The organism is Shewanella sp. ZOR0012, assembly GCF_000798835.1.
In the GTDB taxonomy this organism is placed as follows: Bacteria; Pseudomonadota; Gammaproteobacteria; order Enterobacterales; family Shewanellaceae; genus Shewanella; species Shewanella xiamenensis.
This window is the reverse complement of sequence record NZ_JTLE01000094.1, coordinates 3365370-3415286: the sequence shown is the minus strand read 5'-3', so window position 1 is coordinate 3415286 and position 49917 is coordinate 3365370. Positions and strand designations below refer to the sequence as shown.

The 49917-nt window shown below is 46.2% G+C and carries 41 protein-coding genes; 25 read left to right on the top strand and 16 right to left on the bottom strand.

Features of this window, described 5'->3' with window-relative positions:
- Positions 1–43: 43 nt before the first annotated feature.
- From L976_RS16575 to L976_RS16555, 5 genes are all read right to left on the bottom strand, one after another.
- A complete protein-coding gene (locus L976_RS16575) occupies positions 44–1051 on the bottom strand; it encodes a class I SAM-dependent rRNA methyltransferase (protein WP_047538509.1) in 1008 nt (335 codons plus the stop codon).
- Between the two features lie 229 nt (positions 1052–1280).
- Positions 1281–2375 (bottom strand): alkene reductase, encoded by a 1095-nt coding sequence (locus tag L976_RS16570; protein ID WP_047538506.1) that lies wholly within the window; start codon positions 2373–2375, stop codon positions 1281–1283.
- 8 nt (positions 2376–2383) lie between these two features.
- Positions 2384–3481, bottom strand: a complete 1098-nt coding sequence (locus L976_RS16565) for an alkene reductase (RefSeq protein ID WP_047538503.1) — start codon at positions 3479–3481, stop codon at positions 2384–2386.
- Positions 3482–3619: 138 nt separating this feature from the next.
- Positions 3620–4501, bottom strand: a complete 882-nt coding sequence (locus tag L976_RS16560) for a LysR family transcriptional regulator (RefSeq protein ID WP_047538500.1) — start codon at positions 4499–4501, stop codon at positions 3620–3622.
- Positions 4502–4589: 88 nt separating this feature from the next.
- Positions 4590–4883, bottom strand: a complete 294-nt coding sequence (locus L976_RS16555; RefSeq protein ID WP_037431416.1) for a YciI family protein — start codon at positions 4881–4883, stop codon at positions 4590–4592.
- A gap of 610 nt (positions 4884–5493) precedes the next feature.
- Here L976_RS16555 and L976_RS16550 point away from each other — a divergent pair.
- From L976_RS16550 to L976_RS16465, 17 genes are all read left to right on the top strand, one after another.
- A complete protein-coding gene (locus L976_RS16550) occupies positions 5494–7089 on the top strand; it encodes an MFS transporter (RefSeq protein ID WP_047538495.1) in 1596 nt (531 codons plus the stop codon).
- Positions 7090–7218: 129 nt separating this feature from the next.
- Positions 7219–9717: a glucan 1,4-alpha-glucosidase gene (locus L976_RS16545; RefSeq protein ID WP_047540632.1), complete on the top strand. Its 2499-nt coding sequence runs from the start codon at positions 7219–7221 to the stop codon at positions 9715–9717.
- Positions 9718–9963: 246 nt separating this feature from the next.
- On the top strand, positions 9964–11106 hold the full coding sequence (locus L976_RS16540) for a hypothetical protein (protein ID WP_052184012.1): 1143 nt from the start codon (positions 9964–9966) through the stop codon (positions 11104–11106).
- 101 nt (positions 11107–11207) lie between these two features.
- Complete coding sequence (gene umuD, locus L976_RS16535; protein ID WP_229777742.1) at positions 11208–11615, top strand: translesion error-prone DNA polymerase V autoproteolytic subunit; 408 nt, start codon at positions 11208–11210, stop codon at positions 11613–11615.
- The gene (umuC, locus tag L976_RS16530; protein ID WP_047538491.1) at positions 11612–12886 is read left to right on the top strand and encodes a translesion error-prone DNA polymerase V subunit UmuC; all 1275 of its coding nucleotides are present in this window, start codon (positions 11612–11614) and stop codon (positions 12884–12886) included. The genes umuD and umuC overlap by 4 nt, the downstream gene beginning before the upstream one ends.
- Positions 12887–13340: 454 nt before the next feature.
- Entirely contained in the window at positions 13341–16010 is a 2670-nt protein-coding gene (locus L976_RS16520) for a TonB-dependent receptor plug domain-containing protein (protein ID WP_037430297.1), read from the top strand.
- A 184-nt stretch (positions 16011–16194) separates the two neighbouring features.
- Positions 16195–16599 (top strand): ArsC family reductase, encoded by a 405-nt coding sequence (locus tag L976_RS16515; protein WP_050991401.1) that lies wholly within the window; start codon positions 16195–16197, stop codon positions 16597–16599.
- Complete coding sequence (dapE, locus tag L976_RS16510) at positions 16596–17741, top strand: succinyl-diaminopimelate desuccinylase (protein ID WP_037430294.1); 1146 nt, start codon at positions 16596–16598, stop codon at positions 17739–17741. The genes L976_RS16515 and dapE overlap by 4 nt, the downstream gene beginning before the upstream one ends.
- A 5-nt stretch (positions 17742–17746) precedes the next feature.
- Positions 17747–18499 (top strand): M15 family metallopeptidase, encoded by a 753-nt coding sequence (locus L976_RS16505; RefSeq protein WP_047540629.1) that lies wholly within the window; start codon positions 17747–17749, stop codon positions 18497–18499.
- A gap of 67 nt (positions 18500–18566) precedes the next feature.
- Positions 18567–19397 (top strand): alpha/beta fold hydrolase, encoded by an 831-nt coding sequence (locus L976_RS16500; RefSeq protein ID WP_047538487.1) that lies wholly within the window; start codon positions 18567–18569, stop codon positions 19395–19397.
- 243 nt (positions 19398–19640) lie between these two features.
- The gene (locus L976_RS16495; RefSeq protein WP_047538484.1) at positions 19641–20819 is read left to right on the top strand and encodes a porin; all 1179 of its coding nucleotides are present in this window, start codon (positions 19641–19643) and stop codon (positions 20817–20819) included.
- A gap of 10 nt (positions 20820–20829) precedes the next feature.
- A complete protein-coding gene (locus L976_RS16490) occupies positions 20830–21267 on the top strand; it encodes a substrate-binding domain-containing protein (protein ID WP_037418757.1) in 438 nt (145 codons plus the stop codon).
- 421 nt (positions 21268–21688) lie between these two features.
- The gene (gene can, locus L976_RS16485; protein ID WP_037418751.1) at positions 21689–22294 is read left to right on the top strand and encodes a carbonate dehydratase; all 606 of its coding nucleotides are present in this window, start codon (positions 21689–21691) and stop codon (positions 22292–22294) included.
- Positions 22295–22643: 349 nt separating this feature from the next.
- Positions 22644–23831 (top strand): 8-amino-3,8-dideoxy-alpha-D-manno-octulosonate transaminase KdnA, encoded by a 1188-nt coding sequence (kdnA, locus tag L976_RS16480; protein WP_047538480.1) that lies wholly within the window; start codon positions 22644–22646, stop codon positions 23829–23831.
- Positions 23832–23850: 19 nt separating this feature from the next.
- Positions 23851–24921, top strand: coding sequence for a 3-deoxy-alpha-D-manno-octulosonate 8-oxidase KdnB (kdnB, locus tag L976_RS16475; protein WP_047538477.1), 1071 nt, complete (start codon positions 23851–23853; stop codon positions 24919–24921).
- A gap of 82 nt (positions 24922–25003) precedes the next feature.
- A complete protein-coding gene (gene kdsB, locus L976_RS16470; RefSeq protein ID WP_047538474.1) occupies positions 25004–25741 on the top strand; it encodes an 8-amino-3,8-dideoxy-manno-octulosonate cytidylyltransferase KdsB in 738 nt (245 codons plus the stop codon).
- 28 nt (positions 25742–25769) lie between these two features.
- Entirely contained in the window at positions 25770–25985 is a 216-nt protein-coding gene (locus L976_RS16465) for a DUF2897 family protein (RefSeq protein ID WP_037418741.1), read from the top strand.
- 218 nt (positions 25986–26203) lie between these two features.
- Here L976_RS16465 and L976_RS16460 read toward each other — a convergent pair whose 3' ends face one another.
- On the bottom strand, positions 26204–27586 hold the full coding sequence (locus tag L976_RS16460; protein WP_037418738.1) for a Na+/H+ antiporter NhaC family protein: 1383 nt from the start codon (positions 27584–27586) through the stop codon (positions 26204–26206).
- Positions 27587–28326: 740 nt separating this feature from the next.
- Here L976_RS16460 and L976_RS16455 point away from each other — a divergent pair.
- From L976_RS16455 to L976_RS16445, 3 genes are all read left to right on the top strand, one after another.
- Positions 28327–29541 carry a pyridoxal phosphate-dependent aminotransferase gene (locus L976_RS16455; protein ID WP_047538471.1) on the top strand — a complete coding sequence of 405 codons (1215 nt, stop codon included), beginning with the start codon at positions 28327–28329 and terminating at the stop codon, positions 29539–29541.
- Between the two features lie 220 nt (positions 29542–29761).
- Positions 29762–30349, top strand: coding sequence for a 5'-deoxynucleotidase (yfbR, locus tag L976_RS16450; protein ID WP_037430288.1), 588 nt, complete (start codon positions 29762–29764; stop codon positions 30347–30349).
- 25 nt (positions 30350–30374) lie between these two features.
- Positions 30375–31715 carry an anti-phage deoxyguanosine triphosphatase gene (locus L976_RS16445; RefSeq protein ID WP_037418731.1) on the top strand — a complete coding sequence of 447 codons (1341 nt, stop codon included), beginning with the start codon at positions 30375–30377 and terminating at the stop codon, positions 31713–31715.
- A 65-nt stretch (positions 31716–31780) separates the two neighbouring features.
- Here the strand turns inward: L976_RS16445 and L976_RS16440 are convergent, their stop codons facing one another.
- The 4 genes from L976_RS16440 to zwf are packed head-to-tail and all read right to left on the bottom strand — an operon-like array spanning position 31781 to position 36462.
- Entirely contained in the window at positions 31781–32422 is a 642-nt protein-coding gene (locus L976_RS16440; RefSeq protein ID WP_037418729.1) for a bifunctional 4-hydroxy-2-oxoglutarate aldolase/2-dehydro-3-deoxy-phosphogluconate aldolase, read from the bottom strand.
- A gap of 20 nt (positions 32423–32442) precedes the next feature.
- Positions 32443–34269, bottom strand: coding sequence for a phosphogluconate dehydratase (gene edd / locus L976_RS16435; protein ID WP_037418724.1), 1827 nt, complete (start codon positions 34267–34269; stop codon positions 32443–32445).
- A gap of 12 nt (positions 34270–34281) precedes the next feature.
- Positions 34282–34980 (bottom strand): 6-phosphogluconolactonase, encoded by a 699-nt coding sequence (gene pgl / locus L976_RS16430; protein WP_037418721.1) that lies wholly within the window; start codon positions 34978–34980, stop codon positions 34282–34284.
- A gap of 9 nt (positions 34981–34989) precedes the next feature.
- The gene (zwf, locus tag L976_RS16425; RefSeq protein ID WP_037418717.1) at positions 34990–36462 is read right to left on the bottom strand and encodes a glucose-6-phosphate dehydrogenase; all 1473 of its coding nucleotides are present in this window, start codon (positions 36460–36462) and stop codon (positions 34990–34992) included.
- Between the two features lie 312 nt (positions 36463–36774).
- Here zwf and L976_RS16420 point away from each other — a divergent pair, with 312 nt between their 5' ends.
- Positions 36775–37629 carry a MurR/RpiR family transcriptional regulator gene (locus L976_RS16420; protein ID WP_011072455.1) on the top strand — a complete coding sequence of 285 codons (855 nt, stop codon included), beginning with the start codon at positions 36775–36777 and terminating at the stop codon, positions 37627–37629.
- A 185-nt stretch (positions 37630–37814) separates the two neighbouring features.
- Positions 37815–39254, top strand: coding sequence for a pyruvate kinase (pyk, locus tag L976_RS16415; protein ID WP_047538466.1), 1440 nt, complete (start codon positions 37815–37817; stop codon positions 39252–39254).
- A 140-nt stretch (positions 39255–39394) separates the two neighbouring features.
- Here pyk and L976_RS16410 read toward each other — a convergent pair whose 3' ends face one another.
- Positions 39395–41674 carry an acyl-CoA dehydrogenase gene (locus L976_RS16410; protein ID WP_047538463.1) on the bottom strand — a complete coding sequence of 760 codons (2280 nt, stop codon included), beginning with the start codon at positions 41672–41674 and terminating at the stop codon, positions 39395–39397.
- A 16-nt stretch (positions 41675–41690) separates the two neighbouring features.
- Positions 41691–42329 (bottom strand): TetR/AcrR family transcriptional regulator, encoded by a 639-nt coding sequence (locus tag L976_RS16405; protein ID WP_037429545.1) that lies wholly within the window; start codon positions 42327–42329, stop codon positions 41691–41693.
- A gap of 218 nt (positions 42330–42547) precedes the next feature.
- Here L976_RS16405 and L976_RS16400 point away from each other — a divergent pair, with 218 nt between their 5' ends.
- A complete protein-coding gene (locus tag L976_RS16400) occupies positions 42548–44398 on the top strand; it encodes a M2 family metallopeptidase (RefSeq protein ID WP_047538460.1) in 1851 nt (616 codons plus the stop codon).
- Between the two features lie 140 nt (positions 44399–44538).
- On the opposite strand, the gene smrA is transcribed toward L976_RS16400, so the two are convergent.
- Positions 44539–45129 carry a DNA endonuclease SmrA gene (smrA, locus tag L976_RS16395; protein WP_037418703.1) on the bottom strand — a complete coding sequence of 197 codons (591 nt, stop codon included), beginning with the start codon at positions 45127–45129 and terminating at the stop codon, positions 44539–44541.
- 132 nt (positions 45130–45261) lie between these two features.
- Between smrA and L976_RS16390 the strand changes: the two genes are divergently transcribed.
- Together L976_RS16390 and L976_RS16385 are read left to right on the top strand one after the other, a co-directional pair.
- Positions 45262–45837: a YybH family protein gene (locus L976_RS16390; RefSeq protein ID WP_037418700.1), complete on the top strand. Its 576-nt coding sequence runs from the start codon at positions 45262–45264 to the stop codon at positions 45835–45837.
- 29 nt (positions 45838–45866) lie between these two features.
- On the top strand, positions 45867–46361 hold the full coding sequence (locus L976_RS16385; RefSeq protein ID WP_047538457.1) for a YchJ family protein: 495 nt from the start codon (positions 45867–45869) through the stop codon (positions 46359–46361).
- Between the two features lie 117 nt (positions 46362–46478).
- Here L976_RS16385 and L976_RS16380 read toward each other — a convergent pair whose 3' ends face one another.
- From L976_RS16380 to L976_RS16370, 3 genes are all read right to left on the bottom strand, one after another.
- Positions 46479–48662 (bottom strand): putative bifunctional diguanylate cyclase/phosphodiesterase, encoded by a 2184-nt coding sequence (locus L976_RS16380; protein ID WP_037418694.1) that lies wholly within the window; start codon positions 48660–48662, stop codon positions 46479–46481.
- Between the two features lie 189 nt (positions 48663–48851).
- Complete coding sequence (locus L976_RS16375; protein ID WP_047538454.1) at positions 48852–49139, bottom strand: DUF406 family protein; 288 nt, start codon at positions 49137–49139, stop codon at positions 48852–48854.
- A gap of 164 nt (positions 49140–49303) precedes the next feature.
- The gene (locus L976_RS16370) at positions 49304–49792 is read right to left on the bottom strand and encodes a VC2046/SO_2500 family protein (RefSeq protein ID WP_047538452.1); all 489 of its coding nucleotides are present in this window, start codon (positions 49790–49792) and stop codon (positions 49304–49306) included.
- Between the last annotated feature and the right edge of the window lie 125 nt (positions 49793–49917).

Below are 49917 nucleotides of genomic sequence, written 5' to 3'. Positions count from 1 at the left end.
GAAAAGATGCCTATTCAGCGGCGCTACTTATCCCTAGCTCAGGTTAATTTAAGGTCAACGCCACAATTTTAAGGGGATGATTATCATCGAACGACGGAAAATCCTCATGGGGATCGAGCCAAGTGTGGTCAGTCACACCTCGGCCTTGCTTTTCAACGCAGCGAACTAGACTATCAAACCAATCTTGACGGTCTACTTTGGCGACATTATTGCAACACACAATGGTGCCACCAGCCTTGGTTGATAATAATGCGGGTTTAAATAAACCTTGGTAATCATTAACTAAATCGACAATCCCGAAGGCACTCTTGGCATAACGAGGCGGATCAAGAAATACCAGATCAAATTGGGTCTGCGGCAATTTGGGGTAACTGGGTAATTTTTGGTTGCGGCGCCCTCCCACACTCAAACCAGCTAATTGGCGCAAGGCCGGAAACGCATCACTCTGCACAAACTCACATACCTCTGACACTTGGTTTAATTCGGCATTAGTTCGCCCTGCGGCGAGTGCAAAGGAGGAAAAGTCGACATTCACAACCCGTTCTGCGCCGCCCATAGCCGCAGCAGTGCCGATACCACAGGTGTAAGAAAACAAATTCAGTACGGTTTTATCTTGACTGTGTGCCCGCACATATTCGCGGCCAATACGCATATCAAGAAATAGCAGCGGATCTTGTCCTTCGTGGCGCAGCTTAGTGGTGAATTTAATCCCATTTTCCTGCATCACCAACTCGGCACTGGCAATATCATCCAGTTCAGGGCTTAGCGCATTGAGCACCCGCGAATGGCCAGCGGAGCGGTCGTTATACACTACCGGCAGGGCCACTTCTTGGGTGAGCACGTCCACTACTTCAGCTAATTCCTCAGCGGTTAAGGTGTGGTGAAAACTCTGCACTAACCAATTATCGCCGTAGCGATCGACATTCAAGCCACTGACACCTTCGACCGTGCCATGGAACACCCGAAAACAATCGGTATGGTCTTGTTCTGCTTGCAGTAAAAAATCATGGCGTTTAGCTAAAGCCGTCGATAACAGCGTTTGAATAGACATAAAAGTGGGGCTCGAACAGCGGAAACCTGCGTAAGGTTTCAAGGGGAAAACGGCATGATAGCAAACTCAGCGACAAAATATCGGATAAATTCCCCCAGTATCCAATCACAGATAGTGCATATGGACTTGTTTTAGCATAAGGCACTAAGTGAGGCAGCCCCTTTGGCTCACCCCTTCCCTTAGCGCCTACACCATTAGTAGCCGCAAACGACACCACTAGACTATGTCACTAAAACGATGCCTGATAAACGGGATAATCGATATAGCCAGCTTCACCGCCGCCATACAAGGTAAGCCTTGCATCCGCATCAAACTCGGTTAATGGCCAGTCATGGGCAAAGCGCGCGACTAAATCCGGATTGGTCACAAAGGGCGTACCAAAGGCCACAAAATTAGCATAGTGTTGGTCGAGTAAACGCTGAGCAGATTGCTTGGTTAATTTCCCCGCCACCATTATCGGGTGTTGATACACACTGCGCACTTGCTGACGAAACGCGTCAGACACTTCCACATAGCGCGAGATGTTTTCAGAAAAATGCACATAGGCAAGATTCATCGGTTGCAGCTTTTGTAGCAAGGCGAGTGTTAATTGGATGATGTCAGGGTTGTCACCGGTAAATCCCTCACCAATATGGGGAGATATCCGCACAGCGACTCTCCCAGATCCAATGGTCTGTGTAAGGGCTTGTAAGGTGTCGACTAAAAAACGCAACCGATTTTCTTGGCTGCCACCGTAGCGATCTTGCCGTTGATTGCTTTCTAAGCGCATAAAAGTATCAAATAAATAGCCATGGGCTGCATGCACTTCAACCCCATCAAAACCGGCTAACATCGCATTTTGTGCTGCTTGCACAAAATCGCTGATAGTCGCTTGGATATCTTGTTCGCTCATCGCCTTTGGCTGCTGGGTTTCAATCATGCCAAAGCCACCTCCAGGCAATGGACCAAATACCTGATCGGGTATTTTTATTGCCGATGGCGCAAGAGGCTCAGCGCCAGACACACTCGAATGGCTGCGACGACCAACATGCCAGAGTTGGATAAATATTTTCCCACCTTCTTGGTGCACCGCTTCCGTGACTTTTTTCCAGCCCTCAATCTGTGCTGGAGTATAAATCCCAGGGGTCATTGAATACCCTCGCGCCACCGCTGACACAGGTGCGCCTTCGGTAATAATCAATCCTGCGCTTGCTCGCTGGCGATAATAGGTGGCCATCATCTCGTTCGGAATATCCCCCGGCTGAGTGCTACGTGAGCGAGTCATTGGAGCCATCACAATACGGTTTTTAGTCTCTAACACATGACCTTTGAATGCCTTGAACATACTTTCCCCTAGGCTTGATAAGTTGGATAGTCAGTTAACCCTTTTTCGCCACCACCAAACAGCGTTGTTGGGTCATGCTCAGCCAACGGATAGCCGTGTTTTAGCCGCTCGGGTAAATCTGGATTGGCAATAAAAGGTCGTCCAAAACCAATCATATCAGCCAAACCATCGTTAATAGTTTGTTCCGCTGTGTGTGCGTTGTATCGTCCGGCATAAATCAGCACGCCCTGATAAGCCTCACGCAATGCTTGTTTGAATGAGCGTGGCGTATCAGGTGCATCATCCCAATCCACCTCGGCAATATGTAGATAAACAATTCGATGTTTGTTAAGTAACGCAGCGGCAGCGGTATAGGTCACAATCGGGTCCGCATCCACAGTGCCATTGAGGGTCGTAAGGGGCGCTAAACGCACACCCACACGCTCAGCACCAATAGCATCGACCAATGCCGCAACCACTTCGTCTAAAAAACGTAGGCGATTTTCAAGACTACCGCCGTACTCATCACTACGGTTGTTGGCTTCGGAATCAATAAATTGGTTGATCAAATAGCCATTAGCGGCGTGGAGTTCAATGCCATCAAAGCCAGCCGCCATAGCATTGAGCGCTGCTTGACGATAATCAGCGATCACTTGCGCAATATCAGCCTTTGTCATTGCCCGAGGCGCAACGACATCAACAAAACCAGGTTCATCAGTGCCGTTATCGACAAACACTTTTACGTTTTCCGCTTTTAATGCGGATGAAGAAATCGGTTGTTGCCCACCAATATTGTCAGGATGGGTGACTCGGCCTACATGCCATAACTGAGCAAAAATCACTCCGTTCTTGGCATGAACTGCCTCAGTGACGATATGCCAGCCCGCGATCTGTTCGGGAGTATAAATACCAGGAGTCCAAGCATACCCTTTTGCAGTTGGAGAAATCTGTGTGCCTTCAGAGACAATGAGCCCCGCACTCGCACGCTGAGCATAATAGGTTGCCATCATATGATTGGCCACATCGCCTGGCTGACTGGCTCTTGAACGAGTCATTGGCGGCATAACGATGCGGTTTTTGAGTGTTAATGCACCCAAGGTGATCGGTTGAAACAGTGATTGCGTCATAATATAACCCTCTCATTTCGTTGCAAACATACTAGCAAACTCAACAAGAGACATTGAGCGCAATAAAGACAAATGATTTTTGTTGTAAATGCAAAAATGTTCACTAACACGTCAATACGACAAGTGTTGCCCTACCGCTTACAGGGTTAGCTTAGGCTGAATAAAATCAATAAAGGCCGAGATACGTTTCGCGACGGTAGAAGATTTATAGTACACCGCATTGATCTGCTCTCGGCCGGTATTGGTGATTTTTTCACTCTCCAATAAGGGGATTAAACGCCCCTCAGCGATATCCTTTTTCACCATAAATCCCGATAAGCAGGCAATACCATTACCCGTTAATGCAAGCTGCCTTAACGTTTCACCGTTACTCGAGGTTAATGTAGGTGTAAATCGAGTAAATCCGTTCAGTGGCCAATCATTGAGGGCTTTTGGGGTAGAAAATCCCAGCAAATCGTGGTGAATAAGATCGCTGCTTTTATTGGGAAAACCGCGCCTTGATAGGTAATCTGGTGAGGCTACAATGTACAGCAAGCTTTTCCCAAGTGGCCTAGCATGCAAAGTCGAATCCGTTAAGTTGCCAATGCGGATCGCGAGATCGGTTTTCTTTTCAAGCAAATCAACAAAACCTTCGTTGGAGGTGAGTTCCAATTCAATATCGGGATAGGTTTGCTTAAATGGCTGGATAAGCGGCACTAATTGATGAAACAAAAAGGGACTTGCGGCATCGACACGTAAACGGCCTCTCGGTAGCTCTCCACGAGTAATGATCTCCTCTTCAGCTTGCTGGATCTGTAATAAGCCAATTCGGATGGCTTCAACAAACTGGCGACCTTCCTCGGTTAATTCGATCCGGCGAGTCGTGCGATTTAAAATAGAAACGCCAACTTGGCTTTCAACCTTGCTCACCGCCCGAGACACGCGGGCCACTTGAATATCTAACAGTTCAGCTGCCGCCGAAAAACCACCACTGTCGACGACAGCAAGCAGTATTTCTAAATCATCGGACCGTGTTTTCATTTTATTTCTCGCACCACACCCGCAATTATTGCATTTATAGCAAATATCATTGGTATAAATATCTGTATTTTACAATTTGCAAAAATCACTAAAGTGTCTCAATGAGTTGCTCGAATCCTGCGGCGGCTTTGGTTGGCACAAATTCCACTACATCAAATTCAGCCACGTCTTCGGTATAGAAAGGATCTTGCTGCAAAATAGCCTCGAGTACTGCACGCGACTCCGCCTTAGCGAAGATCACACCGCCCGTGCGTGGCACCTTACGGCCCGAGGCGATAAAAACGCCCTTGGCGTAATACGCATCAAGATAATCAATATGAGCAGCTAAATGTAGCTCAACATCTGCCAGCGGCTTTTTGTAGGTTAAGGTGATAACAAACATAGATATCCTTTATTCAAAACATAATCGATTTTGACAGGTGCTAACCATGATTACATGAGAGCATCTGCTGACATACTGTTCCATTATTTTTGCAGTATCAATCGCATAATGCGTCTATTGCTCACTGCTGCTGACACTTTAGCCACTGACTGGATACCCATACAACCCCATAGGAGTGTAAAATAGGCTGCCATTAGGTTACACGGCTGTTTAACTTGAGTTATCAATGGATGATGAATACGTATGTAAGCGGTTGTGCGTCAATCGACGCTGCGGCTACTATAAATTCGCTAGTTCCACCCTCTGCTTGTGGGGTTGAACACTGTGAGGTCGTTTCTGGTAGCAGCCTTTGAGGATAGCTGTCAGGCTTAGGTTCTTTTCTGCTTCTGAGCATTTGCATCATAGAGTATGAAAATGAATTTATTGGCGAATATGCTTCTGAGGGAGAGGTATATTCGCTATTTTTTAGCATCAAAACACACCTTTATAGCGACCAAACCGAACTGGCACAATAATGCGTAAACTGAGCCAAAGCTATTGATTAAGCTTTCAAATTATAACGATAAATGACTCAAGGCAGCACTGCTGTCCGCTACTGAAGGGAAGTTGCATGTCCACGGATCAACAAACGATTACCCCATTAGAAGGTGTCTCACCCAAGGTGGTGCATCGCGCCGTTCATAAGCGACAACCCGAGCTAAATTTCTGGCAAATTTTTAATATGTGCTTTGGTTTTTTGGGGATCCAATTCGGTTTTGCCCTGCAAAATGCCAACGTCAGTCGCATTTTCCAAACCCTTGGCGCCTCTATCGATGACATTCCCATCCTGTGGATTGCCGCACCGTTAACGGGTCTGCTGGTTCAACCGATTATTGGTTATCTGAGCGATAATACTTGGGGGCGCTTAGGTCGCCGTCGGCCGTATTTTTTAATCGGCGCTATTTGTACGACTCTTGCGATATTTGTGATGCCGCATTCCCCTACGTTATGGATTGCCGCGGGCATGCTGTGGATTATGGATGCCTCAATCAATATCGCCATGGAACCCTTCCGTGCCTTTGTGGGGGATAATTTGCCTCCCAAGCAGCGCACCCAAGGTTATGCCATGCAAAGCTTTTTTATTGGCATCGGTGCAGTTGTGGCCTCGGCCCTACCCTATATTCTCAGTAACTTCTTTAATGTCGCCAATACCGCGCCCGTGGGCGAAATTGCCGATTCGGTGCGTTATGCCTTCTATTTTGGTGGCGCCGTGCTGTTTCTCAGCGTGGCGTGGACAGTGATCTCTACTAAAGAATATTCCCCAGATGAACTCGCCGCCTTCCATGGCAATGCTGACGCTGGCATAGATGAGCAACAATATCGCACTCGCACCCATCAGAATTATCAATTTGCCGCTATCGTTTGGATGGCTGTAGGCGCACTGCTGACGCTTGCGGTGTGGACACAGGATTTAGATAAGCAGCTGTATATTTTAACCTTAGGGATTTTTGCCTTTGGCCCATTGCAACTTTACTGCGCCCTTCGCTTAGGTAAATCAACGCCCTCACAGCGTTCGCAACTGGGCATTGTCTTTAATGTGGTCGATGATTTATTCCATATGCCTAAGGCCATGCATCAGTTAGCGATAGTGCAGTTTTTCTCTTGGTTCGCGCTCTTTGCGATGTGGATATACACCACCTCGGCGGTGACGTCTTATCACTTTGGCAGCAGCGATGTGTTATCCCCAGCCTACAATAATGGTGCCGATTGGGTGGGCGTACTATTCGCCTCCTACAATGGATTTTCGGCCATTGCGGCGCTGTTTATTCCGCTACTTGCCAAACGTATCGGGATCAAACTCACCCATACCTTTAATATGTTCTGCGGTGGTTTTGGCTTAATCAGTTTCTATTTTATCAAGGATCCCAGCCTGCTATGGCTGCCGATGATAGGGGTGGGTATTGCCTGGGCCTCAATTCTATCTATCCCCTACGCGATGTTATCCAGCACCTTACCGCCGAAAAAAATGGGCGTGTATATGGGAATTTTTAACTTCTTTATCGTGATCCCACAGCTCCTTGCAGCCAGCGTCTTAGGCGTAATCCTCAATGGATTATTTGATGGTCAACCCATCTATGCCCTGCTCACCGGCGGCGTCCTCATGCTCTGCGCCGGGATTGCCGTGCTCTTTGTTGAGCAGCCGAATACTCAGCACACTCAAGCGTAAATCGCAGATCCTACAACTCGGCACTCTTGGCGTTTGGGCAACTAAACGCCAATACGTATAGCCACATAGCTTACAACAAGAATAAATCGCAATTAGCACCATCTATTAATTGGGGAGATTTTGATGAATATGGCATCGACAACAGTACCTTCGCAGCAGGCTCGCAGCTTAACTCGTAAGCCGATTGCGCTCGCAATTGCCGCAAGCCTTATCGGCGTTACCAGCTTAATGGGCTGCTCACCCTCGGCCCCCAATGCAGACACATCAACACCGACCGTCACAAAAGCCACAGATGTACAGATTGCCCCCGGCGCCCCCGGCAAAGCCCCAACCTGGGCGTTCTCCGGCAAAACCGGTATCGGTACCTCCTATGAGCCTTATACTCAGGGGCAATACCAAGACAGCGCTCAAAATCCCATTAGCCGAGTGTGGTTCTCCATCGCGCAGGGGATTTTAACCGAAACCATGTATGGCCTTATTCACAACGCTCAGCTCAAAGAGTTGCAATTTGTGATCACCGGCAATGGCTTTGTCGATACCGAAAAAGATAACACGATCAGCAGCATTGAATACTTAGATACCGACGCTAATGGTCGCCCACAATCCTTGGCCTATAAGATTATCAATCGCGACGTTGAAGGTAAGTATCAGATAGAAAAACATATCTTTACCGATCCCGACCGCGATACGCTGATGATGCGCGTGACGTTTACCGCCTTTGAAGCGGGTATCACACCGCATTTATACGTTAACCCCCATATCGATAATGCGGGCGCGAATGATATTGGCAGAATCGATCATCAAGCCCTTATTGCTCGCACCAATGATCCCCACAGTAGCGTAATGACGGTGAAATCGGATATCGATTTTGCGCAGGCGACTACGGGCTTTGTCGGTGTATCCGACGGTTTGGCCGATTTAGCCGATAACGGCAAGCTTGATACGCTGTATCAGGCCACCAGCAGCGCCGAAAAGCCTACTCAAGGCAACATTGCCTTTACCGCCAGTTATCCCGCACTCCAAGCTAATCAAGCTCTTAATGTGAATTTGGCGATTGGTTTTGGCCAGGATGAGGCCAGCAGTTTAGCCAATGCCAACGCCAGCTTGACGGCGGGGTATGACGCGGTGCTGAGCCAATACAACGCTGGTTGGCACAGTTATTTACAATCGCTACCCGCGATGCCTGATATGGCGCAAAGCACCACAGATAATGGCAAGCTGCTGTATACCAGTGCCATGGTACTCAAGGCGCAGGAAGATAAAACCTACGCGGGCGCCCTTATCGCGTCGCTTTCTAATCCTTGGGGCGATACAGTGCCAGCTGTCACACCCAGCACGGGTTACAAGGCCGTTTGGCCGCGCGACTTTTATCAATGCGCCATGGCATTTCTCGCCATGGGCGATACCCAAACGCCTAAAGTCGCCTTTGAATACCTTAAAAAGGTGCAAGTGAGCGATAAAACCCCAGGCTTTAGCGGCACACCCGGTTGGTTTTTACAAAAGACCCATGTGGACGGCCAAATCGAATGGGTGGGCGTACAGCTCGACCAAACGGCGATGCCGATCATGCTCGGCTGGAAGCTCTGGCAGGCAGGCGTATTCAGTCAAGCTGAACTTAACCATTGGTATCAAGAGATGTTAAAAGCTGCGGCGGACTTTTTAGTCAGCGGCGGCGAGGTCAATCTCGACTGGAATCATACCCAAATTACGCCACCGAAAACCCAGCAAGAACGTTGGGAAGAACAAGCAGGTTATTCGCCTTCCACCACGGCCGCTGTGATCGCAGGCTTAGTGGCTGCGAGTGATATTGCCAAGGCAGTAAACGACAGCGATGCCAGTCAGCGTTATCTCGCGACCGCCAAAACGCTTAATCAACAACTTGAAAAACACTTAGTGACGACCCAAGGTTTGCTCACCGATAGCCAAGGCATTAAGGCACCGTATTATCTGCGATTAAGCCCCAACGGTGAGCCAAACACCGCCGAGCAACTCGCCGCCAATAATGGCCGTGCGGGATTAGATCAACGTCAGATCCTCGATGGCGGCTTTTTAGAACTGGTGCGCTATGGCGTGCGTGGCTCCACCGATAAGCTGATTAATCAAAGCCTAGCGCTGGTGGATAATACCGAGCTTGAGGACAATTTACGCCTCAAATACAACTTTACGGCAAAGGATGGCAGCAGCGTTCCAGGCTTTAGACGTTACGGTAACGATGGCTACGGTGAAGATACCCTCACTGGCGCAAACTACGCCGAATCGGGCAGTAATAGCGACAACCAACGCGGCCGCGTCTGGCCCTTCTTTACTGGCGAGCGTGGCCATTTTGAATTGGCCCTTGCCAGCGCCAAGGGAGAGCTAAGCGGTGCTCACGCACAGCAAACCAAGCAGCAACTTATCAATACCTATGTGCAAGGGATGGAAACCTTCGCCAACGCGGGTCTAATGCTCCCCGAACAAGCATGGGACGGTGTGGGTAACGCCACTCGTTACCAATATCAACTCGGCCAAGGCACTAACTCCGCCACCCCGCTCGCCTGGACCCACGCTGAATATATTAAGCTTGTACGTTCAATGAGCGATGGTCGAGTCTGGGATAACTACCCTATCGTCCCTGAGGCGTTGAAATAGTGTTTAAATACTGATACGAGTCAATAAAGCCCGCAAAGGTGAGTTGTGCGGGCTTTATGATGAAAAACAGCATACTCCTTTAATTCGCCCCACATCATCCATTCTGCGCACAGTAAAAGCATTCTCTGTTTTTATGTGAATACTTATTTTTATTGCCGTTACTTCAATAAAAAATTGACTTACATAAGTCAGTCAAGATGTTAAGCTATTTGTGCTTTTGTTAATTTATCGATAAATGGAGTTTTGATGAAGCCTTTAAAAACCGTAATCAAATGGATTTTGCTCACGTTATTCTTGGTGCCAGTGAGTCTTTATCTGATCCTTGCCGCCATCAACATAAAAGATAGCCCAGCTTCAGAGCAAGCCAAAGCCTACCTCGACGAAATTCAAAAGAGTGATAAGGCGTTAGCCGACAACCAAGCTCAGAATGCCTATCTCTATGCGCTGGGCTTTGATGTGAATAGTGGCGCCTCGCCGATGGATGCTGGGATTTCTCGACTTAAAAGCATACAACAGCTTGGCATTTTGGAACGCTCCCCAACGCTAAACACAACTCCTATAGACAAACCGCAAACCCCTTTCAACGAATGCCTTAACCGTGATGATTTTCTGTCCAGTTGTCTCCCGGTACTGACAGAACAAACGTCTTTTGACGAACTCATCGCAACAAACGCCGAATTAATCACGCGATATAAAACATTAATTCAGTTAGATACCTGGCAAGAAGGCAGCCAATTTAATGTCTTTTTGTCTTCTCCGTCACTTTCACATCTGCTCACGGCACAAAAACTCTACTTCATCGATTTACTGGCTCACGCTCAAACCATGTCTGCGCAGCAAGTTACCGATGTGATTAATCAAGATATGTTGTTTTGGCAACGCGTAGCAGCTAACACCCATGTGCTACTGATAAAAACCGTTAGTCAAAACGGCATCACAACAAATATGAAATTTGGCGAATTGATACTAGGCCAACTGCATCCCTCTCAATTAAGCAACGTCATCCCCACTAGCTGGCAAACGCCGTTCCCTGCTGAGGTGACTACATTTGAAAAAATAAAAATGGGTGAATGGTATTACTTTACAGCCATGGCCAAAGCATTGCAGACAATTGATGATGAAGATATCACCACAAACGTGACGCAATGGTTGCTGACACCGTTAATGAAAGATCAAGACACAGCGAATCGTTACGCGGAAATTTTAAATGGCACGACTCCTCCGCAGACTTGCCCTGCTCCTTGGTCAATCGCTGACATGAGCCAATTTATATATAACCCACTTGGTAAATTTGTACTCTGCTCTGGCATTACATCATTAGACCGTTACCAACAAGATTTTGATGAGCTCGAGCCACAAAGAGCACGCTTGATCACGAGACTCCAATAGGGTGATTGTTTACTTAAGCAAATACATGACATAAACGCCTTCGACATGTGCTAAAGTTAGCTTATACTGTGTATATGTACAGCATATAGATGCATATGATCATGGTTACTCCTGAACAATCGAAAATCCAATATCCTTTCTTTAGCACATCTGTGGCGGCGGGGTTTCCTTCTCCCGCCAATGATTATATTGAGCAATCGCTTGATCTAAATGAGCTTTGTATCAAACATCCCACCGCAACCTTTTTTGTCAAAGTTCAAGGCGATTCGATGGTCGATGCCGGAATTTCCTCTGGTGATATATTAGTGGTTGACCGAGCCTTACAAGCCACCCATGGGGATATTGTAGTGGCGGCCATCAATGGGGAATTTACGGTAAAGCAATTGCAATTACGTCCTGTGGTGCAATTATTGCCATGTAACCCGGCCTACAGTGCAATTCCACTCAGCCACGAGTCAGAGTTAGACCTGTTCGGTGTCGTGACTTGTGTGGTGAAAAAACTCAAATGACCGCCAACTTATTCGCCCTCGTAGACTGTAATAATTTTTATGCGTCCTGTGAGCGTATGTTTCGGCCCGATCTACAGGGCAAACCTATCGTTGTGCTGTCAAATAACGATGGTTGTGTTGTCGCGCGTTCATCGGAAGCAAAGCAATTAGGCATAAAAATGGCCGTGCCGGTTTATCAAGTGATGGAGATGATCCGCGCCCATAATGTGGCGGTATTTTCGTCCAACTATGCCCTTTACGCTGATATTTCAAATCGCGTCATGACCACACTTGAGCAGATGGTGCCTAGGGTTGAAGTCTACTCAATCGATGAGGCTTTTTTGGATTTGTCTCGGCTCGATAAATGTCAAGATATTAACCAGTTAGCCATGGATATTCGTCAACGGATCCAGCAATGGATAGGGATCAGTGTCTGCGTAGGAATTGGGCCGAGCAAAACCTTAGCCAAGCTAGCTAACTATGCCGCAAAACAGTATCCCGCCACCCAAGGCGTTGTCGATTTACGCGATAAAGAACGCCAACGCCGGTTAATGGCGCTCACTCCCATTGATGAAGTTTGGGGCATTGGCCGAAAAATTGCGCAACGTTTAAAACAGATGGGCATCCATACCGCTCTACAGCTTGCAGATGCCCATCCTAAACTTATCCGAGACAATTTTTCCGTCATGGTTGAGCGAACGGTGTACGAGCTTAACGGTATTGCCTGTGATGATATTCAGCAGGTGGTAGCGACAAAGCAGCAAATCATCAGCTCGCGCTCCTTTGGCGCACGTATTACCACCTTTGAGGCGATGCAGCAGGCTATCAGTGACTATACCTTTAGGGCCTGCGAGAAATTGCGAGCGGAGGGGCAGTTTGCCCGCACCTTATCGGTGTTTATTCGCAGCAGTTATTTTACGCAACATCAGCCCCAATATAGCCAAGTACTCACTGGTCATCTTGTGTATCCCAGTGACGATACCCGTGATTTTATCGAATTAGCGCAGCGACTATTGCATCGGCTTTGGCGTGCAGGTCCCGCCTATGCTAAAGCTGGCGTCATGCTAGGAGATTTTTATGCACCAGGCGTGTTTCAATTAGGCTTGTTTGACGAGGCCAAACCACAACCTAAAAGTAAAGAATTGATGAAACTGCTTGATGGTATCAATCACAGTGGTAAAGGAAATATTCAATTTGCAGGACAAGGACTGAATGCCGATTGGAGAATGAAGCGTGGTCAACTCTCTCCCCGCTACACTACCCAATGGAGACATATTCCGATAATAAAATAAGCCATAAGCATGAATAACGAAATAATATGCTAGAGCTGTTCCATTTGTTAAATCCGCTAAAACACAGTCAATAATGGTCTATATTTCAACAGCTAATAAGATTCATGCTATTAACACCTTTAATCTTAAATTGATAGCGATCACATTATTCAAAACTGACCTAAACAAAAAATTCAGCCTAAAGATTGACATTGTAAAGATGATGTTACGTTACATTGCGATACAATCTAGCCTTTTTCACATGCAGCACCGCATCTTATTACTTCAAGCCAACCTTAATTAGCTTCCGCAAGTTTACATTAGTAACACACGATTAACACAAAACAAACAATTAAGCTGTTGATATTAAAGTTGTTAATGATAGTTTTCCGACTATGGAGGGCAGTTGCACATAAAATATAAGCCTTGATGAAACCCTTCCTGATCATCACGGCATTGTTAAGGGAATGAAAATATGATTACGCAAACAACCGTTGCACGTGCGGTTCGTTTTAGTTTACTTGCTTTAGTATCAACATCTTTATCACCATTGGTTTTCGCAGCTGATGAAACCGCGGTTGCCGAGGATAAAGTTGAGCGTATCGAAGTAACTGGTTCACGTATTAAGCGTACCGATCTTGAGAATGCTTCACCTGTAGTGGTTGTCAGTGCAGCCGACATTGAAAAAGGCGGGTTTAACTCAGTCCAAGATGTTTTAGGTAACCTATCGCAAAACTCTGGCGGCTCCATGACTCAGCAAGAAGTTCATGGTTTCACCCCAGCTGCATCTGCTGTAAATCTTCGTGGTGTTGGCGCTGGACGCGTTCTCACCCTCATCAATGGTAAACGCGTACCTAAATATCCTTTTGGGGCCGGTGGTACAGATAGTTTTGTCGATACCGCAAACATTCCGTTAGGAGCGATTGAACGCATTGAGATCTTAACCACAGGTGCATCAGCCATTTACGGCTCGGATGCCATGGGCGGCGTTATCAACATTATCTTGAAAAAAGATGTTGAGCAAAGCACCTTGAAATATCGCTTCTCCGATACCGTTGATGGTGGCTTACAAAACAACCAATTCTCCTTTATGACGGGCGTAAGCAGCGATAAAGCGAACCTAACTTTCTTCGCCGAATACGAAGACCGTCAAGCCTTAAAAGGAACAGATCGCCCAGAATGGGGAACAGATATCGTTCCGGGCAACCCTTATGCGGCTTACAGCTCATATGGTGCGAACATTGTCACCAGCGATAATAAACTCTTTAAAACCTTATCTGCCGCAGAATGTGAGGCACGTGGTTATCAAGTGATGTCCAATGGTCGCTGCGGTTTTGATCGCTCGCCACAACGGGATTTCTCTCCAGAACAAAAACGCTATTCAACTATGGTGAACCTCACCAAAGAACTGAATGATGACCATCAGCTCTACTCTCGAATTGACTATACACATGCCTCAACTTTTACCGAAATTGAGTCAGCAACTGTCGGTGATGACTTTAAATATAAAGTAGTTGGCGATGATGTCACTATCTACAACAAGTCAAAAGGCCTCTCACAAACCTTCAAAAAATCATCAGCCTTTGGCGGTGATTTTGCCAGCGCAGCCGACGGAGAATATTTCTACACTCGTCGTATGTCAGAGTTAGGTCCACGTACTTCTGATTTTGAAACCAATAACTTCTCGTTCTTGATCGGTGGTAAAGGTTATCTGACTGAAGGCATCGAATATGACACATCTTGGTCTATTGCCCGCCAAACTGTAGAATCCACCACAACGGGCTCACCAACTTACCAAAGTATGTGGGATTATTTGACCGAAGGAACCAATGGTCATTCTCTATTGGATGTTATTTCCAATGAAGATGCCGCCATGCTGGATTATCAAGGTGGTAAAAAAGGTCAATCAACCCTATCAAGCTTTAACGCCGGTATTAGTGGCGAAGTCTTTGAATTACCAGCAGGCGCCGTAGCTTATGCTGCTGGTATCGAATATGGCAAAGAATGGTTTTATGACAAATCCGATAGCTTTACCACTAACGGCGGTGTCATGGGTAAAGGCGGTAGCAGCGCTCAAGGTGAACGTGAACAATATGCTAGCTACGCTGAAGTGGCTGTTCCTGTGATTGAAAACCTCACAGTGACCTTAGCTGGCCGTTACGACTATTACGATGACGAATCAGATGTGGGTGGTCAATTCAGTCCTCAAGTGGCTGTAGAATACCGTCCTATCGACAGCTTACTGCTACGTGGTCTATATGCAGAGACTTTCCGTGCTCCAGATATGCAGCGTTTATTTGGAGAACCCACGTCAGCCTATAGTACTGTGATTGATACTCCTACTTGTGAAGCCTCTGGCCCTGGTCCTGCTTGCGATAAGATCGAATCCTTGCCAATTACCATTGGTGCTAACCCTGAGTTAGAAGCTGAAACAGGTAAAAACTATAACCTTGGTATGGTATGGGATTACAACGATCTCAATCTGACATTAGATTACTGGATTGTTGAAATCGATAACCTAGTGAATGATCCTAGCGCCCAATATATTCTGGATCATTCAGATGCATTTACAGACAAAATTATACGTGATGCGAATGGCAAGTTAATTCAGGTGAATACCCAAGCGATTAACATGTCATCACAAAAAACCTCTGGTATCGACTTCTCTATCGGTTATCGCTATGAAACTGCCAACTTAGGTGATTTAACCGCCCGCTTAGAAGGCACCTACTTACTGAAATGGGAAGAGCAATTAACCCCAGATTCAGAGGCATTAGATCTTATTGATGGTGAAGGTTCAGCGCCTAAAATCCGCGGTAACTTGAACTTAGGTTGGAGCTATAACGATTTTGCGACTAACTTATTGTTCAAATACACTGACAGCATGAATGGCGATCGCATGGATTACTTTGTCGAAAATGGTCTGGACGCAGATTACAGCGTAACGATCGACAGCCATGTTGAAGTGAACTGGTCAGCAAGTTATCTTGTCAACGATGCACTAAAAATCTCAACCGGCATCAACAACTTGTTTGATGCGGGCCCTGAGATTGATCAAACCCAGTCATCGTGGCCACATTACCCACGTTCTTACTACAACGTAGTAGGCCGTGAGTATTACCTCGCTCTGGAAATGAACTTTTAATTAAAAACATTTCCAAGGACAAAGCCGAGCATATTTGCTCGGCTTTTTATTTGCATACTGATACCCAAATTAACATCAAATATTTCACTTTTACCTACATCGACCACCTATCAAATCTTTGCGACTATCTTAACTTATTCTCAACATGCCCTAGGCAATATCCCCTTGTAGCATCCAGCGCACAATGCCACAATGCGAGCAAAATCAATGCGTGCCAACGGCGCCCCTCGATAGGAGCATCATCTTGACCCTTTTTGGTATTAAAAATTGCGATACTGTGCGTAAAGCACGTAAATGGATTGAAACCCATCAACTTTCGGTCAACTTCCATGACTTTAGGGAAGATGGATTAGCAGAAAAGGATCTGCAGCATTGGTGTCAAATTGCCGGATGGGAAACCGTCTTTAATAAACGCAGTACCAGTTTTCGCGCCTTAAGTGATGCCGATAAAGCGGATATCGACCAAGCCAAAGCCATTCAACTAATGCTCACTCACCCGACACTGATCAAGCGCCCAGTGCTGGTTTTGGGTGAACAAGTGCTAGTGGGCTTTAACGAAGCCGAATATAAGAAGGTGTTTTCCCTATGACGTACGCTTCGAACACTCACCCGGTTACCGAACTGACTAAAGCGTTAATCGCCCGTCCTTCGGTCACACCGCTAGATGAAGGCTGTCAAAGCTTAATGGCCGAACGTCTTGCCGCCGTAGGCTTTAATATTGAGCCCATGGTCTTTGAAGACACCACCAATATGTGGGCGCGGCGCGGTAATACAGGCCCGGTATTTTGTTTTGCCGGCCATACCGATGTGGTGCCCGCAGGCGATTTAAGCCGCTGGCATACCCCGCCTTTTGAGCCAACCATTATTGACGGTTATCTGTATGGTCGCGGTGCTGCCGATATGAAAGGCTCACTGGCGGCGATGATCGTCGCGACCGAACGTTTTGTGGCTAAGCACCCAAATCATCCTGGCTCGATTGCGTTTTTAATCACTAGCGATGAAGAAGGCCCCTTTATCAATGGCACCACACGGGTTATCGATACCCTAGAAGCCCGTAATGAAAAAATCACTTGGGCATTGGTGGGTGAACCCTCGTCGACCTTAAAACTCGGTGATGTGGTTAAAAATGGCCGCCGTGGCAGTCTCACCGCCAACTTAACCGTTAAAGGTATTCAAGGCCATGTGGCCTATCCGCACCTTGCGGATAACCCTATCCACAAAGCCGCCCCCTTTTTAGCTGAGTTAAGCCAAACCCATTGGGATAATGGCAACGAATTCTTCCCGCCCACCAGCATGCAAATCGCCAACATTAACGGCGGCACAGGCGCATCGAACGTGATCCCAGGCGCCTTGGAGGTGATGTTTAACTTCCGCTATTCCACCGAAGTGACCGCCGAGATACTCATCGAGCGCGTGGAAGCCTTATTAACCGCCCACGAACTGGATTATGACATCAGCTGGACCTTTAACGGCTTACCCTTTTTAACCGGCGAAGGCCCACTGTTAGACGCGACCCGCCATGCCATTCGTCAAGTCACGGGCTATGATACCGATCCACAAACCACCGGCGGCACCTCCGATGGGCGCTTTATTGCGCCAACGGGCGCCAAAGTGTTGGAACTTGGCCCAGTAAACGCCACAATCCATAAAGTGAACGAGTGCGTGAAGGTAGACGATCTAGAGCAATTAGCGCTGTGTTATGAAGTGATTTTGGAACAGTTACTGTGTTAAATACCATGGCTATCACGGCAAAAAAAGCCCTGCTCTATGGTCTAGAGCCAAGGGGAGAGACAGGTTTAACAGCGGATCTAGACTCTTACTCAATGAGCGACTTAGTGCTCGTTGAGTTACTCAGCCCTTATCATCAGCGAGAAACGCGGTTTAAGTTAGAGTCACAAACCGCCCTTGCCTTTCAGGCAATGGCCGACAGTGCCGCCAAAGACGGTATTAAGCTAGCGATTTGCTCTGCCTATCGCCCCTTCGATCGGCAACTCGCCATTTGGAATGCCAAGGCCAGCGGTAAACGAGTGGTCCTGGATATCAATGAGCAGCCCGTGGATATCGCGCCGCTCAGCGATGATGAGTTAGTCGATTTGATCTTACTCTGGTCGGCACTGCCTGGTGCTTCGCGTCACCATTGGGGAACGGATATCGATGTATTTGATGCCGAGCAAATTGAGGTCAAATCCCTGCGTCTGGTGGACGCCGAATACCGTGACGGCGGCCCCTGCGCCCACTTGCACCAGTGGCTAGTGGCTAATGCCAAGGATTTTGGGTTTTATTTTCCGTTCCAGAAAGGCCAAAGCGCGGTAAGTGCAGAGCCTTGGCATATTAGCTATTTCCCCGTGTCTCAAACCCTGTTACCCCAATTTGAGGTTCAGGCCTTAGCGCAGGTTATCCAGCAGAGCGATATGTTGCTAAAAGACGCCGTGATCCGGCGTTTACCCGAGTTAGTAGCGGAATATGTACATCGGATTGCGCAGCCTTAATAGCTTTTTCTGCACGTTTTAGCCGACGTCCCTTCCCGTTTTTGGTTTTATAGATTAAGTAGGTTTTATGGATTTATCATCATACAGACAACAAATTTGCATCGCGGGTAGCCAACTTAGTTACCTTGATATCGGCACAGGCCCTACCCTGTTATTTGGCCACAGCTACCTGTGGGACAGCGCCATGTGGGCACCACAAATTGCGCTCTTAAGCAAAAGCTACCGCTGTATCGTACCCGATCTCTGGGGACACGGCCAATCTGGCACCGTACCGGAAAACTGCCATAGCCTGTTAGACATTAGTGAGCATATGTTAGCCCTGATGGACGCCCTCGAACTTGAGACATTTTCCCTCATCGGTTTGTCCGTGGGCGCCATGTGGGGGGCAGAGCTGGTGCTTAAGGCGCCTGCTCGCGTCAAGACGCTTGCCATGCTGGACAGTTTTATTGGTTTTGAGCCAGAAATCACCCGTGCCAAATATTTTGGTATGTTAGACATGATCCAAACCGCTGGCAGTATTCCGCCAGCACTTATCAATGCAATTTCACCGCTGTTTTTTGCAGATAATGCCAAAGCGAATAATCCCGAATTAGTGCAACGTTTTGAAAGCGACTTAGCTGCGCTAACGCCAGAACGCATTCCCGACATAGTAAAACTTGGACGGATCATTTTTGGTCGGCGCGATACCCTAGAATTTGCCGAACAATTTACCTTACCTTGCTTAATCATGGTGGGTGTAGAAGACAAGGCGCGCAGTGTTTTAGAAAGTTATTTGATGAGTGATGCCATCAATGGCAGCCAATTAGTGCATATTCCAAATGCTGGCCATATTTCAAGTCTAGAACAAGCCGAATTTGTTAATCAGCAATTATTAGCATTTCTGAGCCAATACGCTTAATACGCACCATGATGGTTAGAGCATGTCACCCATGCTCTAACAGATTCATATTCTAGAACCCTCAATAAGAATGAGTCTTTTGCCTATTACTCGAAACCTTTTCCAATAATCTTGGAGTGCTATCCCACTTGAGGCTTAACAAACATCGATTTGTTAACTGCTCCTCAAAAATGTTGCAAAATCGTGAAAACACCAAAAATTCAACTACCTTTAAACTGTATTCCCTCAAAAAGGTTTCCTAACATGAGAAAAAGTACAGTTGCATTAGGTGTGTTGACCGCACTCTATATTCCATCCCTTTACGCGAATGTTGAAATAAACGGCTTTGCCTCCATTGTTGCTGGCTCAAGTTTATCCGATGATAAAAGTTACTACGGTTATGATAAAGAAATCGACTTTAATAATGACTCCAAAGTCGCATTACAATTTGCCGCAGATTTAGGGAGCGGCTTACGAGCAACCGCACAAGTCCTCTCCCGTGGCAGTGACGATTATAGTGCAGAGTTTGAATGGGCTTATATTTCCTATGACATTAGCGATAAGTTGATGCTAATGGCTGGAAGACAACGATTTAATCTTTACAAATATTCCGATTATATCGATGTTGGCTATGCCTACCATTGGATAACGCCACCAAGGGGAGTCTATTCGCTCCCCTTTAATTCTGGCGAAGGCGTTGGTTTAGTTTATTCAGATTTATGGGGCAATACTGAAGTTGGCTTAACCTATAAATATATTACGACATCGGTATCTGACTATGCGCCTGTCGGTTCATCAACGCCCCCAGCGCCCTTTTCCGCCAAGGGCCATATTATGAACTTCAATTTTAGCACCGCTGGATTTGAGTACGGTTTAAATGTGGGGATAGTCACGGATTTCTCATATGAACTGCCAGCACTACTTGGTTTGGGTGAAGCCATTTCCCAAACAGGTTTATTCGATGATCAAGTTGTAAATGACTTATTAGCGATAGAGGATAGTGCCTTACTTATTGGCGCTAACGTGAAATATGACGCAGGAAAGTGGTTTATATTAGCGGAATACACCCGAATAGACGTCGACCCTAGCAGTTTTAATATTCAAGATTCTGCCTTTGTTTCAGCGGGTGTTCGTTACCATGATTTTACCTTCCATTTAACCTATGGCATTGATAAAGGTGACCCACAATATGATGCCTATGATGCAATGTTGCCTGTCTACAACGCCCTACCTCCGGCCAATCAAGCAGCTCTCGCGCCATTAGTGATGGGAACGAAAGCCGCATTAGAAGCACAACAAGAGGATAGTTCCTATTACATCATCGGAACCCGCTGGGATTTTCATCCCTCTGCGGCGCTAAAACTGGAATACACCAATTACAGTAATGATAAGCCGACCTCCGACGAACAACTCTTAAGCATGGCTGTTGATCTTGTTTTCTAAGGAGTCATTTATGAATTTACCTCACATTGCTAAATACATCGTCAAGCCAATCAGCTTGTGTGCACTCCTATTGCTCAGTCAATGGGCTCAAGCGGAAATCGCCGTAATCGTTCACCCTTCGAACAGTTCAGAGATATCAGCTGCCGATATTTCAAGAATTTATTCGGGAAAGCTTAAAACCTTTTCGACAGGAGGCACGATTGTCGCACTCGATCAAGCGGAAGGCTCACCTGTCAGGGAAGCCTTTGTAAAACAAATCCTCAATAAAACAGAAAGTCAGTTAAAAGCCTATTGGTCAAAACTCGTATTTTCTGGACAAGGACAACCGCCTAAAGTGGTCGAATCCAGTGCTGAGATTCTTACTCTCGTCGCCGCCAATCCAAATATGATCGGCTTTGTGGATGCAGCAGAAGTGACGCCCAATGTCAAAGTTGTAGGTAAGTTTTAGGGATTAACCTGATTGTACCTATTGATGCCTTCTTTCAATAAGAAGGCATCTAATTTTTACATTAATCATTTAAATCATATAGATATATAAAAACCCGGCCTAAGTTAAACGAAAAGCTCAGCGTGATTGCACTATGCGCAATAACAGATTTACCCATTCATTCCCGTGTTCCCTCTTTTGCCAACAGTAACATTGAGCGCTTAGGTGTAGGGTAAATAAATTTTATCCCTAAAAATTCAAAGCATTAGACCAAATTATTTAACTGTTGATGGAATTAAGTCACGTTCAAACCTGAGTTTAAACTTAATTGGATAGACCAGAGGCCACGATTTTGCTGGTATACTCAATCGCAAAAAAGGTGCGGCTTGCATCATTTAGGGCAAAAGACATTTTAATATGTCCAATAAAACAATAGGTTAAAATGAAATTACTCAAACCCTTATTCGATAATAACCGCCGTTGGGCCGGACGCATCAGTCAAGAACACCCTGATTTTTTTGAACAACTGGCAAAACAGCAAAACCCTGAGTATCTCTGGATTGGTTGTTCCGACAGCCGAGTTCCTTCTAACCAAATCATCGATTTAATGCCTGGCGAAGTCTTTGTTCACCGCAATATAGCCAATATGGTGATCCATACCGATCTTAACTGCCTGTCAGTACTGCAATACGCCATCGATGTGCTTAAAGTGAAACATATTATGGTCGTCGGTCACTACGGCTGCGGTGGTGTACGTGCCGCAATGGGTAATCAGCGCCTTGGACTTATCGATAACTGGCTCGGCCATTTGCGCGATGTCTATCGCCTACATCATGATGAATTAATGCAAATGGATGAAGCCAAACGTTTTGATCGCCTGTGTGAGCTCAATGTGATTGAACAGGTTTCCAATGTGACCAGCAGTACTATCGTGCAAGAAGCCTGGTCTCGCGGCCAAGAACTGGCTGTCCATGGGTGGATTTACGGTATCGATAATGGTCTATTAACGGATCTTGATGTTACGGTAGACCGTGCACAAGTCGTGTAAATGCTCATACTGCGATTGAGATTAACACCGAGATTGCATGACAAGGTTACACCACAAAAACCTGCCACTGTGCAGGTTTTTGGTTTTACGCCCTAAAGGCAAAGACTCGCTATTCATTTACGAGGAATGACCAAAATCTACCTCGAGGAGACCATTTCACTTCATCGCGTTAGACAACATTTATCATTTCATTCATCTAGTCTTGCTAAGTGAGCAAAAACTAAGCGCGAAATCTCAACATGACCTTATTTTCATCAAGAAAACATCGCAAGGGATCTTTAGCCCAGTTATAATCCGCCAGTTAATTGCAGCGCGACCATGCGCCACAAATTCTAAGGAGATACCTTCCATGCCCGGTTTTGAATTATTTGGTCCAGAAGAAAAACAAGAAGTTGCCGATGTGATGGAGCACGGCTTTACCTTCCGTTATAACTTCGACCATATGCGTAATGATCGCTGGAAGACTCGCGATATGGAGCAACTGCTCTGCGAGAAAATGAATGTTAAGCATGCTCATCTGTTATCAAGCGGTACCGCCGCGCTCCAAACGGCGATGATGGCCGCAGGCATTGGCGCTGGCGATGAAGTTATCGTGCCACCTTTTACCTTTGTTGCGTCTGTAGAAGCGATTTTCATGGCCGGTGCAGTACCGATTTTTGCCGAAATCGACGAAACACTGTGTTTATCACCAGAAGGCATTGAAGCGGCAATTACTCCACGTACTAAAGCGGTAAACTTAGTACACATGTGTGGCTCTATGGCCAAGATGTACGAAATCAAAGCCATTTGTAAAAAGCACAACTTAGTATTGTTAGAAGATGCTTGCCAAGCCATTGGCGGCAGCTACAAGGGCCAAGCCCTTGGTACTATCGGTGATGTCGGTTGTTACTCTTTCGATTCTGTTAAAACCATCACCTGTGGTGAAGGTGGCGCGGTGATCACCAATAACACCGAAATTTACGATAACGCCCACCAGTTCTCCGATCACGGCCATGACCATATTGGTAAAGACCGTGGCGCCGAGTCACACCCGATTATGGGTCTGAACTTCCGTATCTCTGAAATGAATGCGGCCTTAGGGTTAGCCCAGTTACGTAAACTCGATACCATTATCGACATTCAACGTAAAAACAAAAAAGCCATTAAAGAAGCTATGGCGAGCATTCCTGAAGTCAGCTTCCGCGAAATCCCCGATCCAGAGGGTGATTCAGCTGGCTTCTTAAGCTTTATGTTACCAACAGAAGCCCGTACCCAAGAGATCAGCAAGAAATTAGCTGCAAATGGTGTAGATGGCTGCTTCTACTGGTACGTGAACAACTGGCATTATCTGAAAAACTGGAAACATATTCAGGAGCTTAAAGCCCCTGCTGCGTTACCAATCACATTAATCGCCGACCGACCTGACTATACTCAAATTTCTGTGCCGAAATCTGATGCCATTATGAGCCGCACTATTTCTATGCTCATTAAATTGTCTTGGACCGATGCTCAGATTGCCGAGCGTATTGAAAACATTAAGAAAGCATTTGCCCAATAATTAAACGGGAGTTTTTGCAATGAGTTTTAAAAATTTTAAAGTAGTTGAAAAGATGATCTTCGGTCGTGGCTCTTTCGCTCAGTTAGACGACGTCTTAGCTGCACAGCGTAAAACCGACGATGACTTCGTGGTATTTTTAGTCGATGACGTTCACCAAGGCAAACCACTCGAAGCACGCATCCCAGTCAAAGCCCAAGACTTACTGATTTGGGTTAACGTTGATGAAGAGCCAAGCACGATTCAAATCGATGCCCTGACCGAACAAGTGCAAGCTTTCAATAGCAAACTGCCCGTCAGCGTCGTTGGTTTAGGTGGCGGTTCAACCATGGACGTGGCAAAAGCGGTATCGCTAATGCTGACCAACCCAGGCGGCTCAGCCATGTACCAAGGTTGGGATTTAATCAAAAACCCAGCAGTACACCACATTGGTATTCCAACAATTTCAGGTACGGGTGCTGAAGCGTCACGCACCGCAGTATTGTGTGGTCCAGTGCGTAAACTGGGTCTGAACTCAGATTATACAGTGTTCGACCAAATCATCATGGACTCAGAGTTAATCGAAGGTGTTGAAACTGACCAGTGGTTCTACACCGGTATGGATTGCTATATCCACTGTGTGGAATCCTTAGAAGGTACCTTCTTAAACGAATTCTCTAAAGCCTATGCCGAAAAAGCCATGGAGCTTTGCCGCCAAGTGTACTTAGAAGATCACCCAGAAAAAGACGACAAGCTGATGATGGCGTCATTTATGGGCGGTATGAGTATCGCTTACAGCCAAGTAGGTGCATGCCACGCGGTATCCTATGGTCTGTCTTACATCCTCGGCTACCATCATGGTATCGGTAACTGTATCGCCTTTGACGTGTTAGAAGAATTCTACCCAGAAGGCGTGGCTGAATTCCGTCTGATGATGAAGAAGCACAACATCACTCTGCCAAAGAACATCTGTAAAGATCTGCCAGATGAAACCATCGCGAAAATGGTTGCCGTGACTAAAAGCATGGGTCCATTATGGGCAAACGTGTACGGCCCAACATGGGAAGAGAAAGTCACTGACGAAATGTTGACTGCCCTGTTCCGTCGCATTTAAGCTCTCAAGCAGATGACAAGGGCTCATTGTGAGCCCTTTTGTCTATCTACACTGCATATCTCTGATAAAGTAGGATAATTTAATGAATGTGACTCTGTTAATCCCGGCGCGTTACGGTTCAAGCCGCTTCCCGGGCAAGCCCTTAGCCCCGATTAACGGCAAGCCGATGATCCAACACGTGTATGAACGCGCGTCGTTAGCCAAAGGCCTCACCAATATTTACGTTGCAACCGATGATGAGCGTATTAAAAGCGCCGTCGAAGGCTTCGGTGGCAAAGTGGTCATGACCAGCCCTGATGCGGCATCGGGCACAGACCGTATCAATGATGCGATTAACCAATTAGGTTTAAAGGATGACGATCTGGTCATCAACCTTCAGGGCGACCAACCCCTAATCGACCCAACCTCTATTGAGCAAGTGATCAGCCTCTTCGAACGTCACCCAGGCGAGTTTGAAATGGCGACCCTCGGCTATGAAATTGTCAACAAAGCCGAGCTCGACGATCCTATGCATGTGAAGATGGTGTTCGATAACGACTATTACGCGCTGTATTTCTCCCGCGCGCGGATTCCCTTCGGTCGCGATACCAAAGATTATCCAGTTTACAAGCACTTAGGCGTGTATGCTTACACCAGCAGATTTGTGCAAGCCTTTGCAGCCCTACCTTTAGGTCGTCTCGAAGATCTTGAAAAGTTAGAGCAGCTACGCGCCCTAGAACATGGCCATAAGATCAAAGTCGCCATCAGTGCCTTCGACTCAATCGAAGTTGACACGCCAGAAGATATTCGTAAGTGTGAGCAGCGTTTAGCCGTTGATTAATCAGGGTGTTGCTCAATAAGGAGTTGTTATGTCGAGCTTAGAAGTGTGGATCATTATAATTTTGGTGGTAGGTGTGATTGCCAGCAATCTTGCCGCACTGAAATACAGTGCCAAATTCAAACTGCCACAGTTTGGTCAGCACGATAAAGAGAAACAACTAAAATCCGACATGACTCAGCCTCCACACGAAGCCGATGGTAACGAAACGCAAAATCCAGATAAGTCTTCGAATCAGTCCAAATAGACTAAGATTAACATTCATCTTGATCTCACCTCACAAAAAGGCGCATCGGCGCCTTTTTGCATTTCTTACCATCCCATTAAATCGTAGTTCAGATTTTGTAACAAACGAACTCAAGTGATTCATCCATAACATAAACTAGCGGTTAGCACAAAGCTACAATTAACATTCGCGCATAAAAAAACCAGCCGAAGCTGGTTTTTTATGTATTAAGTCACGCATTAAGCAATCAGGATAAAGCCAAAGAATGCAATAACCGCGGCAATTAACGCATAAGGTAGCTGAGTCACAGCATGGCTTACTAAGTTACAACCCGAGCCTTGGGCAGCTAAAACGGTTGAATCAGAGTAGAAACACGCTTGGCTACCAAAAGAAGAAGCCGACAACAGCGCACCAATCACTAATGGAATATCCGCACCCACCGATTGCGCCAGTGGCATCACAATTGGGATGGTTACTGCAAAAATTCCCCAACTAGAACCCGTCGCAAAGGCCAAAATCGCCATTGATAGGAATACCACGGCAGGTAACAGCTTAGGCGTCATAAATGGGCTTAAAGATTCAATCACGTACTGTGGCAGTAATAGCGCATCACACACATCTTTAAACACAAATGCCGCAATTACGGTACCAATAGCTGGCAACATGCTCTTAAAACCATCAATCATTTGATCCATCATTTCTGAGAGAGGCATCAAACGCTGAACTGCATAGTAAGGGAGCGTGATAACCAGCGTCGCTAATAACCCTTTCCACACGTCGATATCAAAATAAACGGTAAAAGCAACCAGTAATAAAATTGGCACTAAAAAGTTATGCAATTTGCCTTGATTGTCAGCATGCTTAAACTCTTCTTCAATTGCCGCGATGGCATATTCATCAGAGGTTTGCACTTGGTCTAAATCGACTTGCGCTTCAGCGGGCTCGCCTTTTGCTGCGCGCAGCTCGGCTTTTTTCATCGGGCCAATAGCAGGTACCACGCCCAATGCAACCAGTAATACCATCGCGACGGCTAACCAAGCATAAAGCATATAGGGTATAGCTTGCATGTAGACGCTAATGCCCTGACCTTCAGCGGCCACCCCGTTATCGACCAGTAAGCCACCAAAAAACACCGCCCACGTGGAGAGCGGCACTAATACACACACAGGAGCCGCTGTGGAATCCACCACATAAGCCAGCATTTCGCGGGAGACTTTAAACTTATCCGTTACACGCTTCATGGTTTCACCCACAGTTAGCGCATTCAGATAGTCATCAATAAAAATCACAATCCCCAGAATAAAGGTCATAAACAGGGAAGATCTTGGCCCTTTTGCAAATTTCAATGCATTTCGACCAAATGCCAAAGCACCGCCAGTACGTACTAACAGCGCAATCAAGGCACCAAAACAGCCACACACCAAAATCAACCAACCGATAGTTTCATCGGCCATGACTTTTAATGAAGTACTTGCAAAATTATTTAAAACTTGCGTTGGATCAAGTAACAAAAAACCCGTTACCGCACCAATGATCAAAGATAAAATGGGGCGGCGTAACCAAACGGCCAACACCAATACCACCAAAGGTGGAATAAGACTTAACGCTGTCGGTTCAGACATGCACTTAGGTCCTCTAAATAAGTCGCCTAAAAGGCAAAAGTTTTTAGAACAGCGCCTGAAATCACCTCGATAACGGACGCCAATATTGCTGCTTCATGATGACTAACTCCGCTGATAAAACCTGCTAAAAGCTTGTTATCTTAGGTGCCCTGCCGAAAACATCGCGCAGAAAATAAAGCGCATCGAATATCGAGTCAACTATAAATTTATGCTAGCGCTAAATAATTTTTCATCTTGAATTAAAAGACGATTTATCAACTTGATTTTAAACAAAATAACTAGAGTGTGATGAATTTTTTATTTCAACCTAAATGCTTAATAAGCATTCAGTTAATCTGCCTAAATATCGAAAAATTACCGAATGCAGGATAATGCGACATTAACTTAAATCAACTCTGATAAATCAGCAGTTAAGCAAACACTGATTAACATTTTTACTAACATCTTGCCCCTAGGGTAATGCGGTTGTAGTAAAACAGAGTGCATGGGCCAATGCAGCCTAATTGATAGGTACAAAGGCTAACCCCATAACAAGATGCAGTATAAAAAATCAAAATTAGACACAATAACGGCACATATAACTTGTATAAATTTATTTAATGCCAGGTTAAAGCATATTTAACTAGTAAGTTTAATAAAAAAAACAGGGTATTTATGCTCAATGCCCCTTCCTTAAATAAGATAATTTCGTTATGGTGCACAAACTTAAGCCAAAATTAACTGCATGTTTCGAGGTGTAAATGCGCCCTATCATCAAATCCAATAAGCTGGATACTGTTTGCTACGACATCCGCGGCCCAGTGCACAAGGAAGCCAGACGTTTAGAAGACGAAGGCCACAGGATCCTCAAACTCAATATTGGTAACCCTGCTCCCTTCGGTTTTGAAGCACCAGAAGAAATTGTGCGCGATGTGATCCTTAATCTCCCGAGTGCCCAGGGCTACTGTGAATCAAAAGGATTATTCTCTGCCCGCAAGGCGATTGTGCAGCATTATCAAGCGCAGGGTATCTATGGCGTTGATATCGAAGATGTCTATATCGGTAATGGTGTGTCAGAGCTGATTATGATGGCCATGCAGGGCTTATTAAACACCGATGATGAAGTGCTGATCCCCTCGCCCGACTATCCGCTATGGACCGCCGCGGCAAATTTAGCCGGCGGTAAAGCAGTACATTATCGCTGTGATGAAGAAGCGGATTGGTTTCCCGATCTTGATGATATTAAGAGCAAAATATCTTCTCGCACCCGTGGTATTGTACTAATCAACCCGAATAATCCTACGGGCGCGGTTTATAGCAAAGAATTACTGCTGCAAGTTATCGAGCTTTGCCGTGAACACAACCTGATTTTATTTGCTGATGAAATTTACGACAAAATTTTATACGACGAAGCCAAGCATATTCCTGCGGCTAGTCTGTCGGACGATATTTTAACGGTTACCTTCAATGGGCTATCCAAGGCTTATCGCGCTGCGGGCTTTCGTGTTGGTTGGATGATGTTGTCTGGTAATCTTAAGGCTGCAAAGAGTTATATCGAAGGGTTAGAGATGCTCTCCTCGATGCGCCTGTGTGCCAACGTGCCCAATCAACATGCGATTCAAACCGCACTCGGTGGCTATCAAAGTATTAACGAGCTGATACTGCCTAATGGCCGCCTCACTGTCCAAAGAGACGCCTGTTACGAGCTGTTGAATCAAATCCCAGGTGTGAGCGTGAAAAAGCCTAAGGGCGCACTCTATGCTTTCCCCAAATTGGATATGAAAAAGTTCAATCTCAGGGATGATGAACGCCTAGTACTCGATTTATTAAGGGATAAAAAAATCCTATTAGTGCACGGCACGGCCTTTAATTGGCCGGAACCTGATCATCTCCGTGTGGTGTTTTTACCCTATAAAGAAGATCTAACGAAGGCATTAACTGAATTTGGTAACTTCCTGGAAGCCTATAAACAATAAATAGGTTTCATCATCACGCTTACTTAGCAAACCTAGGCAATAAAGCGATCCACGGGATCGCTTTATTTTTGTATTTGTTCTGTAAATCCTGCCATTATTTCACTCACTTATCCTTGCGATAAGTGTTAGGCTTACGCTCAATAGCCGTACTTGCACTTTGCTTTTCAATTATCTTCAGAGTCGAGTGACGCGCCTTTTAGCCTTCATTTAAAGGAGCCTTATGAGTCATTTATTTGCCCACCTTGCCAGAATGAAACTTATCCAGCGCTGGCCTTTAATGTACAACGTGCGCACCGAAAACGTGCAGGAACACTCTCTGCAAGTCGCCATGGTGGCACACGCCTTAGTCATCATCAGTAATAAGAAATTTGGCACGACTCTCGATGCCCATCAAGCAACCAGTTTGGCCATATTCCATGATGCCAGTGAGATCTTAACTGGCGATTTACCCACCCCGGTGAAGTATTTCAATAAAGAAATTGAAGCTGAGTATAAAAAAATTGAAGCCATCGCCGAGCAGCGCATGCTCGATATGGTACCTGATGAATTTAAAGAGGATTATCGCAGCCTGTTTATCAGTGATAATGCCGATCCGATCTACAAAGCCATAGTTAAATCAGCCGATACCCTGTGTGCTTACCTGAAGTGTTTAGAGGAAAATCGCGCTGGCAATACTGAATTTAACACCGCACGAAAACGCCTCGAAGCCATGCTCGAGTCCAATCCTAATCCTGCCGTGAAATATTTTATGGATTGCTTTGTACCCAGTTTTACCTTGAATTTAGACGAAATAAACAAGATGCTCTGATGTACCACTCCCGCTAGGAATGCATATGACCTCAAGTGTTTGGCAAGAACGCCGCCATGGTGAAGATAAACAAAGACGTAATGATCATCGCAGCCCATATCAAAGGGACAGAGCACGCATCCTCCACTCTGCTGCATTTCGTCGCCTGCAAGCAAAAACCCAAGTGCTTGGCGTAGGCATGAATGACTTCTATCGCACACGCTTAACCCACTCATTGGAAGTCTCACAAATCGGCACGGGGATCGCCGCTCAGCTAAGTCGTAAATATCCCGAGCATAAGCCCTTATTAGACTCAATGAGTTTGCTGGAATCCTTATGCCTTGCCCATGATATTGGCCATCCGCCCTTTGGTCATGGTGGTGAAGTAGCCCTTAACTATATGATGCGCCACCACGGAGGCTTTGAAGGCAATGGCCAGACATTTCGTATTCTCTCTAAACTCGAGCCCTACACCTTAGATTTTGGGATGAATCTGTGCCGCAGAACCATGTTAGGGATTTTAAAATATCCCGCACCACAATCGCACTTGTTTGTCGCAGGCAATCATCCTGAAATCACCAACCACAGACAGCTTAAACCGTCACAATGGCCGCCTGTTAAAGGCATATTCGACGATGATAATGACATCTTCGACTGGGTGCTTGAGCCATTATCTGCGGCAGATAGAACTCGCTTTACCTCAGTCCAACCAAGTGTTCAGCCCAACTACCCGCACCTGCGTACCCAATATAAATCCTTCGATTGTTCCATCATGGAGCTGGCGGACGATATTGCCTATGCAGTACATGATCTTGAAGATGCCATCGTCATGGGGATAGTAACGGCATCACAATGGCAGCAAGATGTGGCGCCAACATTTGAGCACAGTAATGATCTCTGGATCCGCCAAGAATTGACCGATATCGGTACTAAACTGTTCTCCCACGAGCATCATCTGCGAAAAGATGCCATTGGCACCTTAGTGAATGGCTTTGTCACCGCCATTATCATCAATGACGATCCGGCTTTCGAGGAACCGTTGCTGCGGTTTAATGCCAGCCTTGAACCCGACTTTGCCCATGCGCTCAATGTGTTAAAACAGCTAGTGTATAAATATGTTATCCGTAAACCCGAGATCCAAATGCTCGAATACAAAGGGCAACAAATTGTGATGGGGTTATTTGAAGCATTTGCCTCCGATCCCGAGCGCCTGTTACCGCTTAACACTCAAGAGCGTTGGCGCGCAAGCGAACAACAGGGTCTAAACAGCCACAGAGTCTTAGCCGATTATATATCGGGAATGACGGACGAGTTTGCCGGACGGCTCTATCAACAACTCTTTAGTCCTAAGGCTGGCTCAAACGTGGAGTTGAGTAAAGAAATGTAACCTCTTGATATAGTAATAAAAAACCACCGAGAAGGTGGTTTTTTATTAGGGCGAGCAATCACGGATTAAAGTCCGCCAATTGCCTCTTTACACAGCTGAGTAATACGCGCCCAATCGCCCTGCTCCATCGCATCGGTAGGCGCAATCCAACTGCCACCAATACAATCAACATTTTTAAGCGCTAAGTAATCTTTATAGCTGCTTGGCGTAATTCCACCCGTTGGACAGAAACGGATATCCGCTAATGGGCCAGAGAAAGCCTTGAGAGCATCCACTCCACCAGACGCTTCAGCAGGGAAGAATTTAAAGTGGGTGTAACCAAGCGCCATACCCGTCATCACTTCGGAAATACTGGCAACGCCAGGAATTAACGGCACCGGGCCTTGCATCCCCGCTTTGAGCAGTTCAACTGTTGCACCAGGGGTGATAATAAATTGCGCGCCAGCGGCAATCGCTTGCTCAAGCTGGGCTTCATTTAAAATAGTCCCCGCGCCGACCAGCGCCTCTGGCACTTCCTTAGCAATTTTAGTGATCGCTTCAAGAGCACACGGCGTGCGTAATGTCACTTCTAACACGCTAATCCCACCGGCGACCAGTGCTTTGGCTAACGGCACCGCATGTTCAATCTTGTTAATCACCATAACAGGAACAATAGGGCTGCGTTTAAAAATATCTTGTGGTTGTAATGACCAGTTATTCTCAAGCATTGCGTTATTCTTCCTTTGTATTAGTAAAGTTCATCGATGGCGCTAGTACTACGCGCACCGGTTTCTGGACTGCTTAAGTTTGAACGCAGTGCCCCAAATAACTCACGACCCATGCCATAACGAGAATGGCGTAAATCAATTTCAGCGGCAGTTCTGGCTGCAAGCACGGTGTCTGAGACTAATAAACTCAGCTCGCCGGTCAGCGCATCAACACGAATTAAATCGCCGTCTTGTACCTTTGCAATTAACCCACCATCAATCGCTTCTGGGGTTAAATGAATCGCCGCAGGCACTTTGCCCGATGCACCCGACATACGACCGTCGGTCATCAGCGCCACTTTAAAGCCTTTATCCTGTAGTGAACCTAGCAGCGGCGTTAGTTTATGCAGCTCTGGCATACCATTGGCTTTCGGCCCTTGGCCTTTCACCACCACCACACAATCTCGGTCTAATGCGCCGGATTTAAATAACGCATCGAGTTTGTTTTGATCGTCAATCACCACAGCGGGCGCTTCCACCACTCGATGCTGCGGTTGAACGGCAGACACTTTTATCACCGCGCGGCCTAAGTTGCCCTTAAGCAGTTTTAAACCACCGTTGTTTTGGAAAGGTGTAGCGACAGAGGTTAATACTTCGGTATCTAAGCTGACGGTTGGACCATCGACCCAGCGCAGCTCGCCATCGAGTAATTTGGGCTCTTGGGTGTAACGACGTAGACCAAAACCTGCAACTGTGTTGACATCCTCGTGCAGTAAGCCCGCATCGAGTAATTCTTTGATAAGGAAGGCCATCCCGCCCGCGGCGTGGAAATGGTTAATATCCGCATGACCGTTTGGATAAACCCGAGCCAGCAATGGCACCGCATCGGATAATTCAGAAAAATCATCCCAGTTCACGATAATGCCCGCTGCACGCGCCGCCGCCACGATATGCATGGTTAAGTTTGTTGAACCACCGGTCGCCAGCAATGCAACAATGCCGTTCACTATCGATTTTTCATTAACAACTTCACCAATAGGCGTGTATTGAGTGCCCAGTTCGGTTAAGCGACAAACCTGCTTCGCCGCCATTTTATTCAGGGCTTCACGCAGTGGGTCGTCTGGATTCACAAAAGATGAACCGGGCAATTGTAGGCCCATGACTTCGAGCATCAATTGGTTTGAGTTAGCCGTACCATAGAAGGTACAAGTACCCGCACTGTGGTAAGACTGCGCTTCCGCTTCGAGCAGTTGTGCTCTATCGACCTTACCTTGGGCAAATTGCTGACGAATACGGGCTTTTTCCTTGTTAGGAATACCCGATTTCATCGGGCCTGCTGGCACAAACAGCATAGGTAAATGGCCAAAACTTAACGCACCAATCAATAAACCGGGCACGATTTTGTCGCAAATACCAAGGAGTAAGGCGCCATCGAACATATTGTGGGATAAGCCAACCGCGGTTGCCATGGCAATCACTTCACGACTCAGTAAGCTCAGCTCCATCCCAGGTTGACCTTGAGTCACGCCGTCACACATGGCGGGAACACCACCGGCCACCTGCGCAACACTACCCACTTCCTGACAGGCCTTTTTCAGCAAATCAGGATACGTTTCATAGGGTTGATGTGCTGACAACATATCGTTGAATGCAGTAATAATCCCGATATTGGCCTTCGTCAATTGACGTAATGCGCTTTTATCATCGGGGTTACAAGCCGCAAAACCATGAGCTAAGTTACCGCAGCTTAACGAGCTACGGTGTACGCCATGGTTACGGGCATCGTTTAATGCAGCAAGGTATGCTTCACGTGATGCTTTGCTACGGGCAATAATTCTGTCGGTAACAGATTGAACGACTGAGTGCATGAGAGTGACTCCTTAAGCGCTCCAGAACACGTCAACGGGCGTTTTACGCTGCGCTAATACGGCTCTGATAGGCATAGCATTAACATCATCATTTTCTAAGGCTTGACGATATACGGATAATTTCTGTTCCCCAACCAAATGCAGATAAATCTGTCTGCTATTGAGGATCGCATTCTTAGATAATGTGATCCGACCATGGGGCGCCGTGGTTGGGTTGGTTGCCACGCACAAAGCTTGAGTAGTTAAGGCATCGTTTAACTCAGCACTGCAAGGGAACCATGAGCAAGTGTGACCATCGTTGCCCATCCCGAGCACCACCACATCGAAGGGACGCGGGAAGTTAGACAGCAACTCGGCGGTCATATCGGCGCCCGCTTCGGCGGTGGAAAACATATTCTTCAATCCGCGGAACTTGGCATTGGCCGCGCGGTTTTGCAATAAATGCTCGCGCACTAAACGTTCGTTAGAGGCGCTATCTTCGACATCGACCCAACGCTCATCGGCAAGCGTAATGTAAACATCACTCCAGTCGATAGATTTCATGCTAAGTAGCTCAAACAGTTTCAGCGGCGTTGAGCCGCCAGAGACCACTAAACTCGCCTTACCACGGGCATCCACCGCCTCTTGTAACTGGCTAGCGATCTTATTCGCTAACTGTTGCTCGAGCGCAGCAGGTGTATCAAAGGATTTAAATACGGTTTCTTTAATCATCAAAGCCCCCTATTCATCCCACGAACGACCGTCTTTGGTGATCAGCGCGACGGAAGCCACGGGGCCCCAAGTGCCCGCAGGATAAGGTTTCGGTTTTTCATTGCTCTGTTCCCATGCTTGGATGATGCCATCAACCCATGTCCAAGCTTGCTCCACTTCGTCTCGGCGAACGAACAAGGCTTGATTACCGAGCATGGCTTCAAGCAATAAACGCTCGTAGGCATCGGCAATGCGCTCGTTTTTGAAAGTATCAGAGAAACTCAAGTCGAGTTTGGTGGTTTGCAAACGTTGTTTTTGCTCTAACCCTGGCACCTTGTTCATCATCTGGATCTCAACCCCTTCGTGTGGTTGCAGACGGATGGTTAACTTGTTAGGTGGCAAGTTACGGTAGCTAGAGCGATACAAGTTATGCGGTGGATTTTTAAAATACACCACAATTTCAGAACTCTTAAACGGCATGCGCTTACCGCTGCGCAGATAAAACGGCACGCCAGCCCAACGCCAGTTATCAATATCGACACGCAGCGCCACAAAGGTTTCAGTATGCGAGTGCACGTTCGCCCCTTCTTCCTCTAAATAACCAGGCACTGGACTGCCCTTGAGGAAGCCCGCACTGTACTGACCACGGACGGTGTTTTCATAGACATTGTCAGCATTAATCGGCCGCAGCGACTTCAGTACTTTCACCTTTTCATCGCGGATACTGTCAGCATCTAAGTTAACAGGGGGATCCATCGCAACCAGCGTCAACACTTGCAGTAAGTGGTTTTGGATCATATCTCGCATTTGACCAGCTTTATCGAAGTAACCCCAACGGCCTTCGATACCCACTTCTTCGGCAACCGTGATCTGGACATGGTCAATGGTCCGGTTATCCCATTTAGAGGCAAATAAGGAGTTAGCAAAACGCAGCGCAATTAAGTTTTGAACTGTCTCTTTACCGAGATAATGGTCGATACGGTAGACTTGGCTTTCTTTAAAGTAGGCAGAAACTTGATCGTTAATCACACGGGAAGATGCGAGATCAGAGCCAATGGGTTTTTCGAGAACGACGCGCGAGTCGCTGTGGATCAGATTTTGTTCATGTAAACAGCGGCAGATATCCCCAAAAATCGACGGTGGGGTGGCAAAGTAACTGACCATGACGCGCTCTTCTGGTTTGAGCAATTCATGGAAGGCGCTGTAACCTGCTGAATCAGTAAAATTAGTGCCGACATAATGACAACGGGACACGAATCGGTTAAGCGTTTCTTCGCAGAGGGGTTCTTTGACGAAGGTGTTTAACGCAAGAATGACTAGCTCTCTAAACTCATCCTGACTAAATTCATCTTTTGCGACACCGATCACCTTAGTATCTTTGTCGAGAAGTTCAGCCTTATCTAACTGGTATAAAGAAGGTAACAACTTGCGTCTTGCCAAGTCGCCTTTAGTACCAAAGAGTACGAAGTCACAAGCTTTGGCGCCTGATGATGTTTTGCCCATTGCGTTACGCTCTCCTTTGTATGTCGTGTCCCTTCATGCTAATGAAGGAATCCACACTTTTGTTGTAATATAACAACAGAATTTGTTAAATGCATCTCTTTTTATCAATATTAACATTCTAGCTAACTAGGCACCTAAGGCATAAATCTGATATGATTTTTGTGCTTAAATTACTGATGATAGTAAATTCTTATTTCAAAAACCGACGTAAAACTTACTTAAGCAATCTTGATTAGTGGGATCGTCAAGCTGATCTGTGGCACTAAACAAAAAAAAATAAAATTACATACTCAATTTAGCGGACATACGCGTATGAATACCCTAGAAAAGGTTCAAAAAAGCCTCACCCATTTTAGTAAGTCAGAACGCAAGGTTGCAGAGGTCATCTTAGCCTCTCCGCAAACAGCTATTCACTCCAGTATCGCCACACTCGCTAAGATGGCTGATGTCAGTGAACCTACTGTGAACCGTTTCTGTCGCCGCTTAGATACTAAAGGCTTTCCTGATTTTAAGTTACATCTGGCACAAAGTCTCGCAAACGGCACGCCTTATGTGAGTCGCCATGTTGAAGAAGATGATTCTCCCGAATCATACACAACAAAAATATTCGAATCTTCAATGGCTTCTTTAGATACTGCCCGTCAAAGTTTAGACGTAGCGGCCATCAATAAAGCCGTTGATATTCTGACTCAGGCCAAGACAATTTCATTCTTTGGCTTAGGGGCATCAGCCTCAGTCGCCCATGACGCACAAAATAAATTTTTCCGTTTTAATGTGCCTGTCATCTGTTTTGACGATGTTCTGATGCAACGCATGAGTTGTATCAACAGCAATGAAGGCGATGTTGTGGTTTTAATTTCCCACACAGGCCGCACTAAGTCATTGATTGAAATAGCACGTTTAGCAAGAGAAAACGGCGCTGCCGTTATTGGTATTACGGCTCGTAACTCGCCGTTATCGATGGAATGTACACTGCCTGTGACGATGGAGGTGCCAGAGGATACAGATATGTATTTACCTATGGCCTCGCGTTTAGCGCAATTGGTGACTATAGATGTATTGGCGACGGGTTTTACCCTACGCCGCGGCCCTCGTTTCCGTGATAATTTAAAACGGGTAAAAGAAGTGTTGAAAGAGTCTCGTATCAATAAAGATCCGATACTGTAATTCACTTCCTATCTTTAAAAAGGCTAGCGCAAACCCTACGTCTAGCCTTTTTTAAAGCAAATTTCAGCGATACCTCACAATTTTAAAACATAACTTCAGATCAATTTGATTGTAACTTTACTACATAATTTGGAATTGCATGCTAATATAGTCACAAGATTTTTTTAACTTTAACGGAGTATCTTATGTTCCGCAGAACCAAAATCGTCACCACCCTGGGCCCCGCCACTGACCGTGACGATAACTTACGCCGCATTATCGCGGCAGGTGCAAACGTTGTTCGTCTTAACTTCTCCCACGGCTCCCCCGAAGATCATCTCAAACGCGCGACTCAAGCTCGCGAAATTGCAAAAGAATTAGGTGTACATGTAGCGATTTTAGGTGACCTACAAGGTCCTAAAATCCGTGTCTCTACCTTTAAAGACAACAAGAAAGTCCAACTGAAATTAGGCCAAGCTTATATTCTTGATGCTGAACTCCCCAAAGGTGAAGGCGATGAGAATCAAGTCGGTATCGACTATAAGCAATTACCTGATGATGTGAATGTTGGCGACATCCTGATGCTCGATGACGGCCGAGTCCAACTACGTGTTGAGCGCGTCGAAGGTCGTAAAGTCCATACGACGGTAACGGTTGCTGGTCCTTTATCAAACAATAAAGGGATCAACAAGCAAGGTGGTGGTTTGTCCGCTGCGGCACTGACCGAAAAAGACAAGGCTGACATTCTCACCGCAGCGATGATCCAAGTGGATTATCTAGCGGTTTCCTTCCCACGTAGCGGTGCCGATTTAGAATACGCACGTTCTTTAGCACAGCAGGCTGGTAGCAATGCACTGATCGTCGCGAAAGTTGAACGTGCAGAAGCCGTTGCTAGCGATGAAGCAATGGATGATGTGATTTTAGCCTCTGACGTTGTCATGGTTGCCCGTGGAGATTTAGGGGTTGAGATTGGTGATGCTGCACTTGTGGCAGTGCAAAAGAAACTCATCGCCCGTTCACGTCAGCTCAATAAAATCGTCATCACTGCGACCCAAATGATGGAGTCAATGATCTCAAGCCCAATGCCAACCCGTGCAGAAGTGATGGACGTGGCAAACGCCGTGCTTGATGGTACAGACGCCGTGATGTTATCAGCCGAAACCGCTGCCGGTGACTTCCCTGAAGAAACGGTTAAAGCAATGGCGAATGTGTGTGTTGGTGCAGAATCTCACCCAAGTGTGAAAGTCTCTAAACACAGATTGGATGCACGTTTCACCTCAGTTGAAGAAACCATCGCCCTATCGACTATGTATGCGGCAAACCACCTAGAAGGTGTTAAAGCGATTATTGCTTTAACAGAATCAGGTGCAACACCTAAACTGATGTCGCGTATCAGTTCATCTTTACCAATCCTTGGCCTATCTCGCCATGACACAACACTGGCGAAGATGGCTCTGTACCGTGGTGTATTACCGATTAACTTCGACTCAACGATCTATCCAGCCGATGAGCTCGCGCAAAAAGCATTGGAGTCATTAACCAAAGCGGGTTACTTACACAGCGGTGACTTAGTGTTAATGACCAAAGGTGATGCGATGGAAACCATCGGTGGCACTAACACTTGTAAAGTGCTAATCGTCGCTTAATCTTTGCTGATTGGCTTTCGTTAGACGAAAAAGTTAGGCGAAAAGTCATTAAACTTAAAAACAAAAACCACCTCAGTTGAGGTGGTTTTTTTATCTTTTGTAACAGCGTCAAACTATTGTAGTCGTGCTAGCAAATCAGATTATAAGGCTTCAAAATCATTCACATTGATAGCGGCTAAACGTAACTTATCCGCATGCAATAGTGTTTGATGTTCTTCGCTATTAATCGTGCCCTGCTCTAACGCTTTAGCAAATAGAACCAAGTTTGGTACTTTTGCAGGTAACTCACCGCTGCGCTGTGCTTTTTTGAGCTTTTTGTAAATCTCTTTACAGGCATACTGTGCTACAAACGCTTGTTCTACTTCAGCAATACCACCCACATCGCCTTCAAACTCAGGACAAAGGAAGGTAATACGCTCACGGGCAGGACTTGGTTTTAACATGCCAGAGACAAGCTCAGTCGCCATTTTATCGCTCGGCGCATTAAAATGATTGCCGATGGGGAAAATGAGTGCTCGCAATAACCAAGCAACAGGGCGGTTTGGGAAGTTGCGGATCACATCCTCTAGTGCTTTCGCCGCTAAGTGCAAGCGATTAGCCATTACATAACGTACCGCAGGTAAATCATCCTGTTGGCGACCATTGTCTTCAAATAGTTTTAGCGTTGCAGAGCCTAAGTACAACTGACTCAATACATCGCCCATCCGTGCAGACAACATTTCCTTGCGTTTTAAATCGCCGCCCATAATCAACATTGAAATGTCCGTCATAAAGGCCAGCGCCGAAGATAAACGGGACATATCTTTGTAGTACTGTTTGGTTTCGCCACTTACTGGGGCGCTACCAAAACGGCTCGCAGTTAAGGCACTAAATAATGCACTGAACGCGTTACGCGTCGCATACCCCATATGGCCCATTAGCAACGAGTCAAAACGCGCAAGCGCCTCGTGCTGATTTTCCATAGCTGCCGCTTCCATTTCGGCCAGAACGTAAGGATGACAACGGGTTGCGCCTTGACCAAAGATCATTAACGAGCGGGTAAGAATATTCGCGCCTTCTACGGTGATCGAAATCGGATTCGACATATACGGATGGCCGAGGTAGTTTTTAGGTCCTAATTGGATCCCCTTACCCGACTGAATATCCATCGCATCGTTCATAACAGCTCGGCCAAGTTCGGTCATGTGGAACTTCGCAATAGCCGTCACCACTGAGGGTTTGACTTTAAGGTCAATGCCTGTGGTGGTTAAACGACGTGCAGCTTCTAACTGGTAGGTATTGGCAATAATGCGAGCAAGGGCTTCTTGCACCCCTTCAAACTGACCAATCGCCATGCCAAATTGGTGGCGCACATAACTGTACGCTGTGGTGGTTTTGGTTGCCATATGGCCTGAAGCAGTTGCCAGCGCTGGCAGAGAAATACCGCGACCCGCTGATAAGCATTCAACCAGCATGCGCCAGCCTCTGCCCGCAAATTCTGGACCGCCAATGATCCAATCGAGCGGAATAAAGACTTCATCGCCCTGGGTTGTACCATTCATAAACGCCATATTAAGTGGATTATGACGACGACCAATCACCACACCGGGATGATCCGTTGGGATCAACGCGCAGGTAATACCAAGATGCTTTTTATCACCTAATAGACCGTCAGGATCGCGCATCTGGAAGGCTAAACCTAATACCGTTGCCACGGGAGCTAAGGTGATATAACGCTTATTCCAGGTTAATTTAAGGCCTAATACCTCTTCGCCGTTAAACTCACCACGGCACACAATGCCCACATCTGGGATTGCGCCCGCGTCACTGCCTGCTTCTGGGCCTGTTAACGCAAAGCAAGGTATTTCATCGCCTTTAGCTAATGCAGGTAACCAACGTTCCTTTTGCTCTTCAGTGCCATAGTGAGTTAATAATTCACCAGGGCCTAATGAGTTAGGTACCATCACAGTTACCGCAGCACTCACGCTACGACTAGCTAACTTGCTCACAATCGTCGAATTGGCATAAGCCGAAAACGCTTTACCACCAAATTTTTTCGGAATGATCAGCGCAAAGAAGCCTTCTTTTTTGAAATAATCCCACAGCTCTGGCGGCAAATCTTTACGATTATGGACAATGTCAAAATCATCGATCATTGTCAGGGCCGTCATGACCTGATTATCAATAAAGTCCTTCTCTTCTGCCGTCAGCGTTGGCTTGCCGTAGCTGTGCAGCGTGTTCCAGTTCGGATTACCGCGGAATAATTCCCCTTCCCACCATACATCGCCCGCTTCCATCGCTTCGCGCTCAGTATCGGATAATGGCGGTAACACTTTTTTGAAAAAATGGAAAACTGGCTGGGTGATAAATTGCATTCTGAGGCTTTTTACTGCAAACAGCGCAATAACAGCTATCAGGGCAATAATTATAATCGTCAACATAATCAAGACCTTTTTATTAAGAAGCTACGGGAACTGATACGCCCGCGGCCATGTAGGGGATCACTTTACGGATCACGGCTTCAATATCGTTGTGCTCGCCAAATTCGGCCGCAGCAATATCGTTTAAGGCGTCAGCTGAAGCCATAGTGAAAACGATTGTGCCGAGGGTAAAGTGTAAGCGCCAAAACATTTCTGCCTGAGGAATATGCGGAGCACTAGCCGATACCGCCTTCACAAAGGTATCTAGATGTTGTCCATAGTGGGTGGTGATAAACCAGCGGAGATGCCCTTGGCTTTCGATATAACCTCGTCCAAGTAGCTGTAGGAAAATTGTGGTACCTTCCGTGCGCAAGTCATTTAAATCCAATAACGGATCGACTAACGCCGATAAAATATCCTCTAGCGAAGCCTGAGAGGATGCAGTATGTAAACGTTTTATAGCCGTCGATGCAGCGGGCATAAAAACGTCTAAATAGCGGGCTAACACTGCACGGATTAACTCTTTTTTAGAGCCAAAGTGATAATTCACCGACGCTAAATTGACCTCTGCCTTGCTAGTGATAAGTCGTAATGACGTCTCAGAAAAACCTCTTTCAGCAAAGAGTTTCTCTGCAGCATCAAGTATTCTTGTTTTTGTATCAGATCGACTTGCCATTCCGTGACCTTGAATTAATTTAAAACACTCGTTTAAATTAAACATTGGTATGGTCATTGTCAAACGAAAAATGACCAAATAAGCTTCGTCACAACAACGAGGCTTAACAAGCCAATCACAGTGATTGCAAAAAAGAGCCAAAAGCCATCAAGTTTTATTCAAAATACAATCCACTTAGGTAGAATGTGCAACACAAAAACAACAGCGGATTGTAATACATGACTATTCGATTAAATCATCCCACGACACTCGCGCTCACCATTGCGCTAACCTTAGGCTTAAGCGCCTGTAATGATGCACAAAGCAAGGCCGATGCTACTACAGCTAACAAAAATGCGCCCGATAAAGCCCAGGCCATTGCCTTTATACAAGATGCGGAAGCGCAAATGGCGCAGTTATCCATCGAAGCGAATCGTGCCGAATGGATTTACAGCAACTTTATTACCGAAGATACCGCAGCATTATCGGCCGCCGTGGGTGAAAAAGTCAGCGCCGCTTCCGTTAAGTTTGCCACTGAAGCCGCAAAGTATGCCAATGTGGAACTCGATCCCGCCAATGCGCGCAAACTGAATATTCTTCGCAGTGCACTTGTGTTACCGGCGCCGCTGGATCCCGCCAAAAATGCTGAGCTGGCGCAAATTAGCTCCGAACTCAATGGGCTCTACGGTAAAGGCAAATATTGCTTCGCCGATGGCAAATGTATGACGCAACCTGAACTGTCTACCCTGATGGCGGAATCGCGGGATCCCGCTAAATTACTTGAAGCGTGGAAAGGCTGGCGTGAAATTGCAAAACCAATGCGTCCGCTATTTCAACGTGAAGTTGAACTCGCTAACGAAGGCGCAAAAGACTTAGGCTACGCGAATCTGTCCGAGTTGTGGCGCAGCCAATACGATATGAAACCCGATGAATTTTCACAGGAATTAAACCGTTTATGGGGACAAGTTAAACCCCTCTACGAATCCCTGCATTGTTATGTTCGCGGCGAGCTGAATAACGAATACGGTGATGCCATTGCGCCGAAAACAGGCCCGATTCCGGCACATTTGCTAGGGAATATGTGGGCGCAGCAATGGGGGAATGTGTACGATCTCGTCGCCCCGAATGATGCCGATCCAGGCTATGATGTGACCGAGCTACTTGAGCAGAAAGGCTACGATGAGCAGAAGATGGTGAAACAAGCCGAAAGCTTTTTCACCTCTTTGGGCTTTGCGCCGCTGCCCGAAAGTTTCTGGAGCCGCTCTTTATTCTTACAACCCAAAGACCGTGATGTCGTTTGTCACGCCTCGGCATGGGATCTGGATAACCTCGATGATATCCGCATCAAGATGTGTATCCAGAAAACCGCTGAAGACTTCACCGTCATTCACCACGAACTTGGACACAACTTCTATCAACGTGCCTATAAACAGCAGCCTTTCCTGTTTAAAAACAGTGCCAATGATGGTTTCCATGAGGCCATTGGTGACACGATTGCACTATCTATCACCCCGAGCTATCTAAAACAGATTGGCTTGCTCGAAGACGTGCCCGATGCTTCGAAGGATATTGGCTTACTGCTTAAACAAGCTCTGGATAAAATCGCCTTTCTCCCCTTTGGTTTGATGATTGACCAGTGGCGCTGGAAAGTCTTTAGCGGTGAAATCACTCCAGCGCAGTATAACCAAGCCTGGTGGGAATTAAGAGAGAAATACCAAGGTGTTAAGGCCCCGACTGATCGCAGCGAAGCCGATTTTGACCCAGGTGCAAAATACCATGTGCCCGGTAATGTGCCTTATACCCGCTATTTCCTCGCGCATATTCTGCAATTCCAGTTCCACAAGGCGCTGTGTGAAACGGCTGGAGACAAGGGCCCAGTGCATCGATGCAGTATTTACGGCAATCAAGCGGCTGGAGAAAAACTCAATAAAATGTTAGCGCTTGGTGCAAGCCAACCTTGGCCCGTTGCCTTAAAAGAAGTCACAGGAACGGAAATGATGGATGCGAGCGCAGTACTCGATTATTTTGCGCCGCTTAAAATCTGGCTTGATGAGCAGAACAAAGCTGCGAATCGTCAATGTGGCTGGTAATTAAGCCTCAGGTGCGAGTCATATCCACGCCTTAAACTAAACCGATAAAAATGCCCAACAATGTTGGGCATTTTTTTAAGCTCCAGTATTAAGGTCTAACGCTCGCGCCAATCAGAGAAATCAATGCGTTCGCAAATCCATTAACGCCAACCCATTCCCTTACGATTTGCCTCTTTATTCTCAATCTTAAGCTGCTCGGATTTAGTCAACATCACATATAAGGCGCCCGTGCCGCCCTGCTCGGTTTTCGCAGAATGGTAGGCAAGTACCATATCAAGCTGAGATAACCAGTGACATACCGCTGATTTAAGCAATCCAGCCACGGGTTTACTGTTATGGCCTTTACCATGAATGAGCATCACACAACGTTCACCATGGGCCTGCGCCGCTAACAAATAATTGAGTAACGCATCTCTGGCCTGACTCAAACGGTAGGCATGCACATCTAACTCCATTTTAATACTGTACTGCCCCAGCCTTAAGCGCTTAAAAACAGCCCCCTGAACCCCTTCACGCTTAAAACTGGCTATATCATCGGGTGCCATAATCGGGATCAAGCTTAAATCCAGCGGCATACAAGCCAAATAAGCCTCACGTTGCAGCGCATCACGGCGCTGAATTTGCTCATCCGTTAATGCCTTAGGTTGTAAATTCACCACCTTGACATCACCTTTAAGTGGCACAACTCCCGCCATTTCTTCAAAAAATAGTGCCGATTCATTATCCAGCATGGCAAGCTCCTCCACTCTTCACACTCAGTGTGCACTTTTACAACAGAAACACACTTTGTAAACATTCACCCCTTTAGTTCAGCGGGCGCCTCCATTATAGTGGCGCCATGAATGCTTGATTAGAATAATGTAATGAGATTTTTGCTGCTAGCCCTGATATGCCTATTGTCGCTGCCGAGTTTTGCGACCCCCTCAAAAGCCAAGACCAGCATGACAACAGATCAATTGATAAATGCGAATTATCCTTTGTTTACTCAAGCATTTAATGAACTTAATCACGACGTCACTGCCGAGATTTATGCTAAAGACGCAAGTTATCTGTCAGAAAGTCAAAGTAAAGAAATTTATTATGGCCGTGATAATATTGTCGCCATTTATCAACGCTTTTTTGATAAAATCCGAACCAAAAAGGCCCGTATCGATATCGACTTTCGGGTGCTAAACCGCAAATTATCAGGCAACAGCGCGTTCGACACAGGCTATTATTTAGTGCGTTTTTATCCCGCCGAAGAGACTGGCGAACCCGTGAGTGAATTTGCTGGCAAGTTCGTCATTGGCACACAAAAAGACACCCAGCACCGCTGGAATGTCACCCTTGATATGAACAATCGAGCCGAGCCTAGTTTTTATTTGAATGCGAAGCCTGTGCCAAATCTTTACTATGGCCGTCAGTTTCCGCCGTTACCTGACAGTAAAAAACCAAAATAATAATCTTTATTATTGAGCAAGTTACACTCATGACACCAGAAGCCTATTGTCCCTGTGGCAGCCAAAAAACTTATCAGCACTGTTGTGAAACGTTGCACCTTAATGTTGATTCAGGGACTCAAGTGGCCACCAGTCCCGAACAACTAATGCGTTCACGCTACTGCGCATTTGTGTTGAAAAATTTTGATTACATTATTAAAACTCACCATGTAGACTTTCTCGATGGCTTAACCTTCGAACAACTACAGCAAGGCCCACATCCACATTGGTTAGGGCTTGAGGTCTTAGCTGCGAATGAAAAAATCTATCCCGATGGTACTCAACGCGGCAATGTGACCTTCAAAGCTTGGTATAAACTCGCGGGTGAGATTGATGCAATCTATGAACGATCTGAGTTTATATTTGAACAGGGCCGTTGGTACTATACCCAAGGACAACAAATGCAAGCCAAACGCCCTGGGCGCAACGATCCCTGTGTTTGCCAGAGTGGTAAGAAATTTAAACAGTGCTGCTTAACACGATAGTTGTTGATGACAGTATCGACTCATAAAACTATCGATTCATAAAACAATCGACTCATAAAATAAAGGCAATCAATTGATTGCCTTAATTTTTTCATCACACCAATACGAACATCTGGTTTAGTGGGCGATAAAACTCGATTGTTTCGCGGCCAGCAAAAACTGCGCAAACTCGGGTTCTCGCAGGGCTGGACTGTATAAATATCCCTGTGCCTGATGACACAAACTCTTGGCTAAAAACGCCTCCTGCTCGACGGTTTCTACCCCTTCTGCGGTCAAGGAAATATTGAGCGCACTCGCCATCGCAATAATGGCCGAGACGATTTCTTGGCTTTCGCGGCTAATCGTCAAATCTGAAATAAACGAGCGATCGATTTTTAACTTACTGATAGGAAACTGTTTAAGGTAGCGCATCGAGCTGTAACCCGTCCCAAAATCATCGATAGCTAAGCCTACCCCCAGTTCAGCCAACTCCTGACACAATAAGGTCGCATGGCGAATATCGCCCATGAGTTCCGTCTCTGTAATTTCCAAAATTAAGGTTTTGGGCTTTAAACGATAACGGGTCAAGAGTTGCCATACTTGTTCATACAAATTACCACTAAAAAACTGCCGCGCAGACACATTAACATGCATGCTAAGATCGGCATTGTGATGCTGCCAAATATTCAATTGCCGACAGGCCGCCTCTAATACCCAACTGCCTATCGCATTGATCATCCCCGATTGCTCGGCAATATCAATAAACGCGCCGGGATATAGCACGCCTCTTTTGGGATGATGCCAACGAATAAGCGCTTCGGCACCGATATAAGTTTGCTGTTCGAGATCCCTTAAGGGCTGGTAATAAAGCTCAAATTGTCGACCGCGAATAGCACTATGCAAATCGCGTTCAATTTGCGCATCTTCCTTAAACGCACTCAGCAATGTACTGTTAAAGACTTGAATTGCTGTGCCCTTTTTCTTCTTCGCATATTGCACTGCAATATCGGCGCAGGTCAGTGGTGCAAATAAATTTGCCACCGAGGCAATATCAACCACGGCCAGTGCGGGTTTAGGTTCCACTTGTTCACGGCCAATTAATATCGGCATGGCTAAATGCTGGTATAAGCGGGTGCTGATATAGTCCAGATCATAAACTGCGTTATCGTCGGTCAGTAATACCGCAAACTCATCACTACCGACACGAGCGATTTCAGTCGCTTTGTTGATGTCTGAAAAATGCTTTAAGCGCCGGCCAATCTCAATCAACAGGCTGTCGCCATTTTCATGGCCATAAGTATCATTAAAACGCTTAAAGGCGACTAAATCGACTAGCAACAGTAGCCCATGTGTTGTTCGCTCGAGCACTCGATTAAAGTGACTGCGATTGTTCAGTCCAGTCAAGCTACAACGCCACGCCAGACGTTCCAACTCCGCTTTGTAGTTATGCTCATCCGTACTTTCTTCACCCGACACTAAAGCGTAATGATTGCCTCTATCGGTGATAAATTGGCTCACAACATATTTCAGCCAATAACGACTACCATCAGCACGATTAAATTGCACCTCACCTTTTGCCAGTTCACCTCTGAAAATTTTTGCTAAGGTCTGCTCAGCTAACGCATTGTGCTGTTTGAAAAAAGTTAAATCACGTAAATTAGTGCCAACGCTCCTGCTGCGCGAAATACCACTAATATCCTGATGGGCTTGGTTAACGTACTCCACTTTTTCAGTGTGCAAGTTAATCAACATAGTCATTTGACGAGATTGTTCTATGGCGCAGCGAAAAAGGCTGAGACGTTCTTCCTTATCGTAAGCATGTTTAGTAGCAAGAGTGAGGGCTAATTGATCGGCCATTTGGCAAGCCAGATGAATTTCACTATCGTGCCAATGGTGTGTGAGCTGCGCACGCTCAATGCAGAGCACGCCCTCAAGATGGCCATTGATACGGATGCCAACTTCGAGACTAGATAAAATTTGGCGTGGAATAAAATAACTATCGACTAATTCTGTCAACCGCGGGTCAATAAGCGTATTACCAGCATCTATATGTCTGTGATTTTTTAGTTCATTTAAATAACGCGGCACCGTTTGCAGCAGTTTAGGACGGTAGATGTCCTGCAGCGCCATCGCCCCAAACTGGGCGACGAGAGATTGGGTGTTTTGCTCGGCAGAAAAAATCCACACCGACACCAAGGAGACCGCTAAATTCTGACACAGTAGCTCTGTCGCTAACTCTGCCGTCTTAGTGAAATCACCCTGCTGCTTTGCCGTAGAATGGACTAAAGACTCTAATAAGTGTTGATGCTGACGTCGCTTCACTCTGATCCCTACAAAACTTCGTGTTGGGTAAAACGATACTGCTGCGACTAACACACTAAAGATAGGAGTGTTAATGGAGCCGATTTATCATTGTTTTTGTTGACGCAGATTACACTATCTACATTTAAAACAGCAACATCGGCCACACTTTATTACAAATTAACCTCGACTTGTATCACAGGGGTTGCGCTATAGACCATTCTCTAACTGGAAAATCATTTTTTCGACACTGACATCAAATACCAGTTTGAGCGTCACACCCGTTTCACCTCGAGTAACGCTCGCTTGCGTGTGTCGAAAACGTGTCTGGGCACGCTCAACCATCTTTGCCGCCTCATTTTCCGCCTCGCCACCCATAAACTGTAACTCAAGCACAGTATCTTGTTCATCAATCACAGCACCGATGTCAACAAAGCTGCCGCAATCGGTACATGTGTCGTTTACTGTGGGGGTTTGTCCTGCAATGATACCTTTCATAGGGCTATCCTCTCTAATGGCCTCATGTTAAAAACTCAACATAAGCGACTCAACATTAATATCACTAACGACTAATTATAGGGAATGATGATGAGAGAGACTCTGGTATTGCTCACGCTTATTACCCGAAATAATACCTTTGATAATAAATAGCCTCAGTAGCATTAAGCACTGGTTAAGCGTGGGATCAAATTACGTTGGATCGCTAGTTGATCGGCAAAGTGCATGATTTCAACTTGAGGAGATGGCAATTGTCCCCGCTGACGCAAGCGAGTTGTAAACTCACAGTTACTTAAGGCTTCGGCGATGGCGATGGGTTCACCACCTCGGATCACTAATGCTTCCGGTCGCAAGGCCTGTTGCAATTGAAATGCTCTTGCCCCTTGCTGCATAAACACGGCGCTATTGTCGATAATATGATTGTCTGAGGATAAATCCGCCACTAACGTTTGTTTTGGTGGTAATTCAAACTGACGTTGTAGTTTTTCGGCAGTATCGAGTTCTTTTTGCCATTGAAACTGCGCCATGTCCCTCGCGTCAGCAGACAATAGCGACAGCAACAGGGCAAACTCACCTCGCCTGTTGTGTTCGATTGCCGCATTTAAGCGGGAGCCAATTTGGGCTTCATTGATTAAAGGAACATCGATTTGCATAAAAAAACATCGCTAAAACAACTCGTTGTCAGTTAATCGACCAGTTGAACAAGAACTTTAGGAAAATTTTCATATTTAGACTTTACATGCCTAAGGTTTCTGACTACTATGGCGGCCGCAATTGA

Excerpts from the sequence above, each read along its gene's own strand:
- L976_RS16370 (WP_047538452.1), bottom strand. The coding sequence starts at position 49,792 with ATGCAAATCGATGTTCCTTTAATCAATGAAGCCCAAATTGGCTCCCGC.
- L976_RS16400 (WP_047538460.1), top strand. The coding sequence starts at position 42,548 with ATGACTATTCGATTAAATCATCCCACGACACTCGCGCTCACCATTGCG.
- L976_RS16540 (WP_052184012.1), top strand. The coding sequence starts at position 9,964 with ATGAAGCCTTTAAAAACCGTAATCAAATGGATTTTGCTCACGTTATTC.
- L976_RS16495 (WP_047538484.1), top strand. The coding sequence starts at position 19,641 with ATGAGAAAAAGTACAGTTGCATTAGGTGTGTTGACCGCACTCTATATT.
- L976_RS16515 (WP_050991401.1), top strand. The coding sequence starts at position 16,195 with ATGCCACAATGCGAGCAAAATCAATGCGTGCCAACGGCGCCCCTCGAT.
- kdsB (WP_047538474.1), top strand. The coding sequence starts at position 25,004 with ATGAATGTGACTCTGTTAATCCCGGCGCGTTACGGTTCAAGCCGCTTC.
- can (WP_037418751.1), top strand. The coding sequence starts at position 21,689 with ATGAAATTACTCAAACCCTTATTCGATAATAACCGCCGTTGGGCCGGA.
- umuC (WP_047538491.1), top strand. The coding sequence starts at position 11,612 with ATGACCGCCAACTTATTCGCCCTCGTAGACTGTAATAATTTTTATGCG.
- zwf (WP_037418717.1), bottom strand. The coding sequence starts at position 36,462 with ATGGGCAAAACATCATCAGGCGCCAAAGCTTGTGACTTCGTACTCTTT.
- L976_RS16520 (WP_037430297.1), top strand. The coding sequence starts at position 13,341 with ATGATTACGCAAACAACCGTTGCACGTGCGGTTCGTTTTAGTTTACTT.
- L976_RS16550 (WP_047538495.1), top strand. The coding sequence starts at position 5,494 with ATGTCCACGGATCAACAAACGATTACCCCATTAGAAGGTGTCTCACCC.
- L976_RS16570 (WP_047538506.1), bottom strand. The coding sequence starts at position 2,375 with ATGTTCAAGGCATTCAAAGGTCATGTGTTAGAGACTAAAAACCGTATT.
- L976_RS16375 (WP_047538454.1), bottom strand. The coding sequence starts at position 49,139 with ATGAAAGGTATCATTGCAGGACAAACCCCCACAGTAAACGACACATGT.
- L976_RS16560 (WP_047538500.1), bottom strand. The coding sequence starts at position 4,501 with ATGAAAACACGGTCCGATGATTTAGAAATACTGCTTGCTGTCGTCGAC.
- dapE (WP_037430294.1), top strand. The coding sequence starts at position 16,596 with ATGACGTACGCTTCGAACACTCACCCGGTTACCGAACTGACTAAAGCG.
- kdnA (WP_047538480.1), top strand. The coding sequence starts at position 22,644 with ATGCCCGGTTTTGAATTATTTGGTCCAGAAGAAAAACAAGAAGTTGCC.
- kdnB (WP_047538477.1), top strand. The coding sequence starts at position 23,851 with ATGAGTTTTAAAAATTTTAAAGTAGTTGAAAAGATGATCTTCGGTCGT.
- L976_RS16405 (WP_037429545.1), bottom strand. The coding sequence starts at position 42,329 with ATGGCAAGTCGATCTGATACAAAAACAAGAATACTTGATGCTGCAGAG.
- pgl (WP_037418721.1), bottom strand. The coding sequence starts at position 34,980 with ATGATTAAAGAAACCGTATTTAAATCCTTTGATACACCTGCTGCGCTC.
- L976_RS16390 (WP_037418700.1), top strand. The coding sequence starts at position 45,262 with ATGAGATTTTTGCTGCTAGCCCTGATATGCCTATTGTCGCTGCCGAGT.
- umuD (WP_229777742.1), top strand. The coding sequence starts at position 11,208 with ATGGTTACTCCTGAACAATCGAAAATCCAATATCCTTTCTTTAGCACA.
- L976_RS16575 (WP_047538509.1), bottom strand. The coding sequence starts at position 1,051 with ATGTCTATTCAAACGCTGTTATCGACGGCTTTAGCTAAACGCCATGAT.
- L976_RS16555 (WP_037431416.1), bottom strand. The coding sequence starts at position 4,883 with ATGTTTGTTATCACCTTAACCTACAAAAAGCCGCTGGCAGATGTTGAG.
- L976_RS16385 (WP_047538457.1), top strand. The coding sequence starts at position 45,867 with ATGACACCAGAAGCCTATTGTCCCTGTGGCAGCCAAAAAACTTATCAG.
- L976_RS16440 (WP_037418729.1), bottom strand. The coding sequence starts at position 32,422 with ATGCTTGAGAATAACTGGTCATTACAACCACAAGATATTTTTAAACGC.
- edd (WP_037418724.1), bottom strand. The coding sequence starts at position 34,269 with ATGCACTCAGTCGTTCAATCTGTTACCGACAGAATTATTGCCCGTAGC.
- L976_RS16410 (WP_047538463.1), bottom strand. The coding sequence starts at position 41,674 with ATGTTGACGATTATAATTATTGCCCTGATAGCTGTTATTGCGCTGTTT.
- L976_RS16500 (WP_047538487.1), top strand. The coding sequence starts at position 18,567 with ATGGATTTATCATCATACAGACAACAAATTTGCATCGCGGGTAGCCAA.
- L976_RS16420 (WP_011072455.1), top strand. The coding sequence starts at position 36,775 with ATGAATACCCTAGAAAAGGTTCAAAAAAGCCTCACCCATTTTAGTAAG.
- L976_RS16490 (WP_037418757.1), top strand. The coding sequence starts at position 20,830 with ATGAATTTACCTCACATTGCTAAATACATCGTCAAGCCAATCAGCTTG.
- pyk (WP_047538466.1), top strand. The coding sequence starts at position 37,815 with ATGTTCCGCAGAACCAAAATCGTCACCACCCTGGGCCCCGCCACTGAC.
- smrA (WP_037418703.1), bottom strand. The coding sequence starts at position 45,129 with ATGCTGGATAATGAATCGGCACTATTTTTTGAAGAAATGGCGGGAGTT.
- L976_RS16455 (WP_047538471.1), top strand. The coding sequence starts at position 28,327 with ATGCGCCCTATCATCAAATCCAATAAGCTGGATACTGTTTGCTACGAC.
- L976_RS16565 (WP_047538503.1), bottom strand. The coding sequence starts at position 3,481 with ATGACGCAATCACTGTTTCAACCGATCACCTTGGGTGCATTAACACTC.
- L976_RS16505 (WP_047540629.1), top strand. The coding sequence starts at position 17,747 with ATGGCTATCACGGCAAAAAAAGCCCTGCTCTATGGTCTAGAGCCAAGG.
- L976_RS16545 (WP_047540632.1), top strand. The coding sequence starts at position 7,219 with ATGGCATCGACAACAGTACCTTCGCAGCAGGCTCGCAGCTTAACTCGT.
- L976_RS16465 (WP_037418741.1), top strand. The coding sequence starts at position 25,770 with ATGTCGAGCTTAGAAGTGTGGATCATTATAATTTTGGTGGTAGGTGTG.
- L976_RS16445 (WP_037418731.1), top strand. The coding sequence starts at position 30,375 with ATGACCTCAAGTGTTTGGCAAGAACGCCGCCATGGTGAAGATAAACAA.
- yfbR (WP_037430288.1), top strand. The coding sequence starts at position 29,762 with ATGAGTCATTTATTTGCCCACCTTGCCAGAATGAAACTTATCCAGCGC.
- L976_RS16460 (WP_037418738.1), bottom strand. The coding sequence starts at position 27,586 with ATGTCTGAACCGACAGCGTTAAGTCTTATTCCACCTTTGGTGGTATTG.